The sequence below is a fragment of the Dietzia sp. NPDC055877 genome, assembly GCF_053615975.1.
Genome location: NZ_JBSHCV010000001.1, coordinates 110426 through 167347, shown reverse-complemented (window position 1 = coordinate 167347; position 56922 = coordinate 110426). Strand labels below are relative to the sequence as shown.

The window sequence follows — 56922 nt, the reverse complement described above, 5'->3', positions numbered from 1 at the left end:
GACATCACCGCGGCAAGGAACATCGCGGGCACGTTCACCACGGTCAGTGGCTGTGCCCGCGGCACCGGCCGATGACCCTCACACCCAGTCGACCGGCAGAGGCTTGCGCCGACCCCAGCCGACGGATTGCAGCAGCGGCTCGTCCAGGTCGAGCGACGGGTAGCCGATACACAGGTACGCCAGCGGCCGGGCGCCGTCGGGGATCGGCACGGATCCGCTGAGGTGCTCGGGGTCGAGCAGGCTCACCCAGCCCATGCCCAGGCCCTCGGCGGTGGCCGCCAGCCACAGCAGCGTGATGGCCGAGATGACGCTGTACTCCGACGCGGCGGGCATCGCCGTCGTCCCCAACACCGGCCCGTCCGGCGGCAGGTGGCTCACCACCAGGCCGACCGGAGCCTGGAGGATGCCCTCGAGCCGCAGTGTGTTGTACAGCTCGCGCCGCTCGCCGGAGAAGCGCTCGGCCTCGGCGGCGCGTACGTCCCGGAAACCGGCATGGACGGCCTCTCGAACAGCGCGGTCCTGCACCACGGTCACGTGCCACGGCTGGCTGAGCCCCACGCTCGGGGCGACCGAGAAGACCGAGAGCAGCCGCTCGATCAGCTCCTGCGGCACCGGCGTCGGGTGGAAATGTCGGTGGTCGCGGCGGGTGGCGAGCACCCGCCACAGCGCGTCCGCGTCGGCCGCTTCGAGCTCTTCGTGGTTCACGAGCGTCATGCTCGCACGAAACGCGGACTCCACACGTGGCCGGAGTCGGTCACCCGGGTCCCGGACGCGCCCACGATGAGCAGGCACTTCATGTCGATCGAGTCGCAGTCGAGCTCACCCAGTGTGGTGACGGTCAGCGATTCCTCGGCGCGACCGACGTCCCGACCCACCACGACCGGCGTGGCGGAATCACGATGGCGCAGGAGCACGTCCCGGGCATCGGCGACCTGGTGGGTTCGCGAGCGGGACGCGGGGTTGTAGACGGCCAGGACCAGGTCGGCGGCGGCGATCGCGTCGAGCCGGCGGGCGATCACCTCCCACGGCTTGAGTCGGTCCGACAGGCTCACTACCGCGAAGTCCGCGCCGATCGGCGCCCCGGCCCGTGCGGCCACCGCCTGCACCGCGGAGACGCCGGGCACCACGCGGATGTCGACCCCGTCGTGCCGCGGGTCCTCGGCGGCCTCGAACACCGCCGACGCCATCCCGAACACGCCCGCGTCACCGCCGGAGACCACGGCCACCTGCTCGCCCGCGGCTGCCAACTCCAGGGCGAGACCCGCCCGGTCGACCTCCACGGTGTTGCCGGAGCTGTGCCGCCGCAGCCCGGGCCGCTGCGGCACCCGGTTGACGTACGGCGCGTAGCCCACGACGTGGTCCACCTCGGCGAGTACCCGCGCTGCCTCCGGTGTGAGCCAGTCGTCCGGCCCGGGTCCGAGCCCCACCACGTGCACGACGCCGAGGGCGCCGGGAGCGGCGGGGTCGGAGGCCGACGCGGTCAGTGTTGCGGGCCGGCGGCCGGTGGGGTGGTGGTGGTGGGAGTCCCCGGGGACGACGACGAGGGAGAAGTACGGCACGGTCTCCGGGTCGACCTCGCGAACCGGGTGGTGCGCCTCTGCATCCGTCGAGGCGCGCTCGACGTACACCGCGCCGTCGAGCCGCCCTGCGGATTCGAGCGCCCGGCGCACGGCGGGGAAGTTGCGGCCGAGCTTCATGATGATCGCGCCGTCGGTGTCGGCCAGTCGCCGGGCGAGCTCGGGCTCCGGCAGCGTGCCGGGTAGCACGGTGAGTACATCGGTCTGCCTGACCAGCGGGGTCGCGGCCGCGGCGGTGGCGGCCGCGAAGGCCGGCACGCCGGGGACGATCTCGGTGAGGAACCGCTCCGCGAGCCGGTCGTGCATGTACATGAACGAGCCGTAGAACAGCGGGTCACCCTCGGCCAGCAGGACCACGTTGCTGCCCGCGGCGAGGTGCTCGGCGAGACGCTGAGCGCTGCGCTCGTAGAAGTCGGCGATCGCGCCCGCGTACCCGCCCGGATGCTCGGTCAGGCCCGTGGTGACCGGGTACTCGAGCACCTCCTCGATCGCGCCGGCGGGGATGAGGTCGGCGGCGATGCGCCGGGCGTTGGACTGCTTGCCGCGCCCGGCGTGGAAGGCCACCACGTCGGCGGCACCGATCAGTCGGGCGGCCTTGAGGGTCATGAGCTCGGGGTCTCCCGGCCCCACGCCGACGCCGTAGAGACGACCCGCGCCAGCACCCGCTTCTGCGCCTACGTCAGCGTCGCCGGCCACACCGGGGGCATCCGCGCCGGTCATCCCGCCGCTCACTCGGCGTCCTGCGCCAGGGCGTTGACGGCGGAGGCGGTCATCGCCGAGCCGCCGCGGCGGCCGTGCACGGTGACGAACGGGATGTCGATCCCGTGGTCGCTGGCGAAATCGGCTAATGCCGCCTTGGATTCGGCCGCTCCGATGAAGCCGACCGGGCAGCCGATGACCGCCGCGGGCCGGGGCGCGCCGTCGAGGAGCATCTCGAGCAGGTGGAACAGGGCGGTGGGGGCGTTGCCGATCGACACCACGGCGCCGTCGAGCCGGTCACCCCACAGGGCCAACGCGGCCGCGGAGCGGGTGGTGCCCATCTGCCGGGCCAACTCGGGGACCTGCGGGTCGTTCAGTGTGCACACCACGTCGTTGTCCCGCGGCAGCCGTGCGCGGGTAACGCCCGAGGCGACCATGTGGGCGTCACAGAGGATCGGCGCTCCGGCGTCGAGGGCCGAGCGGGCGGCACCGACGAGACCGGGATGCACCTGCAGGTCCTCGGTCAGATCCGTCTGACCCGTACCGTGCACCATGCGGACCGCGAGCTTCTCGGCGTCCCCGGGGATCCGCGAGAGGTCGGTCTCCCGCCGGATGGTGGCGAAGGAATCCAGGTAGATGGCGGGGCCGTCGTCGATGTAGTCATAGCGACGCGGCGGCCGGACAGCACCAGGCATGGGTCCTCCTCGGGGTTCTCGCCCCGGTCAGAAGTCGAAGTCGGCGCGGGAGTGACCGCACGTCCATCCCCCGGCCAGTATCTGGCTGACGGCCCTGGTCAGGGCCTCACAGTGGCGGAACCGCCCCGGAATCGCACCGGGTTCCTCGCCGTGGGATGCCCCTGGAGCCTACGCGGACGCCGTCGAACCCAGGGCGGCGGGCCGGGCTCCGGAGGCGGCCGATAGTCTCGGCGGTGCCGTGGTGTTCGGGAAGCCGGAGGAGAAGCCGGCGCGGCCCTCGCCACTGTAGTCGCGGAGTTCCGCGACCCTCGTCCGTCCCTCACGGGGCGGAGGCCACTGGGCTCACCAGCCCGGGAAGGTCGGTCGCGTGGCGTCGATGCGAAAGCCAGGAGACCGGCCACGGCGACATGTTCCACGAGGGTTTGGAGAAGAACATGCGCCAAGACCGGCGTTCGGCGTCCCCTGACGACGCCGCGGCAACACCCGGGTCATCCGATTCGCGTGCTCCCCGCATCGCACTGCTGTCCACGTCCGACACGGACCTGCTCTCCGCGCGGGAATCCGGGGCGGCGTTCACGCTCGGCAACCCGTCACGCATCGACGTGGAGACCGACCTCCCGCACCTGCTCACCCGGGCCGACCTCGTCGTCGTCAGGATCCTCGGATCCAGGCGCTCGTGGGACCACGGCTTCGAGGCGGTGCTGGGCGCCGGCGTGCCCGTCGTCGTCCTGGGCGGCGAACAGTCCCCGGACGCGGACCTCATGGAGGTCTCCACCGTCCCCATCGGCACCGCCGCCGAGGCGCACCGCTACCTCGCCGAGGGCGGGCCCGCCAACCTCGCGCAGCTGCACGCCTTCCTCTCGGACACCGTCCTGCTCACCGGAACCGGGTTCGAACCGCCTGTGGCTGTACCAGTGTGGGGGCTCCCAGAGCGGGCTGGCGCCCCGGCGGGCGACCTGCCGCGCGTCGGCGTGCTCTACTACCGCGCCCACGAGGTGAGCGGCAACGCGGGCTTCGCGCACGCGCTGGCGGACGCGATCGACGCCACCGGCGAGGCCGTGGGCGTACCGGTGTTCGCCGGCTCGCTGCGGTCGGCGCCGGACGAGCTGTTCGACGCGCTCGGCACGCTCGACGCGCTGGTCGTGACGGTGCTCGCCGCCGGCGGGACCACGCCCGGCGCCGCGGGGGCCGGGGGCGACGACGAGAGCTGGGACGTCGAACGCATCGCCGCGCTGGACATCCCGATCCTGCAGGGGCTGTGCCTGACCTGGGGGCGCGACGACTGGGAGGGCTCCGACGACGGCGTCAACCCGCTCGACTCGGCCAACCAGATCGCGATTCCCGAGTTCGACGGCCGCATCATCACCGCCCCGTTCTCGTTCAAGGAGATCGACGCCGATGGCCTGCCCCGCTACGTCGCCGACCCCGAACGCTGCGCGCGCGTGGCCGGGATCGCTGTGGCCCACGCCCGGCTGCGGCACATCCCGCGGGCCGAGCGCCGGATCGCGCTCGTGCTCTCGGCGTACCCCACCAAGCACTCGCGCATCGGTAACGCCGTCGGCCTGGACACGCCCGTCTCCACCATCCGGCTATTGCGTCGCATGCGCGAGGAGGGCTACGACCTGGGCCCGGACGACGGCCCGATCGCCCGCTTCCTCACCCGCTGCGGCGAGGGCGGGAGCGTGGCCACCGGCGGTGCCGCGGACGGCGCTGACAGCGAGGCGGACGCCGGTTTCGCCGACGACACCGCCGCCGGCGACGCCCTCATCCACGCGCTCATCGAGGCCGGCGGCCAGGACGAGGAGTGGCTGACCACCGCTCAGCTCACCGACTCCCACGTGCGGATCAGCACCTCCGACTACCTGCGCTGGACCGAGGACCTGTCAGACGCGCTGCGCGACGAGATGGTCGAGGCGTGGGGTGAGGCACCCGGCGAGCTGTTCGTCAACGACGCCGGCGAGATCGTCCTCGCGACGCTGCAGGCCGGCAACGTGGTGCTGCTCATCCAGCCGCCCCGCGGGTTCGGCGAGAACCCTGTGGCGATCTACCACGACCCCGAGCTCGCGCCGTCGCATCACTACCTGGCCGCCTACCGCTGGCTGTCCCGCGGCTTCGGCGCGCACGCGCTGGTCCACCTGGGCAAGCACGGCTCGCTGGAGTGGCTGCCGGGTAAGAACGCGGCGCTGTCGGCGGACTGCGCGACCGACGCGGCGATCGCCGAGATGCCGCTGATCTACCCGTTCCTCGTCAACGATCCCGGTGAGGGCGCGCAGGCCAAGCGCCGGGCGCACGCCACGATCGTCGACCACCTGGTGCCGCCGATGGCCCGCGCGGAGTCGTACGGCGACATCGCCCGGCTCGAGCAACTGCTGGACGAGTACGGCAACATCGCCGCGATGGACCCGGGCAAGCTCGGCGCCATCCGCGACCAGATCTGGACCCTCATGCGCTCGGCTCACATGCACGAGGACCTGGGCCTGGAGCAGCAGCCGGGCGACGAGGAGTTCGACGACTTCCTCCTCCACGTCGACGGCTGGCTGTGCGAGATCAAGGACGTCCAGATCCGCGACGGCCTCCACGTACTCGGCCAGGCGCCCGAGGGCCAGGCACGCGTCAACCTGGTGCTGGCGATCCTGCGGGCCTCGCAGGTGTGGGGCGGCGAGTCCGCCGCGGTTCCGGGCCTTCGCCGCGCGCTGGGGCTGGCCGAGGGCGCACCCACCGAGGAGGTGGACCGCATCGAGGCGCTGGCCCGCGAGCTGGTCGTGGCGATGGACGCGCGCGACTGGGACGAGGCCACAGTGTCCGAGGTGCTCGCCGCCGCGGGGCTCGGTGAGGACAACGACGACAACGAGGTCGGTCGCGTTCTGGAGTTCGCCGCCCGCGAGGTCGTCCCGCGCCTGGCCGCCACGGTGGACGAGATGGACGCGGTCCTGCACGCCCTCGACGGGGGCTTCATCCCGGCCGGGCCGTCGGGCTCGCCGCTGCGTGGCCTGGTCAACGTGCTGCCCACGGGCCGCAACTTCTACACCGTTGACCCGAGGGCCATCCCCTCGCGCCTGGCCTGGGAGACGGGTCAGCTCATGGCCGACTCGCTGCTCGAGCGCCACGTGTCCGAGACCGGCGGGTACCCGGCCTCGGTGGGATTGTCGATCTGGGGTACCTCCGCCATGCGCACTTCGGGCGACGACATCGCAGAGGTGCTGGCCCTGCTCGGCGTGCGGCCGCAGTGGGACGAGGCCTCCCGGCGGGTCAACGGCCTCGAGGTGATCCCGGCCGACGAGCTGGGACGCCCGCGTATCGACGTGACCGTCCGCATCTCGGGTTTCTTCCGGGACGCATTCCCGCACGTCATCGCCATGATCGACGACGCGGTGCAGCTGGTCGCCGGTCTGGACGAGCCCGACGAGCAGAACTTCGTGGCCGCCCACGCCCGCGCCGATCTGGCCGAGCACACCGATCAGCGGCGGGCCACCACACGGATCTTCGGCTCCGCTCCCGGTTCGTACGGGGCGGGCCTGTTGCAGACCATCGAGGCCGGCAACTGGCGCGACGACCGTGACCTGGCGGAGGTGTACACCCGCTGGGGCGGGTACGCCTACGGCCGCGACCTCGACGGCGTGCCGGCGGCCGACGACATGCGGACGAACTACCGGCGCATCGCCGTGGCCGCGAAGAACATCGACACCCGCGAGCACGACATCGCCGATTCGGACGACTACTTCCAGTACCACGGCGGCATGATCGCCACCGTGCGCGCGCTCACCGGGGCCGAGCCGAGGGCGTATGTGGGCGACTCCACCACGCCCGACGCGGTACGCACCCGCACGCTGGCCGAGGAGACCGTCCGGGTGTTCCGCGCCCGGGTGGTCAATCCGCGGTGGATCGCGGCCATGCAGCGGCACGGGTACAAGGGGGCCTTCGAGCTGGCCGCGACCGTGGACTACCTGTTCGGGTTCGACGCCACCGCCGGCGTGGTGCACGACTGGATGTACGAGACGCTGACCCGCGAGTACGTGCTGGACGAGACCAACCAGGACTTCTTGAGACGGTCCAACCCGTGGGCGCTGCGCGGGATGATCGAGAGGCTGACCGAGGCCGCCGACCGCGGCCTGTGGGCCGAGCCCGACGCCGCGCTCATGGATCAGATGCGACAGCTCTACCTGGACGTCGAGGGCGACCTCGAGGATGCCCACGGTGACTGACCGACCCGCGGCCGCCGCGGACTCGCCGACGCGGCGGATCCACGTGGTGGGTATCGGCTCCGGCGGACTCGATCAGATCACCGTCGAGGCGGTACATGCTCTACAGGCGTCCGACTATGCGGTGGCCGCCCTCAAGCGTCCGGGCGATCCGCTGTTCACCAGGCGCGTCGAGCTCCTGGGCCGGCACGCCCCGGGGCTCGAGCTGGTGGGGGTACAGGATCCGGAGAGGGACCGCTCGTCGTCGTCGACCTCCACCCACGGTGACTACCGCGGCGTGGTCCTGGACTGGCACGAGGCCCGCGCACTGGCCTGGGAGCAGATCCTCACCGAACGGCCCGGGGACGTGGCGATCCCCGTGTGGGGAGACCCCGCGTTCTACGACTCGACGCTGCGGATTCTCGACCGGATCGCCGAGCGCGGGCGCCTGGACCTCGACGTCCGGGTGCTGCCGGGCATCTCCGCGCTGCAGGTCCTGGCCGCGCGACATCGGCTCGTCCTGCACGAGATCGGCGCCACGATCACCGTCACCACCGGCCGGTGGCTGCGCGAGGTCGTGGCCGCGGGCGCCGACAACGTGGTGGTGATGCTCAACTCCGACCTGCCGCTCGACGGCCTGGACGACTGGCGCATCTGGTGGGGCGGCAATCTCGGCGATGTCGGCGAGACGCTGGCCGCCGGGCGGGTCGGCGACGTGCTCGATGAGCTGCGGGCCGAACGCGACCGGCTGCGCGCCGAGCACGGTTGGGTGATGGACGTGTACCTGCTCCGACGTGGAGACGGGCGCGAGACAGAACGTGACGAGAGGACGACGACGTGACGACTCCGACGGAGGCGATCACCGGTCAGGTGGTGCTGGTGGGCGGTGGACCCGGAGACCCCGGGCTGATGACCGTCGCCGGGCGGGAGGCGCTCTTCGCCGCCGACGTGGTGGTGACCGACCGCCTGGGCCCGGTCGCGGTGCTCGAGGAGTTGGACGCACGCATCGAGGTGATCGACGTGGGCAAGATCCCCTTCGGCCGGGCCACCCCGCAGGAGGAGATCAACCGGATCCTCGTCGACCAGGCACGGCGCGGCCGGACGGTCGTGCGCCTCAAAGGCGGCGACAGCTTCCTGTTCGGCCGCGGCGGCGAGGAGTACCTCGCGTGCACGGCCGCCGGGGTGCCGGTGAGAGTGATCCCGGGCGTCACCTCGGCGCTGGCGGTCCCGGCCCTCGCCGGCGTTCCCGCGACCCATCGCGGCCTGTCGCAGGGGGTGTCGGTCATCTCCGGGCACGTCCCGCCGGGCAGCCCGCAGTCGACCCTCGACTACGGCGCGCTGGCCCGGTCGGGGACCACCCTGGTGCTGCTCATGGCCGTGACGAACCTCGAGGCGATCACCGCCGAACTCCTCGCACAGGGCCTGCCAGCCGACACCCCGGCGGTGACCGTCGCCGACGGCTCGATGCCCACGCAGCGGATCCTGCACGGGACGGCGGCCACGATCGCCGCGGCCTGCACCGAGGCGGGGATCGAGCCGCCGGCGATCACGGTGATCGGAGCGGTCGCCGGGTTGTCGGACCTGCTCACAGCCGGGGTCGGCTGAACCAGTCACCGGCGGCCGGTCGCGGGCCGCAGGCACCGTGCCTACGCTGGCGCTCCCGACACATGGAGGTGCACGATGGGATTTCTGAGCAAGGCCATCAAGAGCGGGATCGCCCTCAAGGCCGTTGACGTGGTCCGACGCGAGGCCGCGAAGCCCGAGAACCAGCGCAAGGCGAAGGAACTTCTGCAGAAGGCGAGAAACAGCGCCCGCAAACGCTGACCGGCTACCCTGGCCGGGCGGCTTGACGGCGACGCCCGGCCGGGCCGGCTTCAGGCCAGGTCTGCGTGACCGGTGGGCATGGCGGTACCGCTCACGACCGGGAGATCAGCTGATGTTGCCGATCCTGCGGAGTCCGGCGAGGGCAGCTCACGCATTTGTCCCCGCCCGTGGCCACATAGATGAGGCAGCAGGAACTGCGGCGGACGAAACGTCGGGAGCGCTGCGGCCCGTCGACGTCCACGTACCGCACCGGCAGGAGGGGTGGGCGGCAGATCTCCCGGGCCAGGGCGGCACCTCGGTCTGTGCCCGCTTCTGCGTCGGCGGCCGAGCCCGCGTCTGACCCGTCGACCGAACCGCCGGGTGTGCCTGCGCCAGCGCGGCCCGCCTCGAGTGCCCGGTTCCCGATGGAGTCCGTGGCGATGGCCCACAGGGCCCGCGGCGTCGCCCCGGAAACCTCCGCCAGCGCGATGATCACCTCGGCGTGCGCCTGGCAGAGCGCGTCCGCGAACTCCTCGACAGAGGCGAGCAGCCGGTCTGACCTGGCGGCCTCGAGGTAGCCGTTGGGCTGCAGTGACACGGTGAGCCGCTCCGGCCGCGGATCCGGGGCGAGGCCGGCGGTCAGCAGCATCGTCAGCGGCGCCGCGACCAGTGATGAGCTGGCCGAATACCACCACAGGGTGCCGTTGACCCGCGGATCGTCGTGACTCCATCGTCGGCCGGTGTCGGCCACCCGCCGGGCGAGCCACCGCGGGTCCGTCAGCACCGATCCGGGTAGGACCCGCGGCCCGTGCTCGATCGTGCGGGCAAAATCCCCGAGCGGGCCCGAGACGCGCTCGTACGCCGAGGCCACGGCCCCGGGCGCGCGGCCCTCGTCGTCGTGACCACCGTGGTCTCCTCGCGCGCGGCGGCCGGGCACGTCACTCATCGGCGAGCCCCCATACGTCGAGGGTGCGGCCACCGGCGCGTCCGGGGCGTACCTCGCCGCGGACGCCGAACACGTCGGCCAACAGAGCGGGGGAGAGCACCTTCTCGGGCAGGCCGTCGGCCACCACCCGGCCGCGCTGGAGGACCGCCATCGCGTCGCAGTACTCGGTGGCCATCCGCAGGTCGTGCAGGGTCAACAACACGGCCAGGCCGTCGGCGGCCAGCCTGCGCAGTAGCGTCAGGACGGACAGTTGCTGGTGCAGATCCAGATGATTGGTGGGCTCGTCGAGCAGGAGGACCTCCGGTTGCTGGGCCAGGGCGCGCGCGATCGAGACCCGCTGCCGCTCGCCGCCCGACAGGGCCAGCACATCGCGCTCGGCCAGCTCCGTCATCCCGACCTGCGCCAGGACGGTGTCCACCACAGCGGAGTCGTCGGTGCCGAACGGTTCGAACATGCCCCGCTTGACGGTGCGGCCGAGTCGGACTGATTCGCGGACCGTGATCCCGCCGAGCGAGACCGGCTCCTGCGTGCTCACCCCCACCGTCCGGGCCAGGGCGCGGCGGCGCAGTGAGGTGATGTCCGCGCCGTCGATCGTGACGAGACCGGCCGTGGTGGGCAGCGCCCGGTAGCAGGTGCGCAGCAGGGTCGTCTTGCCGCTGCCGTTGGGGCCGACCAGGGCGGTGACCCGGCCGGGTGTGACGGTCAGGCCCACCCCGTCGAGGATCTGTCGACCCCCGAGGCGGGCGTCGACATCGAGCGCGGTCAACGTGGTCATACCGAGGCCTTCCCGTAGCGGCGCCACAACATCAGCAGGAACACCGGGCCACCGATCACCCCGGTCACCACGCCGACCGGGAGCTCGGCCCCGTCGGACACGGACCGGGCGGCCAGGTCCGCCAGCACCAGCGCCACGGCGCCGAGCACGGCGGCCGTGGGCAGCAGCCGTACCGACGTGCGCCCGGTGAGGTAGCCGGCCAGGTGCGGGATCAGCAGGCCGATGAAGCCGATGGTCCCGGACACGGCCACGGCGCCCGCGGTCAGCAGCGAGACCAGCAGCAGCATGAGGATGCGGAAGCGAGGCACGTTGACGCCCATCGCGGTGGCGCCGTCGTCGCCGGTCAGGAGCAGATCCAGGTGGCGGCTGCAGAGCAGGACCACCGTCCCGGCCACCGCGAGGATGCCGAGCGGGGCCCACAGCATGGTCCAGCCGGCGTCCCCGAATCCGCCGGCCAGCCAGCGCATGACGGTGCCGAGCTGGTGATCGTCACCCAGCACCAGGAGCACGAATGTGTTGAGCGCGCCGAACACCATGGTCATGGCCGCGCCCACCAGGACGATCGCGGTGGTGTCATGCGCGCGGCGCGCGACCAGGATGACGCCGGCCAGCGGCAGAAGCGCGCCGAGAAAGGCGGCCATCGGGAGCGTGAACACGCCCCATACGCCGGCGCCGATCCCGAGCACGGTGAGCACCACCACGCCGAACCCGGCGCCCGAGGACACCCCCAGCAGATATGGGTCGGCCAGCGGGTTGCGGGTGACAGACTGGGCCACGCCACCGGCCACCGCCAGCGACGCTCCGACAGCGGCGGCCATGAGCGATCGGGGCAGCCGGGACTCGATGACGATCGCCTCGCGCGCCTGGGTCCACCACGGTTCGAACGCGCCGGGGGCGATGCGGTGGGCGACGATCGCCCACACGTCGCCGATCGGGATCGACACCGACCCCAGCGAGACGCCGGCGGCGATCGACATCAGCAGGAGCACCACCAGTGGGACCAGGATGAGCCACAGCGGGCGTCGGCGCGGCGGCGCTGGTGGTGCGGCGGAACCGGGCCGGGAGGCGCGGCCGGCGGCGTCGGCCACGGGTTCGGCGACGGTGGTCATCACCGGCCCCCGAACGCCTGCGGATGTAGTGCGCGGGCGATGGTCTCCACCGAGGTCACCATCCGCGAGCTCTGGAACAGATCGTCGAGCGGGATCACCATGAACCGGTCCTCACGCACCGCGGGCGTGGTGGACATGATGGGCTGCTGCTTGAGATACGCGATCTTGTCCTCCGCGCTGGTGGCGCCGTAGTCCAGCACCACGACCGCCTCCGGCTGACGCTCGCCGAGGATCTCCCACGTCGTCTTGACGTACGGCTTCTCGCCCTCGGTGAAGATGTTGTCAGCGCCGGCGGCCTCGCCGACCAACTGGCCGATCCCGACGCCTCCGATGGTCATCGGCACGTCCTCGCCGCTGTCGTAGAAGAAGGTCGGCGTGCTCTCGACCCCCGCCTCGTCCAGGGCCAGCCGCACGTCCTCGATGCCGCTGGTGATCCGGTCGGTCAGCGCGTCGGCCTGTTCCTCGACCCCGAGGACCCGGCCGAGCTGGTCGAAGTCCGTTTCCAGCATCCCCAGGTCGGGAAAGCCCTCGCCGCAGTACTCGGAGAACAGGAACGTGGAGATCCCCTCGGCCTCCAGGGCGTCGCGGCCACGACCCTCCTTCTCGTTGAAGGCGCTGCTCATCCCGCCCACCACCATGTCCGGCTCGAGGTCGATGATCTGCTCCCAGGTCGGGTACTCGTCGGCCAGTCCGGGGATGGCCTCGACCTCGTCGGCGACCTCCGGCAGGACCTCGGAGTCGCGGTCGACGTAGGCGCGACCGATGATCCGGTCACCGACCCCCATCTGGACGAGCGTTTCGGTCACGTGGTGATTCATCGTGATGATGCGCTGCGGCGGCGCCTCAAAGGTGGCCTCGCGCTCGCAGTTGGTGATGGTCACCGGCTCGGCGAACGACTCGCCCCCGCCGCTGCTCTCGATCGCCTCCCCGCGGGAGCAGCCGGTGAGGGCGACGCCGGCCACGACGAGTGTGGACAGGGTGATTCGGGACTTGCGAGGGAACATGATCAGACCTCGGATCGTGTCATGAGGTCAGACGACACGAGAGACCTGTGGGTGGGTAGGCGTCAGCGACGCCGCATCACCTGCAGGACTCCGGTTCGCAGACCTCGGCGATGTACTCGGAGTCGCGGACATCCGGGCAGGTAATCGGGCTCGCGGCCACCTTGGTGGCCACACACCGTTGCGGGTCAGCGCCGGAGTCTCACCGGTCTTCCCCTGCGTGTTCCGGATGTCAGCAGTACAGGGACAGGGTAAGCACAGGGCTCTCACCGGAGGGTCGTCACCCCCTTGTCCGAGACCGTCTGCGCCTGATCCCGGGCACCCTCCCACGCGGTGATGAGACGACTCACGGTGTCGGCGTCGCGGACGGCCAGGCGCACGTGCCGCGGGTCGAGCCCCGGGAAGGTGTCGCAGCGGCGGACGGCGACGCCGCGTTCGCCGAGCCGGGCCCGGAAGTCGTGGGGATCGTGCCCCTCCGGCGTCTTGACCAGGATGAACGGGGCCACGGGTGGGACGGCGATCTCGATCCCCGCGCCGGTGAGGGCCTCGCACATCGCCGCGCGGTCGGCGGCGAGTCGCCGCCGGATCCGATCGAGGTGGGCCGACGCCTCGCCCGAGCAGCAGGCGGCCACGGCCTCCAGTTGGAGGGTGCCGAGCGGCCAGTGGACCCGGTGCGCGGCCAGGTCGGCGAGGACCGCCGCGTCCCCCACCGCGTATCCGGCGCGCAGTCCGGCCAGCGCCCAGGTCTTGGTCACCGAGCGCAGGACCACGAGCCCGGGCAGGTCGGCGCCGGCGAGCGACGAGCCGTCCTCGGCGTCGACCACGTCGCAGAACGCCTCGTCCACCACCGTGACCCGCCCGGGGCGGCACAGCGCCGCGATGGTCGCCCGTGGGTGGAGGACGGACGTGGGGTTGGTGGGATTGCCGACGACGACGAGGTCGGCCGACTCCGGAACGAGTCCGGGGTCGAAGATGTACGGCTCGCGCAGGATCACCCGGGTGACGGGCACCCCGGCCCGCCGGAGTTCCACCTCGGGTTCGGTGAACGACGGGTGCACCACGGCGGCGCGCAGACCCCGGCGCGCGGCATGGTCGGCCAGCAGATGGAAGCCCTCCGCGGATCCGGCGAGCGGGAGCACCCGGCCGGGGTCGGCCCCGTGCCTCTCGGCCACAGCCCGGCGGGCCCGGTCCTCGTCGGCCGCGGTCGGGTAGGCGGCCAGATCGTCGATGCGTTGCCGCAGCCGGTCGGCCAGCCATGCGGGCGGGCGGTCCCCGTGGACGTTCACCGCGAAGTCGATCGCGCCCGGGCCGACCTGGGTGTCGCCGTGGATACGAAGCTTGTCGAGGTCCTCAGCCATCGCGCCGCACCGTCCTCGCGTGGGCGACGAGCAGACCGGCGATCATCAGGCCGGCGGTAACCAGCTGGACCCGGTCGTGGAGGCGAACGGCCCGGCCGATGTCCTCGGCGCGGACCGGCCGCCCGTCCCCGAGGACCGCGCGCTGCTGCACGCCGTACGGGTAGGGGGTCGGGCCGCCGAGCCGGACCCCGAGCGCGCCGGCGCACACCGACTCCACCACTCCGGCATTCGGGCTGGGGTGCGTGCGGGCGTCCCGACGCCAGGTCCGTAGGGCGCCGGAGGGGCTGCCGCCGATGGTGCCGGCGACCGCGACGCCGATGAGCCCGGCGAGGCGGGCCGGAACGAATCCCAGGACGTCGTCGAGCCTGGCCGAGGCGGTGCCGAAGTGCTGGTACCGCGGTGAGCGGTGACCGACCATCGCGTCCAGTGTGTTGGCGGTCCGGTGCATCGCGGCGCCGGCCGGGCCCGCGATCGCGGCCCAGAACAGCGTGCACACGGCCGCGTCGGAGGTGTTCTCCGCGACCGATTCCACGACCGCGCGGGCCAGGTCGTCGGGGTCGAGGGCGTCCGGGTCGCGGCCGCACAGCCACGGCAGGAGGGCCCGGGAACCGTCGTGATCGCCGGAGCGCAGGAGAGCGTCCTGTCGGCGTGCCACCGAGAGCAACGAGCTCCCGCCGAGGCAGGCCCACGCGACGGCGGCGTTCCACGCGACGGTCCCGGCGGTGCTGCGGGACAGGAGGCGGCCCACGGTATGAGTGGCCGCGGCGCTCCCGCCGACGAGGACCCCGGTGAACAGCACACCCGCCGCCCGCTGCCCGGCTGCGGATCGGCGGGGGTCCAGAAGCCGGTGCTCGACTGCCATCGCGACCCCTCCGAATCCGGCGACGGGGTGCCACCGCCGGGGATCCCCCACCACGCGGTCCAGCGCGACGCCCAGGCCGAGCCCGGCGGACCGGGCGGGTAGTCCGGAAGGGGAGGCCCGGACGCGAACGCGCCGGCGGGCGGCCCGGGCGCGGTCAGCGACGGCCTCGCCGCAGTCAGCCGGAGCGGGTGCGCGCATCGTGGTGCTTTCGAGGTCGCGGGCCTTGAAACGCGAAGCCCGATCTTGACCTGGCGGTGGTCACCGCGAGGGCCAGCCGGTATTCGGACTCGGGATCACCTGGCCGGGAGCGCCTTCCCGGGTCTACCGACCCAGTGGCATCGTGCCCCTGCCATCTCCCTCACCGCTGCGCGTCAGTTCCGGATTCGCACCGGATTCCCGCGACCTGTTGGTCTCGCTGGCCAGGACAACGTAACACGACTGGTGACAACCCATTTCGGGCCACACCGGCAGCGCCCCGGGCTGGACGGGGTCGCGCGGAGCGTCACCGGGCGAGCGGCCACCCGCCGCCGCCCACCTGGCCGAATGCTGACCGAAGTGACGGCTCGCAGTTCGCTGGAGGTTCGCTCCCGGCCTGCTGGCGGGTTTCGAGGCATTCCCCGGTACGAGAGGGCCTCGAGATAACCCTGGTTGACCGCGGCCGGTCGGCGCGTCAGGCCTTGATCGAGAAGCCTCGGATCACGTTGAGCACGCCCAGGACGAGAAGTGCGATGCCGGCGAGCCACCACAGGAAGCCGGCTCCCCACAGGGGCGTGCTCACCAGCGAGATGCCGGCGAGCACGGAGATGATCGCGAAGAAGATCGTGATGCCCTTCGAGCTGGCTTCGCCGAGGTTGAACAGGGCAGTGAAGCCCTCGAAGATCCACATGACGCCGATCAACACGGTGGCGAAGATCGCGAGGAAGGCCGCCGACTGCTGCAGTGAGACGAAGGCGTAGATGCCCGCGACGATGTAGAGCACGCCGAGCAGGCCGTGGCCCACCCGACTGCCGGTGGAATGGCCGGTGGTGGCGAACGACACAGCGATGTAGATGAGCCCGGCCACGATGGCCCAGACCGCGATGACGCCGGTGATGACGACGGCGGTCTTGCCCGGCCAGACGAGCACGGCGATGCCGAAGGCGATCGCGATGAGACCGCCGGCTATCAGGGCCAGGCGCATGCCCTTGGCGACAGGGGTGAAGGTGGAAGTGGTCATGTGGGGAACCTCGTTTGTGGAAGCAGGCGAGAACGATCGTGTTCAATAAGAACTTAATCACTTCGGTCGCGAGAAGTGCCCGATCGAGCTCTTTGCCCGCGTGACGCTGCTCACCCGTCGGTGGGCCGGCAGTAGGTGCAGCGGCAGATGCTGGGACCTACGCAGCGACGGAGCCGAGGTGCGCCCGGGTGGGCGCGTGGTCGGTCATGCAGTACACGCGGGCCCGCTCGGAGACGGGCTTGCCATGACGGACAGCACTGGCGGTGTCGAGGGCGAACCACAGCTGGGCGAGAAGGTCGATGAAGGGACGGAACGGCGACATGATTTCCCTCCTTGAGGGGTCGGGCTAGGAGGTGGGTATACAGGTCTGTAAACCTCGGCTTCAGACTATGTATACAGACCTGTCAAGTCAAGGGGTGTACGACTACCGAATTTCCCGGTCTCAGTGGTCGTCCGCGGCCACGCTCGTCGCCGCTGCGAGGCCGTCTCGCACCGCCCGATCCACCGGGCCCCGGACTGGCCGACCCCGGATCAGGACTGCGGCGCGCGCAGCGGTGCCTCGTGCTCCTCGCGGATGAACTCGGGCAGGGGGCCGGCGGAGCGCAGGATCCCGGCGAGAGCCGGGTCGGCCAGGTGCAGGCGGCCCACGGAGATGAGATCGAACTCCCCGCGGTTCATGAGCTCCACGACCGAATCCACGTTGTCCGACATCCGGACCTCGGCCCCGGACTTCTGCTCGCGTAGCGAGGTGCCGATGCCCACCCCGCCCACGGCTCCGGACGCCTTGCCCGTGAGCCGGCGGGCCCAACCGGCCAGGGTGACCTTGCCGTCGTCACCCTCGAGGTCGGGGAACGCCGGATCGCTGAACCGGCGCGTCGACGCGTCGAACAGATCCACGCCGGCCTCCGCGAGCGCGCCCAGGTAGATGCCCAGCTCCTCGGGGTTCTCGGCCTTGCGGGCCGTGTAGTCCTGCTGCGTGTGCTGGGAGAAGCGGTAGAACAGCGGCGCGTCGGGGCCGATCGCCTCGCGGACCGCCGCCACCACGGCCGCCGGGTAGCGGACGCGCGCGGCCAGATCGCCACCCCAGGAGTCGGTGCGGCGGTTGGTGTCGGCCCAGACGAACGCGTCCAGCAGGTAGCCGTGGCCGCCGTGGAGGGTCACGCCGTCGAAGCCCGCCTCCATCGCCAGCTTCGCCGACCGCGCGTACGCCTCGATCGTCTCGGCGATCTCGGCCTCGGTCATCGGCTCGATCTCCGGCGACCACCGTGCGACGCTGCGCTCGGAGTAGGTGGTCACGCCCGGGGTGCCCCACAGTCCCGACGGCCGCATCGGCCGCATCTCCATCAGGCGGTCGCGGTTCGGCTTGTCGAACCGGGCGTTGGCTCCCCAGAGCGGCCCCACGTGCCAGAGCTGGGCGATGATGCTGCCGCCCGCCGCATGCACCGCGTCCGTCACCAGTCGCCAGGCCTCGACCGACTCCGGCGTGTCCAGGCGCGGAATCCAGGAATGGTCCACCGAGGTCGGGTGGTCCACGCCGATGCCCTCCGTGACCACGAGCCCGGTCCCACCGGCCGCGCGGGAGGCGTAGTACGCGCGGTTGACCTCGTCCGGCAGTGCGTCGGGGCAGCCCATGCGGGTCATCGGCGACATCGCCAGGCGGTTGGCGAGCTGCAGGGAACGGATCTCGAGCGGCTGGAACAGTGCTTCCCGACCTGGGGCGACCGACTGGGTCATCGCGCGACCTCTCATCTCTTCGTGCGGCGACGGTTCCGGAGCTCGGCGCCGGTCCGTCGTCAGCGGTGTGCCGTCTCCGTCGAGCATAGGTTTGTCCACCTAACCAAGCAAATGCTTGATTGGCGTGGGGTATGGCCGCGGCGCGGCCCGACCGGTTGCGGGGTTCCTGTCCGGGGGAGGAGGGTGGCGCCACACGACGACGACGAGGCGCCGCCCGCAGGGTCGGCCCCGTGACAGGTGTGGAGGGCCCATGGACCGATCTGTGAACCTGGTGGTCGACGGCCACGAACACTCGCTGAGCGTGGACCCACGGACCACCCTGCTCGACGCCCTCCGCGACCACCTGCAGAACTTCTCCCCGAAGAAGGGCTGCGACCACGGTCAGTGTGGAGCGTGCACGGTCCTGGTGGACGGTCGGCGGCTCAACTCCTGCCTACTGCTGGTGCTGAGCCAGGACGGCGCGGAGATCACCACCTCCGACGGCCTCGCCGCCGAGGGCGACCTCGCCCCGGTGCACCGCGCCTTCCTGGACCGCGACGCCTTCCAGTGCGGATACTGCACGCCCGGCCAGGTCTGCTCCGCGGTGGGCGCGATCCGCGAGGCGGCCGACGGCGCGCCCAGCGTGGTCACCGAGAACCTCGAGGCGCGTGTCGACCTGTCCGACGACGACGACGAGATCCGCGAACGCATGAGCGGAAACCTGTGCCGGTGCGGCGCCTACGTCAACATCTTGGCCGCCGTACGCGATGCCGCCCGGGAGGACCGATGAAGCAATTCGAGTACGAACGGGCCACCGATCCCGGCCACGCCGTGGCCGCCGTCGCCGACCGACCCGGGGCCGTGTTCCTCGCCGGCGGCACCAACCTCGTCGACCACCTCAAGCTCGGGATCGCCGCGCCGGACACGGTCGTGGACATCGGGCGTCTGGAGCTGGACGCGGTCGAGGACTCCGGCGACGGCGGGGTCCGCGTGGGCGCCATGGTCCGCAACAGCGATCTGGCCGCCCACCCACGGATCCGCCACGACTACCCGGTGCTGTCGCGCGCCCTGCTCTCCGGCGCCTCCGGCCAGCTGCGCAACGCCGCCACGACGGGCGGGAACCTCCTGCAGCGCACGCGCTGCGTCTACTTCCAGGACGTCACCACGCCCTGCAACAAGCGCGAGCCCGGGTCGGGCTGCTCGGCGATCGGCGGATATGTGCGCTATCACGCGATACTCGGCGCATCCGAGGCCTGTGTGGCCACCCATCCCTCGGATATGGCGGTAGCGCTCGCGGCACTCGACGCCGTCGTCGTCGTCCTCACCTCCGACGGGGAGCGCCGGATACCCGTGACGGACCTGCACAGACTGCCCGACGACCGGCCGGACAAGGACACGGTGCTGGGCCACGGCGACCTCATCTCCGCGGTCGAGCTCCCGCCGCCGCCGGCGGGCCGGTCGACGTACCGCAAGATCCGCGATCGCGCCTCGTACGCGTTCGCGCTGGCCTCCGTGGCCGCGGTGGTCGACCTCGACGACTCGGGGCCCGAGCCCGTGATCCGCGAGGCGTCGATCGCACTCGGCGGGGTCGCGCACAAACCGTGGCGCGCACGCCGCGCCGAGGCCGAGCTGCGCGGCGCACGGCCCTCACCGGAGACCTTCCGCCGGGCGGCCGACGCCGAGCTCGAGGCCGCCGCGCCGCTGGAGGGCAACGAGTTCAAGGTGCCGATGACGCGCGGGGCGATCATGACCGTGCTCGGCGAGCTCACGGACACGAAGGTGTAGACGATGGCCGAACTCCTGCCCGCCTCCGCGATCGGCACCGACCGGGTCCGGTCCGACGGCGCCGACAAGGTGCGTGGCCGGGCCCGCTACGCCTACGAACACCCCGGGCCCGACCCGCTGTACCTCTTTCCCCTCCAGGCGACGATCGCGCGCGGCCGGGCCCTGGTGCTGGACACGTCCGCGGCCGAGGCGATGGACGGGGTCGTCCACGTCCTCACACCGGACAACGCCCCGCCGCTGGCGGAGACCGACGACCGGGAACTCGCGATCCTCCGCGACGCCGAGATCGGGTTCCGGGGGCAGTACCTGGGTGCGGTCGTCGCCACCACGCCCGAACAGGCACGGCGCGCCGCGGACCTGGTCGAGGTGACCTACGAGACCGAGCCACACGACACGGACTTCCGGCGTGACCACCCGTCCGCCCGGCTCCCCGAGGACCCGGACTCGGCCGAGTACATCCTCGGGGACGTCGACGCGGCACTGGCGGACGCGGACATCGTGGTGGACGCCGTGTACGGCACCCCCATGGAGCACAACAACCCCATGGAGCCGCACACCACCGTCGCCCGATGGGACGACGACGAGCTCACGCTCTGGCTCTCGACCCAGGGTGCGCACCCCGCCCGCGACATGATCGCGCCGATCCTCGGCCTCGACCGCGAGCAGATCCGCATCATCAACCCTCATGTGGGCGGCGGGTTCGGATCCAAGGGGATGCCCCACGCCGATCTCATGCTCACCGCACTCGCGGCCCGGGCCGTCCCGGGGCGTCGGGTCGCCTATGCGGTCTCCCGGCAGCAGATGTTCGCCCTCACGGGGCACCGCCCCGCCACCTCGCAGCACGTGCGGCTGGGGGCGGATCGCGACGGTCGGCTCACCGCCATCGGGTTCGACGCCGTGTCCATGTCCTCCCACACCAAGGAGTTCCCGGAGCTGGCGATCAAGCCGGTCCGGATGATGTACGCCGCCGAGCACCGGCGGCTCACGCAGAAGGTGGTCCCGCTCGACGCCCCGGTGCCGTCCTGGATGCGCGCGCCGGGGGAGGCGGCCGGCATGGTGGGCCTGGAGATCGCGATGGACGAGCTCGCCGTGGCCACGGGCCTCGACCCGATCGAGGTGCGCGTCCGCAACGAGCCCGCCCGGCACCCGGACACCGGGCTGCCCTTCAACCAGCGACGGCTGATCGACTGCCTGCGCTCGGGCGCCGACCGTTTCGGGTGGTCAGGCCGCGACCCGGCGCCGCGGTCCCGCCGGGAGAACGGGTGGCTGATCGGCACGGGCGTCGCGGCCGCCACCTACCCGGCCCTGCGGCAGCCGGGCTCCATCGCGCGCATCCGCCGCACCGACGACGGCTACCGGGTCGACATCGGCGCCGCGGACATCGGCACCGGCACCTGGACCGTGCTCGCCCAGGTGGCGGCGGACGGGCTGGGGGTGCCGGTCGAGCAGATCGATCTGGGGATCGGCGACACGGACCTGCCGAACGCCACCGTCGCCGGCGGATCGACCGGTCTGGCGAGCTGGGGCGCCGCGATCCTCCTGGCCGCCGAGGAGTTCCGTCGCGAGCACGGCGCCGACCCCGCGCCCGGGGCCGAGTCGCAGGCCGAGGCGGGGGAGAACCCCGCCGAGAAGGAGGTCGCGATGCACTCGTTCGGCGCGCACTTCGCGCAGGTCAGCATCAACGAGCTGACCGGGGAGATCCGGCTCGATCGCATGCTCGGGGTCTTCTCCGCCGGGCGCATCGTCAACCCCCGTACGGCGCGCTCGCAGTTCATCGGCGGAATGACGATGGGTGTGGGGATGGCGTTGCACGAGAAGGGCGAGATGGATCCGCGGTTCGGCCACGTGGTCAACCACGACCTCGCCGAGTACCACGTGCCGGTCAACGCCGACATCCCCGAGATCGAGGTGGAGTGGCTCGACGAGTCCGATCCCCACGCCGGGCCCCTCGGCGCGCGCGGCATCGGCGAGATCGGGATCGTCGGCGCGGCCGCGTCGATCGTGAACGCCGCCTATCACGCGACCGGGGTGCGGGTGCGGGAGCTGCCCGCGTTCGGGGACGCGTTCCTGCGGGCGTGAGCTCCCAGCCCGAGCCGGGCCCGGCCCGGCGTGAGCAGCTGGAGGGACTTCTCCTCGCCGCCGGTGAAGGCCGCCGCCTCGGCCGGGGACCCAAGGCACTGTTGCAGCACGGCGGCGTGACGCTGGTCGAGCACGTCGCCGACGCGATGCTCGCCGGCGGGTGCGGCCGCGTGACCGTGGTGACCGGGGCGGGCGCTCGCGAGGTCGCGGAGGCGCTCGGCCCGCTCCGGGACGTGCGGTGCATCGAGAACCCGGACTGGCCCGCGGGGATGGGCACATCGCTCAGGTGTGGTCTCGAGGCCCTCGGCGCCGGGGTGGACGTGCTGGTGATGCCGGTCGACCAGCCGGGAGTCAGCGCCGCCGCCATCGAGCGGGTGATTCACGCACACCACCCGGGTGGCATCACCGCGGCCGCCCACCGCGAGCCCGGCGGGCGCCTGCGACGCGGGCACCCGGTGCTGTTCGACGCCCGCTGGACCGGCGACGCGGCTGCCGCCGCGCACGGCGACGTCGGGGCGCGCGGGTTGCTCAGCACGCAGCACGAACTCGTCCGGTTGGTGGACTGCTCGGACCACGATGACGGCGCCGACGTGGACACCCCCGACGATCTGACGCGACTGGCGCCCTGACCCGGGCCCTGATCAGCTCTCCGGCGAATGCAGAGGCGCGTCGTCGTCGCTCAGTGAAGTGACGCGGGGCCGGCGCTCGCGGACGGCGATGACCTCCGCGAGGATCGAGACCGCGACCTCGGCGGGAGTCACGGCGCCCAGCCCCAGGCCGATGGGGGAGCGCAGCCGGGCCAGCGCCTCGTCGTCGACCCCGGCATCGCGGAGCGCGGCCCGGCGGTCGCGGTCACTGCGCCTCGACCCCATGGCGCCGACGTAGGCCACGTCGAGTTGCAGCGCCAGACTGAGCGTCGGTATGTCGATCTTCGGGTCGTGGGTGAGCACGCAGATGATGGTGCGTGAGTCGACGTCGCCGGACTCCGCGGCGTCGGCGAGATAGCGGTGGGGCCAGGCGCGGACGACCTCGGCGCCCGGGAACGCGCCGGGGTCGGCAAAAGCGGGCCGCGGGTCACACAGCGTGAGGCGGTGTCCCAGCGGACGGGCGGCCTCGACGAGCGCCTGACCGAAGGCGTTCGCGCCGCAGATCACCAGGTGCGCAGGTGGGCGGTGCGACTCGACGAACAACTCGACCGGCTCCGCTGACTCGCCGGCCGCCGCGACCCGCACGAGGCCGGTGTCCCCGCGCCGCACCATCGCGGCGACCTGGCGGGTGGCGTTGGCGAGCACGGTCCGCGGCACGAGGGGGGTCAGCGCCGCTGCGACGGCGTCGTCCTCGCAGGTGTCGATAGCGGCGACGCCGGGCAGGCGGGCGGGCGACGGTCCGGGAACGCGGGCAACCATTGCTGCGGGCGAAGCGGTCGCCGAGGCGGCAGGTGATTCGGCCGGGGCAAGGGCCTGGCCCGGGGTCGGCGTTGGTGCCGCAGGAGCCGACGTCGCGAAGCGCGGGTCGAGCGGCTGCACCAGGACGTCGATCGTGCCGCCGCACATGAGACCGACCGCGAAGGCGTCGTCGTCGCTGTATCCGAACCGGTGGACGGCGGAGCGCCCCGTCTCGAGGGCCTCCTGACAGGCCACGAGCACGGCGCCCTCAACACACCCGCCGGTGAGCGATCCCCGCATCCTGCCACCGGACTCGACCAACATCGACGTGCCGACGGGCAGGGGCGCCGACCCGTCTGCCGCGATGATCGTCGCGATCGCCGTCGCAGCCGAACCCGCAGGCGCCGCAGACTCCGGCTGCCGGCCCGGCTGCACCGCCGGCCCGTCATCAGCAGTGGTCAGGACGTCCAGCACAGTGCTCAGCGTACGTGCGTACCGCCGGCGGGCAACCCGTCGTCTGCCGGGGCCACCCGGGCCTCTGGTGGGGTCGGGCGGAGGAGGCGGCGGAGGGAAACGGAGGCCTCCCGCTACTCCGCGTCGAGATCCTGCTCGACGAGCCGGGCGATCTCGGCCACCGCGTCGGCGTTGTCGCCGCTCACGGTCACCTCGGCGCCCTTCTCGGCGCCGAGCGCCATGATGAGCATCGCGGAGTCGGCGTCGGCCTCCTCGTCGCCGAAGGTGATGACGATGTCGTCGTCGTACTTCTCGGCGGCCTCGGCGATGATCCCGGCAGGGCGGGCGTGCAGGCCCTCGGCGGAGCCGACGATCACGGACTTACTGGGCATGGTGTCTCCTCTGGGATGGTTCGGGGTCTGATCGGGCCGGGTTTCGGTCGAGCCGGGTTCCGGTCGGGAGGGAAAGGTCAGGCGGCCACGGTGGCCGGGGCGACAGCCGGTGCCGGCTCGCGGCGGGCGGACTTGGCGATCACCACGGCCGCGCACGAGACCAGCATGCCCGCGAGGATCGCGACGAGGTAGCCCCACACCGGGTTGATCGCGAACAGCACGAAGATGCCGCCGTGCGGCGCGTACGACTCGACCGAGAACGCCATGATCAGCGCACCGGTGACGGCGCCACCGGCCATCATCGACGGGATCACCCGCAGCGGGTCGGCGGCCGCGAACGGGATCGCGCCCTCGGTGATGAAGCTGGCGCCCAGCAGGAACGCGGCCCGGCCGTTCTCCCGCTCGGCCTCACTGAACAGCCGCGCGCGCACGACCGTGGCCAGGGCCATCGCCAGCGGCGGGACCATGCCCGCGGCCATCACGGCGGCCATGATCTTGAGCGATGCGGCATTGTCGATCGCCAGCCCGGCGGTGGCGAACGTGTACGCCGCCTTGTTGACGGGCCCACCGAGGTCGAAGCACATCATCAGGCCCAACACCACGCCCAGCACGATCATGGACGAGCCGGTCATGCCGTTGAGCCACGACTCCAGCCCCTCGGACACGGCGGCGAGCGGGCGTCCGAGCAACAGAAACATGAGCAGGCCGATCACCAGCGAGCCCAGCAGCGGGATCAGGACGACGGGCATGAGCCCGGCCAGCCAGCGCGGCACGTTCCACGAGGTCATCCAGCGCACGAGGTAGCCGGCGACGATGCCGGTGATGAGCGCGCCGATGAAGCCGGCGTCGAGTGACACCGCGATCGCGCCGCCGACGAAGCCGGGGGCGAGCCCGGGCCGGTCGGCCAGCCCGTAGGCGATGTAGCCGGACAGGACGGCGATCATGAAGCCCATCGCGGCCTGCCCGATCGCGAACAGCACCGCACCGATGTAGAGGCTCAGCCCGGTGCGCGAGAGCACTTCGGCCCCGGCGGTGCCCGCGGTGACGATCTCGCCGTCGAGCGCCCAGATCTCCCCGGGCAGATCGGTCAGCGAGAAATCGGTGGCGAGCGACTGCCAGACATAGGCGACGTCGTAACCGCCGAAGAGGAAGCCGAGAGCCATGAGCAGGCCGCCGGCCGCGACGAACGGGATCATGTAGGACACGCCGGTCATCACGGCCCGCTGCAGGCCGCGCGCCCAGTGCTCGTTCGCGCCGGAACCGCCGGCCTCGGCGCCGGAGCCGCCCGAGTCGCCGGTGACGGTACGCGCGTTCGGGTTCCGGGCCGCGGCGACGGCGTCGTCGAGCACCTCCTCGGGCGCGTCGATGGCCTTCTTCACGCCGTACTCGACCACGGGTTTGCCGGCGAACCGGCCGCGGTCGCGCACGCCGACGTCGGTGGCGAACACCACGGCGTCGGCGGCCTCGATCACCGCCGGGTCGAGCGGGGTCGCACCGGCGGATCCCTGGGTCTCGACCTGCAGGTCGATGCCGCGCGCCGTGGCCGCCTGGGCCAGCGAGTCGGCGGCCATATAGGTGTGGGCGATGCCGGTGGGGCAGGCGGTCACCGCGACCAGCCGGGTGGTGGATCCGCCGCCGCCCGAGCCGACGGAGGTCGCCGTCACTGCGCCTGTCGTGGCCGCCGCGCCTGCCGCACCCGCGGCGGCACCGGACTGGTCGGAGGAGGAGGGTGACGACGACGATGACGATGATGACGACGACGAGGCCTCCTCTGCCGGAGACAGCACCCCCTGGATCACGTCGACTGCCTCCTCCGGCGTCGCCGCCGCCCGCAGCGCCGCCACGAACTCCGCACGCACGAGGTTCCGGGCGAGGGTGGCCAGCAGCTTGAGGTGTTCCTTCCCGCCGCCGGCCGGCGCGCCGATGAGGAACACCAGATCGGCGGGCCCGTCCTTCGCGCCGAAGTCCACGGCGGGGTCGAGCCGGGCGAACCCGAGGCTGGGCTGGTCCACGGCCTCGGACTTGCAGTGCGGGATCGCGATCCCGCCCTTCATCCCGGTGGCGGCCTTGGCCTCGCGGGCCAGCAGGTCGGTGACCATCGTGTCGAGGTCATGGGCGCGGCCGGCGTCGACAAGGGCCCCGGCCAGCGACCGGATGACCTCCTCCTTGCTGCCGCCGAGATCCGCGTCGAGCCGCACGGTGGCGGTCTCGATGATCGGGTTGTTCATGGCCGTACTCCGTGTCCTTGGTAGGGCGAGGGGGTGGGTCTTGTCGGGTCGGTGTGGGTGGACCGGCTGCCGGGCGGGACGCGCTGTTCAGTCGAGTCGGCGCAGCGTCGCGCGGAGGGTTGCGGGGTCGAGGCCGAGCGGCAGCCCGGTGCCGGGCAGGGACGCGGCGACGCTGCCGTGGCAGACCGCCCACTCGAGGCGCTCCGCCGGTCCGAGTCTGCGGGCCTCGGCCAGCAGGTAGCCGGCCAGCGAGGAGTCGCCGGCACCGACGGTCGAGCGAACGCGCACGGCGGGGGCCTGGACGAACCAGGCCTCGTCGTCGTCGACGAGAACCGCGCCGGCACCGCCCAACGTCACCAGCGCCGCACCCACGCCCTTGTCGCGCAGGGCGCGGGCGGCCCCCACGACCGGCGCGAGGTCGCCCGCCGCGGCGCGCTGCTCCAGCTCGACGCCGTCCACGCCGGCGAGCTGGCCGAGCTCCTCGCCGTTGGGTTTGACCAGGTCCGGGGCGGCCTGGGGGAAACGCGCGGCGAGGGCCGCCAGCGGAGCGTCGGAGGTGTCGACGGCGACGCGGACGCCGGCCGCACGGAGTTCGATGACCAGGCCCGCGTAGAAGTCGTCCGGCACGCCGCGCGGCAGCGACCCGCACAGCACCACCCACGAGGCCTCCCCCGCGAGATCGGCGACGGTGGTCCGGGCGCGGTCGAGGGTCGCCGCGTCGAGTTCGGGGCCGGGGGCGTTGATCTTGGTGGTGGTGCCCTCGGGGTCGACGGCGGTGAGATTGACCCGCACCGCCCCGTCGGCCGGCACGACGGTCGTTGAGACCTCGGCGGCGGCGCACATCGAGACGAACGGGTCCTCGGCCGGGGCCGGGAAGACCGCGCGCGCCGCGGTGCCGCCGGCGGCCACCACCCGGGCCACGTTGACGCCCTTGCCGCCGGGGGAATCGTCGATCTCCGCGATGCGGTTCACCCCACCGACCTGGAGCGGCACCGGCAACGTGGCCGTGCGGTCGACGGACGGGTTCATGGTGAGCGTGACGATCATGGCAGCAGGACCTCGATTCCGCGGGTGTCGAGCGCGGCGGCCAGCGCGCCGGTGGGACGGGTGTCGGTGACCAGGATGTCGATGCGGTCGAGGTCGGCGAACGAGACCAGGAAGTCGCGGCCGAACTTGCTCGAGTCGGCGAGGAGGACGACGCGGCGGGCGGCCCGGCAGATTGCCGACTTCACCGCGGCCTCCTCGGTGTCCTGTGTGGTCAGGCCCCGTTCCGCGTCGAGGCCGTTGGTGCCGATGAAGGCAACGTCCACGCGGATCGCGTCGAGGGCCCGGAGGGTCTGGGAGCCGACGCAGGCACCGGTCAGGCCGCGGGCGGTTCCGCCGAGCAGGTGCAGGGTCTCGCGCCCGGCGCGGTGGATGGCGTCGGCCAACGGTACGGAGTTGGTGATGAGAGTGAGTCCGCGTCCCTCGGCGGGGCTGCCGGACATGGCCTCGACGAGACATGCGGCGGTGGATCCGGCGTCGAGCAGGACGGTCCCGCCCACGCCCGGAAGCAGTGGGAGGGCGGCCCGGCCGATCGCCGACTTGGCGTCAACGTTCTCGGCGCGGCGGGCGGCCAGCGTGCGCTCCATGCGGCCGCCCGGGACCGCGGGGACGGCGCCGCCGTGGGTGCGCTCGAGCAGGCCCTCGGACTCCAGTGCGGACAGGTCGCGGCGAACGGTCTCGGCGCTCACATCGAGCTGGGTCGAGAGCTCGGCGACGGTGACCCGGCCGGTGGCGGCGAGGGACTCGGCGATGTGGCGTCGTCGCTCGCTCCCGTACATCGGGCTCCACCCTCCACTCGTGACCGTTTGTGTTGATGTTTGCCCGATTCGGTTGGAAAGTCAAGTTGTTTTAGTTACTCTCGTCACAATCCTAGTATTCGACGTGGGTAGCCGTGCCCGATCTCCTAAGGAGAGCCCTATGGCCCTTGACGCGCAGACCGGAACGACGATCCGAGGAAACGGGAGGGTGCCGGGCCTCGCCTACGGGGTGGCCCGATGGGTGCAGCGCGCTGAGTTGGTCAGCCCGGGCACGACCCGCGACGGCGCGGCTGCGGACGGAACCGCCGCCGCCGCCACCGCCGCCGCCGCCACCGCCGCGCCGGATGCCGAGCAGGTCGAGCGGGAGCGGCAGCGCTTCGTCGACGCCGCCGGCACGGTGAGCGCGCGGCTCGACGCGCGGGCGACGGCCGCCACCGGCGTATCTGCCGAGGTGCTCGCCGCCAACGCCGTGCTGGCCCGGGACCGCGGCTGGGCCAAGGCCGTGGGCAAGGAGCTGAAGAAGGGGCTCGGGGTGGAGGCGGCCACTCTCGCCGCCACCGAGACCTTCGTGGAGATGTTCACCAGGGTCGGCGGCCGTCAGGCCGAGCGGATCACCGATCTGCGGGACATCTGTGCACGGGTGATCGCGGAGCTGCGCGGCCTGCCCGAGCCGGGGATCCCGGCCTTCGACCAACCGGGCGTCCTGTTCGCCGACGACCTCGCCCCCGCCGACACGGCGGGGCTCGACGCGGTGATGGTGCTCGGGATCGTGTGCGAGTTCGGCGGGCCCACCTCGCACACTGTGATCATCGCCCGCGACCTGGGGATCCCGTGCGTGGTCGGGGCGTCCGGCCTCACCGCGATCGAGGACGGGACCCCCGTGCTGGTCGACGGCGGCAGCGGCACCATCCAGGCGGAGCCCGACCCGCAGGCCGCCTCCGCGGCCGCCGCCGCGGACCGCGAGCTGCGGGACAAGGCGGCCGCCTGGGCCGGGCCCGCCGCCCTCGCCGACGGCCACCCGGTGGACCTGCTGGCCAACGTCAAGGACGGGGAGGGCGCGGAGGACGCGGCACGGGGACCGGCCGGCGGGATCGGACTGTTTCGCACCGAGATGGCGTTCCTCTCGCGGCCCAGCGAACCGAGCGTGGAGGAACAGGCGGAGCTCTATGCCCGGGTCCTCGGGGCGTTCCCGGGCGCCAAGGTCGTGACCCGGACACTGGATGCGGGCTCCGACAAGCCGCTGGCCTTCACCGGGATGCCGGACGAGGAGAACCCGGCCCTCGGGGTTCGCGGGATCCGCGTGGACCTGCTCGACCGCGGGCTGGTCGACCGGCAGCTCGACGCCATCGCCGAGGCGGGCCGCCGGGTGGGCGCCGCCCAGGAGTCGCCCTGGGTCATGGCCCCGATGATCGCCACCGTCGACGAGGCCCGCGACTTCGGCGAACGCTGCCGCGAGCGAGGCCTGACGCCCGGGATCATGGTCGAGGTGCCGGCGGTGGCGGTGGCCGTCGATCGCTTCCTGCCCCACGTCGACTTCCTGTCGATCGGCACCAATGACCTCACCCAGTACGTGATGGCCGCCGACCGCATGTCCTCCGGGCTGGCCGCGCTGAACGACCCGTGGCAGCCCGCCGTGCTCCGGCTGATCCACCGGGTCGTCGAGACCGCCGCTGCCTCCGCCGCGGGAGGGACCGGCCGGATCGTGCCGGTCGGCGTCTGCGGCGAGGCCGCGGCCGACCCGCATCTGGCGATGGTGCTGCTGGGTCTCGGCGTCAGTTCGCTCTCGGTGGCGCCGGCGGCCCTGCCGTTCGTGGGCGCCGCGCTGGCCGAGGTCACCCTCGAGCAGTGTCGCGAGTTCGCGACGCTCGCACTGGACGCCGACACCGCCGATACGGCCCGGGCCGCCGTCCTCGCCGTGGTCCGGGATTGAGCAGACTCACTCGACGGCTTGGCTCTCGACGTGCCGCCCGCCAATCGGTTGCAAGACACCGCCCCGCGATTGCCGGACATAATGTGCGAAATTCCAGCTCGGATCGCACCTGACGTCGTGCAACCGGAGATCCATGTCTGGCAACTGCGGGCAGGGGGGCGGTCGGCGGGGCGGTAACGGTCGGTCGGCGCGAGGCAGGGTGCGAGGCGCGGGCGCCGACTCAGACGTCGATGGTGTCCGAGGAACCGGAGCGCGCCAGCGCCGCGAGCTGACGGGTCGTGGCCCCCGGCAGGTAGGCCCGGCCGATGGCCAGCCCGATGCGCGGCAGGTCCGCCTCGTCGCGGAAGCACAGGTAGACGGGGTCGATCCGCGGATTGAACTTGGCCTTGAAGTGATGCAGTGACCGGAACCCGTAGTAGGGCTCGAGCGCCTGACCGAGCAGGTCGAGTCCCCGGTCGAGGACAGCCATGTCGGCGTTGTCGTCGTCGCCGCCGCTGTGCGCCAACGGCGCGCCCGACAGTGACAGGAAGTCCGCACCCTCCTCCTTGTACTCCAGCGCCGAGCGGGCGATGAGGAACTCGACCATGTTGTTGGCGCCGGGCCCGTTGCGCTTACGCATGAGGTCCAGGGTCCAGCCGCGCGCGCCGCCGGAGGGCCCGCCGCGGTAGACCGGCAGCCACGACAGCGCCGCCTGGACCACGCCCTCGGCGTCCACCGCGAGGGCGATGCGGACGTCGTCGTCGAGCGCCTCCTCCACCGTGCCGAGCGTGAAGCCCATCTCGGGCAGCTCCTTCTCTCCCACCCACTGCTCGGAGATCTCCCGCACCTGCATCAGGATCTCCGCCGGCTGGTCACGCAGCAGCCCCGAGATGTAGGTGGTCCCGTTCTTCTGCGCCTTGTTCATGGCGGTGCGGATCTTCTGCCACTTCTTGCCGGCGAACTCCAGGTCCGGCAGGTCCATGAGGGTGTCCTCGGCGATCTGCAGCGCCCGCCAGCCCTTCCCGCGCATGGTTTCGGCGGTCTCGCCGGAGACGGAGAACAGGCAGGGGACCGCGGCCTGGGACTCGGCGAAATCGACGAACTCGGCCAGGAGCCGCGCACGGTCGGCGGGTTCGGCGACCGGGTCGGCCAGGCCGATGACCGTCCCGACGTGCATGCGGTAGCCGACCACGCCCGCGGAGTCGTCGCCGCCGGGGCCGAAGAAGTAGTTCATCGGCTGCCACGTGATCATCCACGACATGGTGCTGCCGCCGTACCGCCGGATGAGGGCGCGGACGCGGTTCACCACGTCGTCGGGATGGACGGTGGATCCGGTGACGCGGCGGCGCAGGCGGACACCGAACGCGTTGCGGCCGGCGATGAGCAGGATCGCCTCGCCGGCCCACAACAGACCGGTGCCGAGGGTGACGGCGCCGATGGACTCGAAGTCGGCGGCGACGACCAGCCCGGTGATCACGAACGTGCTCAGGGTGGTGAGCACGGCGTACGCGAGCGCCACGGCCCAGGCGGCCCGGTAGCCACGGCGCAGCAGTTCGGCGGTCACGGCGGCGACCAGCACCGACAGCAGCATGCTGGCCAGGCTCACGTCGTCGGCCTCGGTCGGGCCGAGGGGGCCGTCGGAGGGGATGAAGTAGACCACCACGTGGACGGCGGCGATGAACCACATGCCCGCCGAGACCACCAGCCGGGTCTCGCGGCGGGTCCGGGGCCGCAGCCCGCGCTCGCCGCTCGAGAAGAACTTCTCGCCGACAGCCAAGAACACCCCGAAGGCGATGAGGTGGGTGAGGTCCGCCAGGCTCCCGACGAACAGGAACGAGACAATCACGTAGCCGTACAGGATGGCCCGGGCGCGCAGTCGCCACGGCGAGACGAGGGTGGCGGTGGCGGCGGCCAGGACCGAGACCACCGCGGTAGAACAACCCACGTCCAGCACGAGTGAGAGTTCGGTGGCCCAGGCCCATCCTACGGCGTGGCCGGGGACGATCACGGCGAACGCCCCGAGCACCCCGAGAAGCTGCCCACCGATCGCGGCGACCAGGGCACGCACCGGCCCGAGCCGCCACTCGCCCACGCCGATGCCGACCGCCACCAGCACGATCAGCGACGCGTGTTGCAGTGGCGTGTGTCCGAACCACGGCCCGGCGCCGAGCGTCCACCACCGACCGCCCTCCAGGGCGGGCAGGCCGTAGGCCACACCCTCGAACCAGCTGGCCCGGTAGGCGTGACGCCACAGGGCCTGGAACACGATGCCGGTGACGAGGAGCGCCGACACGAATGCGGCGGTGACAGGTAGTCGCCGCGCGGCCGTCACGACCAATCCGCCCGCCCGGGCCAACGGGGACGGTGGGGTGGGCGCGGCGGGTTCGTCGGTGCTTTCGGCGACCTTGTCGGTGCTCACGGGTTCCTTCCGGGAGGGTGAGAGGTGCTCGCCGGCTGGGGCCGGTCCTGGACTTACTTTATGCGGGACGATGCGCCACAGGCATCCCGCCGCCTGGTGTCGGTTGCTTTTCGTCCGCGCTGGCGTGCGGGTGCCCACAGGTACAGGATCAGTCGAGGAATGGAATTGGTGCGCACGGCCTTTTCGCCGACACTCAGAATGCGACTACTTCGTCGCCGACGCGCAACTGGTCAAAGAACTGGGCCGCCGCCTTCTGTCCTAAGTGGATGCACCCGTGTGAAGGCTCATCGAGTCGACCTTCGTGGAATGCCATGCCACTGGTGGTGAAGTAGGTGGAGAAGGGCATCGGCGAGTCGAAGATTCGGCTGTGGTCGTGGCGGACGTGACGCAGGACTCGGTGGGAACCGAGCGTGGTCTCGTACCCCGGTTTCCCTGTGGTGATCGGCACTGGACCATAGGTAATGCGACTGTCAGTTTGTAGCCAGGCTCGCTTTCCGCTGACATCGATACAGGCTCTGGCGGTGGGCGGGCATTCGGGCTGAGGGGGCATCGAGGTGTCGAATGGTCCGCCTGGCCCGAACCCTGAGAGCGTCTCTTGTGTCTTATGATGCACGTCAGCTACAGCAAGTGGGCCGCCGGCCAGTACATCGCGGGCTACAAGGTCAGTATCGGTCAGGTTTGCAGGCTGGCCTTGCTTCAGAAGGGCTTGCTGAGCAGCAGTTCGGACCATCGCCGCATCCACATCGGCAGGTTTTGGCCGTTCTGATTGGACGGGCGCCGTCGCGATGCGCTCCGATATCACAGCAGGCTCTGTGGGGCCGATGGTGCTATTTCCATTGCTGACAACAGAGCAAGCTACGGCTCCCCCTAGGAGTGCTGCGGCGCACAGAAGAGCGAGTCGAGTTTGCCCTCTGGGGAGGGCTCCGAAGGGTTGTCGCGTCGGGAAGGGCATCGAGAACACGCGTCCTTTCGATTCACATGAGCGGCAAATCGTTGGAGGGGGTTTGGAGGCTGATCTCTCCGCGGCAGACGCCCCACCGGCGTCCATCTACCACGGAGTACCAAGCGTCTGCGATGACGATCTCGTTGCCGCCCCTCTCGATCGATGGTCGCGCGACAAGCGCAGATCGATACAGCCCGTTCCCGACTGAGGAATGGCGAGAGAGCAAGGGCTCCCGGGCCACGTCGAATGACAAGCCCTCCTGCGAGGTGGCGAAAAACAGGTCGCCTCCCTCATTTGAGGTGCTGTCGGCGATGACCATCCAGAATTGCGAGCCGACGTGGCACACGTCGATATGCCACGGCAATCGTCCGTCAGGAAGGTTGATGTCGCAGTTCGTGGGGGCACCCCACGGGCCACAGGGATTGCCAGACTCACGACGCTGCACAACCTTGCGGTTTCCGTGTCGGACAAATTTGACGGTGTACATGACCCATTGTGTGCCCGAGCGGCATACGGTGGGCGACAGAATGCGCTCTTGGTGTTGCGGTAAGCGGAGCGCATGATCGAACTCTGACCATTGAGATCCGTCGCTGCTAGTGGCGTGCAGAATGGTGTCATAACCGTCATTGGTGCGCCGGTACCAGAGGTGGAGAGCAGCGCCATCGAACGCCAAATGGGCATCCGAGTTATGCGCCCTGCCCGGGGGCTTGGGTGCGACCGGATTAGTTGCTCCAGCTGGAATCTCCCAGGTGGCACCATCGTGGGAGGCATAGATGCAAGGATTCTCGATGGAGTCGTCGACCCCGTCATAAGGCGTGCCGGCCATCCAGTATGAATAGCCCGAGATTCCTTGTGGGATGAACACCACGCTGGGGTGAGTCATTAGTCCGGTTCCGCAAGGCGTGAGGAACTTGAGAAGCTGGCCGCCATGAGTGCCGACACATCTGTCCGGGACGGCCACGAATGAGTCACTCGCTGCAGTATTCCTGCTCTCTACCTCTGACTGTCCTTTGAGCGAAGTTGGCATTATGAGCTCTTTGCAAGGCTCGGACACGCAGAGAAACCAGGCCAGTCCGACTCGACCCAGTGTGTCACTTCTGAGACTGGGGAGTTGAGGGCGTCGGGCCGGTGGAACAGCTTTGTGTAGGCAATCTTGAGAAGTGGGCGAGGTAGCTTCCGGAAGAGTTGACGTGCTGCGTAGTTCAAAACCGCTCGTGGCGCGGATATTAACCCGAGACCGACGAGATTGCGTTGCATCTGTCTCTCGGACGCGGAGAACCGCTTGTCGGTGCGCCTGTCATACATGGTCTCCTGCGCATGGACGAGGACCAATGCCTGATCGATGCTGTGAAGCAGATACCCGTTAGCGATCAGGCGAGCGAACAAGTCGTAGTCTTCCATGAAATGGAGGTCTCGAACATTGCCGACCGCCAGTACGGCGTCGCGATCAAAAATCGTACTCTGATTGTTGAGAGGGCTGTTCAGTCGGGCGTACTTGGCTATCGCAACGTGCGCACTGGGTAGTCGTCGTACTCGAACAATATTGGTCGGATCTCCAACGAACTCCAGCATTGCGCCGCCGACGGCGGCGTAGCGTCCCTCGACCACCGCGGGCCATTGTTTCGCGAACCGGTCCGGCATCATGATGTCGTCAGCGTCATGACGTGCCACCCATCGATGTTGAGCTTGCTCGAAGGCGGAGCGCATCGCCGCAGAAACCCCTTGGTTAGTTTCGAGTGCGATGACACTGAGCCGTCCATCAGATCGCTTCTGATTGTTCAAGAACTCTGATATTTCGCTCTGTACGGGGCCATCTAATACTACGAGTATTTCTCCCGGCGGGAGCGTCTGAAATTCGATACTTCGATATGCTCTTGTGAATTCTTCCGGAGAAACACCGATATAGACAGGTAGAACGCAGGTTAAAGGGATCATCTTCTCTCAGTTCGTTGTGGGTATAACCAAGCACTGCGACGGTTCGCACAACTTGCGGCGGCGAAGTCGGGGCAGCCGGAGCTTCCTCGCTGTGGGTCGAGGCCTTCGGTGTGGATCACGTACGTTGCCTATTCCTCGCGCAGGGCAGCCGGATCTGGTTGCCCTACCTGACCCTCTACTTGTAGGACGCTCCGGTGCTTAGTGTTTCTGAGCCAACCCTTACCGGGGACTTACGTCCGAGGACGGTACCGCTGCCAGTTCGCGGTTGCAGTCCGACGGGCAACGATCTGCCCTTGCCGGGCCATCAAGTCCTGGCGAGCACCCCTTGACTTGAACGGCGGCGGGTTCGTTCGTGCTGGTAGGGGGCGCTAGAAAGCCCTGTCACAAGCGGAGCTTGTGGTGGCTACGGATCCTCTTGTAGTGCGGGCGCGGGGGCGTTTTCTGGCCTGGGCCTGACTGTCAGCTTCTAGCATGGGCACAGGGTCTGTAGAGAGCCTGGGAAGTGAGGACTATACAAATGTAGAAAGGACCGTCGTTGCTTGACCTGCGCAAGCTCGAGTATCTAGTCGCTGTAGCTGAAGAAGGATCTCTCACTGCTGCCGCCCAGCGTCTTCACCTATCGCAGCAAGCCTTGTCCGGCTCGATGCGCGCACTAGAGCGAGAGGTTGGGGTCGAGCTCTTCTCCAGGCGTGGAGGCGGGGTCAAGATGCTGCCGGCCGGGCAGGCATTGATTGAAGACGCATCCGTCCTGCATGGCCTCGCGAATGCGGCGGTGCTTCGGGCTCGTCGAGCGGCAACCAATTCCCTGGCGACGCTTCAGATCGGCCATACGCCAGCCATCACTGTGCTCGAGGTGATGCAGCTGATTCATCGCGTTCGGAAAGTGATCCCTGATCTATCTACAAACGTCAATCAGCGGTATCCAGGTGAGCTTGAGAGCGGGGTACTCAATGGAGAGATCGACGTGGGTCTGTGTCGCGGTATGAAGCCCAGGCTCGGCGTGACCCGTTCAACTTTGGGGTCGCACCGCCTTCGAGTCGCCGTCTCCTCCGAGCATCACCTGGCTACGAGGGAATCTATTCAGCTTAGTGAACTGGCAGCAGAATCCATCACGGTTTGGGGCCATCCCGGGCAGTCTGGCTACACAGACCATCTTATCCAAGTGTGCAGAGAAGCGGGCTTCAGCCCGCATGTACGCCGCAACCCGATTCAAGGCACCCCGCCAGTCACCGCAGTGATCGGAACATCAGGTGTCGCCTTCGTGACTGAGCCGCCTGGGATTGCTGCTGGTGGTCTTGTCCGCGTTCTTGAGTTGACGCCCCCCATCCACGTCCCGTTGTTCGCAATTTGCGCTCAACACATCAAGTCCGCGGCACGTGACGAGTTTTTCCAGGCCGCATCTCAAGGCGCGCCGCTACAGGGCTCTGACTGAAGAATCTGCCAGCTGTGAACGGCTGGCGACTAGAAACTAGCGCTACCTTCTCGGGTCGACAGATATGAGGACCAAGTGAACACGAAACATAGATTGCTGATCTCAGTCGGAGCTCTGCTGCCGCTCGTCGCAGCCGGCTGCGGATCGAAGCACGAGGAATCGTCGGGATCGCACACGGCATCGTCTTCGCACGTAGTCTCATCCCGCGCGTCGGAGCCGCCGCCTCGGATGCCGATCGGTGACGTGGACTGCGGAGTTTTGCACGACAGTAACGGGGCAGTCGCGCACGTCATCGCGTTCGCAAACGGTTCAGGTCGCGCGGGTTGCACTGATGCGCTCACGGTCGCCCACGACTACCTCGGCGGGGCAACAGGGCAGAGGCCTACGACTGTTGATGGCTGGCACTGTCAGCCTCAACCCGATGCGACGATCCCGCACGTGTGCTCCGCATCGGGACTGGTCATCGGATTGCGCGGACAGGCGGCTCCAACATCGCCACCACCGCCAGCCCCCGCCCCGGTCCACACGTTGCACCCTGATGTGCAACCAAAGGTCGCAGGGCCTGAGCACGTTCACCCCGCGCCCCCGCCTCCTGCAGCGCACGTCGCGGGGGAAGAGACGACTAATTGTGGTCCCGTCAAGGACGCAGGTGGGAACCTGCGAGGGGTTGTGGCAATGGGTACGCAAGTTGGACGCGTGGGCTGTACGGAAGCGATCAACATTGCCGCCGAGTACGCAACAACTATTGGCACATCCGACAACATGACGGTGAGTGGCTGGCGATGCCGGCCGCACTCGGAGGGCAGCATTTCTCAAGTCTGTGAGAAGGAAGGGCTGAAGATCGGTCTTCAGAACGCCTAGTGTCGCGCTTCTGAAGTCGGTTTAGGGTTCGGTTTCGCGAGGACGTCCTCGGCGCTTTTCGTCCAGCCTAAGGGACGGGGTCGCCATCCGGCTCCCCGAGCGGTCGTCCGTTCGCCATAGTTCCCCTACCGGTGTTGAGGCCAGATTTCATCGGACACGCTTCGAGGTCACGGAATGCACCTAACGGCTCTGTTGCTCGTCGCGGCCGCGGTCGCCGCCGTATGGTCGCTCTTCGCCACTCGCCTGGCCCACTGGCGCGTCGCTCCCGCGCTGGTTCTGGCAATCGCCGGTGCGGCCACCGCGCAAGTGTCCAGAGTGGAACTCTCCACCGCGCTCGCGTTGCCCACCACCGAACGCATAGTCGAGATGGTCCTTGCCCTCTTGTTATTCGTCGACGCGACTGAGGTCAAAGGCGGACTGCTCGGGCACGACCGACGCGGGGCCCTCAGACTACTCCTGATTGGGCTTCCGCTGTCCCTCGCCGCGGCCACGGCACTCGGCGCTTTCCTGTTCCCAGGGGGCGGGCTGGCGATTCTCGTACTCCTCGCCTGCGCCGTTATGCCCACGGACCTGTCTGCCAACGGGTCGCTGTTCCGAAACCGTGCTGTGCCCCGGCGGGTCGGCCGACTGTTGAATGTCGAGAGCGGCTACAACGACGGCATAGTGGCGCCGATCTTCGTCTGTGCGCTCGTACTCATCGAGCAAACATCGGGCGAGCGGGAGTTCTGGGACGCGGTGGGCGAGGGGATCTACTCTACCGCGGTCGCCATCGGCATCGGTGGGGCGATCGGGTTCGTGGCAGCATTCGCCGCAAACCGAGCCCTGGCGCGCTCGCTGACATCCACACGGGCGTTGGGGATCACCGTCATCATGGTCGCCTTGTTGGCATACGGGGGCGCGGTCCTTCTCGAAGGTAACGGGTTTGTCGCGGCATTCGTCTGCGGCATCACATATCGCGCGGCCCGCACGGTGCAGGAGCTCGGTGGCTCCGAGCTGGAGTTCGTGGAGGACGTCACGCTTTTGTGCAACGTTGTGATGTGGTTCGGCTTCGGACTGTTGATCGACTACCTGTTGGACCTCGGCTGGGCGGGGTGGCCGGTAATCATCTTCGCGCTCGCCGCAGTTACTGTCCTGCGCGCCGGCCCAGTCATGCTGGCGCTCACCGGTCGCTCCTACACGCGGCGCGAGAAGACACTGATCGCATTTCTCGGTCCGCGAGGCACGGCCTCGATCGTGTTCGGCCTGCTCGCCTGGATAAAGATCCCTGACTACTTACTTGACGAGGCCTCGCTCGCGCTGCTCGCTGTGGCCTGGACCGTGGTGCTGAGCTTGGTCGTCTACTCGATTGCGGCGATCACGCTCGGTCGACAACGCAACAGAACAGGGGCTGACGTTGAGCACTGACATTGATACGCCGGAAGGCGCATCTTCGATATGGCGACGCGTCGCCGTATCAGGGGCGGGTGGCAAAGTGCTCGCCGTGCTTTTTCTCGTGGGAGCAGCCATGTCGCTGGTCGGGCTTTCCGACATGGCTGATGTGGGAGTTGCAGGCAGTGCGATTGCACTTGCCGCCGCTGCCTTTCAGGCAGCTCTTCTCTACCTCGTGGCCCGCTTCGCGTTTCCGCCGAGAGCGCTGACGCGAGACGAGATCGTCTGGATGTTGCTCTGGGGTGCGCTCGCGGCAACCGGTCTCGCCGGAGCCCTTAATAGTCTCGGGCCGGGCGCTGCAATGGCGCCGTTCGTTGAAGAATTGATCAAGCTGGTCGGCGTCGTAGCCGTTCTTGTGATCGGCGCCCGAACGCCGCTCCGGGGGCTCGCGCTCGGGTTTACGGCAGGCGCGGGGTTCGAGGTGTTCGAAAACCTGCAGTACGCGATCTCACCGAGCGACGGTGATTCCGGGGTTGCCCAAGAACTCACCACCATCGTCTCACGAATGCTCGTGGGATTCGGTTTCCACGCCTTCACCGTGGCGATAACCGGCGCAGTAGCCGGATACGTCCTCTGCCGATTCAACACATTGCTGCGATACGAATTCGCAGTCGCCCTGGTCGGCGCGGTCGCTGTTCATGCTGTGTGGGATCTGGCCCCATCACTGGAGACCGTCGGCTACGTGCTGATGACGATCGACTACGTCCTGCTCGTAGCTCTCTTCGTCGTCACCGTTCGGCGAATCCGACGCACAATGGCCTGATTCCGAGCTACATTAGCCCGCGTGAATCACCGGGGCTAGGTGTGCTGCCCACGCAGACCGCGTACACAACCTGCGTGGGCAGTACAGCTAGGGGAGGTGGACAAAGTCGACATTCTCGACGCGAAGTTGTTCCACTGCGCGTCGCGTGCCAGCGGCGGTTCCGTGCCCTGGCTGGTTCATATGGGCGAGCACGATCGCGCCGTCCTCGGCGGCGAGGATGTTGGCAGCAACTGTCGACGCTTCGGCAGTCGCCCCGGCGTCAGCGTTCACGGCGAACCCCGCGATCCTCACCGCTAGACGGTGCGCGAGTTCCACAGCGATGTCGTCGTAGTGCGCCGTGCCTGATCGAAACCAGCTGCTCTCCACGCCGAAGGCGTTGCGGAGAAAGTCCTTGTTGGACTCGATCTCGAGGGTGGCTTCCGCGGCGTCCCGGGTTCCGGTTACTCCGTAGGCGGATCTGCCCGTTACCGAGAGCGGTCGGTGGAGGGTGCCGTGGTTCTCGATCTGAAACAGGGGATCGTCGACGAGGAACGCTGTTTCGATCGGGTGAGCTCGTATCCATCGTTCGTTGAGGAAGAGTGTGGCCGGCACCGCATACTCCTGCAGCACTGCGATGAGTTCGGTGTCGTAGCCGCTGCCGGTGCTGCCGCCACATGCATCGAAAGTGAGCGCTATTGACCGCCGGCTATATGTCGTGTCGACGTGCGTTGTCACGCCGGGCATGTGGGTGCCCCAGATTTGCGGTGTGCGATCGATTGAGGGAACGGGCTCGGATGAACCTATGTCCGGGGGTGGCTTCGGCATCGGCGAAGACGGACTTGCCGGTGACCTCGGGAGCGGCTCGGACATCTGAGATCGCTCACATGCGGTAAGAGCGGTCGAGGCACCGACTGCAGCGAACGTCAGGAACGTCCTCCGGGCCAGGGGCGTTGCAGGGGGCATGAAGGCGATCCCTTTCTTTGCGGCGGGGTTGCTGGCAAGGCCCGCCGGATGGTGGACCGTGTCCGACGCGCGGGTTAGCGGCGTTCGTGTTGGGGCCGTCGGGGACGAGCGCGGGATGGGCTGACCGTTGATCGATTGCCTGCGAGGTCGCTGATCGGCCGTGGAGTGGTCGCCGCGATCAAGATCCGGGTCATGGCGGCTGACGTCAGCTCTCGAGCGTTATTGGTGCGGCAGGGTGCCGCCTGCATTGAGGTCGCGCAGCGTAGCCGGCACCAAGCCTCGGGACTTCAGACCGTCCAGGATTCCTGGAACTGCGTCGATCGTTGATGGGTGGATGTCGTGTAGCAGCACGACTGATCCGGGGCGCACTGCGGACAGGGTGTTCTGAACGACGGAGGCGCGGTGGCGGTGGAACCAGTCGCGGGGGTCAACATCCCAGGTCGTCAGTGCGAGCCCGTCTGTTGGTGTCACTCCTGGAATCCAGTTTCCGCCCGGCGGGCGGATGTGTTCCGGATGTCGGCCAGTTGCTCTGACGATCTCGTCATTGGTCCGTCTGATCTGATCAACTACAGCGTCGTGGGTCAGATGCGTCAGGTTCGGGTGATCCCAGGTGTGGTTTTCTACCCCCATGCCGAGATGCACCATTCGGTGCAGTAGATCCTCATTTCCCGCGATCCTGTGGCCGAGCACGAAGAACGTCGCTGGCGTGCGGCGTTCCTCCAGTAGGTCGAGTAGGCGTGAGGTGGTCACCCTGTCCGGCCCGTCGTCGAAAGTCAGCGCCACGCAGTGGACAGTTCTGCAGTCGGGTCGAGGGACGGCTTCTGCTGGCGGGGCCGGCAAGGTGGTACTCAACGCTGAATTCGGCGGGCTGGCGTGCGTCGACGCGGTTGTCGGCTTCGGGAATAAAATCCAGCCGCTCGCGGCGGCGCCGGATGCAACGATGACGCCGATCAATGCAGTGGCCAGCAGCTGGCCCGGGTGAGCACGGTAGCGATGTTTCGCGCTCAATGTCGACACCACCGTGGCTCATAAAGGGCGCTGACTGATGAGCCGCTGAAGCGTTGAACCATTCTCTTCAAGTGCTCACTAATGGAACCTGAAAACACAAAAGAAAACTATCAGACAACGTGACTGATCGAATATTCGAAGGTCGCGTCAGAGGGGCCTATGGCGGAGCCTTCGCATTCTGTTTGTGCAGGTAGGACCTCGTTTCTTTAGGATCCTGTCCGGGCCACAAGAATAAGTTGTGGGAACACAATAGAATCGAGTAGATATATCGTCCGTGCCGCGTCTCAGTCGTGATAACGCACTTTGGCCTGTGGTCGAGTAGAAACGTTCATTGGCAGCATGCATTCACAATCGGTGTAGATGTTTAGTGAATTGATCCGCTACGGTGATTCGCGTGGAATCGAATATCAAACATCGCATTGCTGGAATGGTGGCGCTGCCGGCAGTAGCTGTACTCGTGACCGGCGGCTGCGCCACAGCTGGTGGGCCAGCTCAGCCGTCTTCGTCGCCCGGCCCGTCTACCGCTGCAGCGGAGGTGACAAACGAGGCGATTGTCGAACGCGCTGAACCGCTGGTCAAGCGCGTTTCATACCCCACCAGAGGGCAGGGCGATCCCGCACAGAACTGGGGCGATCTCTACCTCCCAGCTGGGCAGCACGCCGCGGGGTCGGTGCCAATGGTGGTGCTCATCCACGGTGGCTCGTGGGAGTCTCAACTTGGCGCCGAGGTGCTGAGCTCGTACGCCCGTGATCTCGTCGACCGAGGAATGGCGGTCTACAACATCGAGTACCGACGCGTCGGGTCTGGTGGTGGCTGGCCGACCACATTCCATGATGTTGCCGATGCCCTGGACCATGTGGTCGAGCTCAATGAACAGCACCCTGAGTTCACGATCGACGACGAGCTCGTGGTCGGACACAGCGCGGGCGCGCAGCTGGCTATGTGGGCCGGTACTCGACACGCCTTGAACGACGATGAGGTGGGGAACAGCCCTAAATTCCGTCCTACGCGCGTGGTCTCATTGGCCGGGCCACTGGACATGCGATACGCCGCCACACACGGCGATAGTCGCATCGTCACTGTCCTGGGCGGCCCACCAGAGCAGGTCCCTGACCGGTATAGATCCGTAGATCCGATCCAGAACATCGACCCGAACGTACCGGTTGTGGCAATTCACGGCACCGCGGACACGATGGTCGCGCCCGCGAACTCAGAGCGCTACATCACGGCGGTCAAACAGTCCGGCGGGATCGGTGGGCTGACGCTGGCCGAAGGTGAGGACCACGTTTCAGTGGTGAGTGACGATTCGCCCTGGTACGCCCGCATCCTCGACATCATCACGGCGACGTCGGACAAGTCCGTCGACGAGCTCCGCGCCACGCACTCCAACTAGATGGGCCAGGGCCGGGGCATCCAGTTCGGCCCAGCATGTCACCACACTTCTCGATAGAAACCAGGAGGGTTTCGAAGCATGTCGCAAACACCCACCCGTTATTCAGACACCGCCACGTTCGTATCGATGATCGTCTGGATCGCATCGGCCCTGCTGGCCATTATCGGAGGGCTCCTCCTTGCTGTGGGTGGCGGTCTCGCAGAGTTCTCTGGGATTTACACGCTCGAGGACGAGCCCACCGCCGTTCTCGCGGTCACCGGGATCATTGTCGTGATTCTGAACGCTGTCGTGATCGCGCTGGCCGTCAGAATGCGCCGTGGTGGCCAGGCGGCGCGGGTCATCCTCACAGTGGTGGGGATCGCCACGCTGCTGAGCCTGTGGGTCGGTGCCAGTCAAGGAACGGTCCCGTTGCTTCACACTGTTGTCACTGGTGCCGCGGTTCTTCTCATGTGGTTTCCCGGCAACGAGAAGCGCTCGCAGTCTCAGGGCAACTGACGCCGATTCCGAGGCCCGCAACCCGGGGGGTCACAACACCAGCACGCGCCCGCACACGACCAGATGCACCTCGTGGCACTGCGCGGCCACGGTCTGGTTGAGCGCGCCGAGCAGGTCGCGGAAGACGCCGCCGGCGCGGTGGGCGGGCACCACGCCGGAACCGACCTCGTTGGTCACCAGCACCACGTCGTCGTGGCCGGCCAGCGCCTCGCACAGCTCCGTGACCCGGGCGTCCACGGCCGGTCGCGCCTCGTCGACCGGGGCGTCCCACAACTCGAGCCGGTCGACGCACCCGGTCAGCCAGGTGCCCAGGCAGTCGACCAGCACGGGACCGCGGGTCTCGCGGAGCGCCGCGGCGACGTCCGCGGTCTCGAGCGTGTGCCACTCGGCGGGTCGGTGGGCGCGGTGGTGCCGGACGCGGGCGGCCCAGTCGGGGTCGTCGACCTCGTCGGCGGGACGGCCGGGGGCGATGAACGTGACCGGGGCGGGGGTGTGGCCAGGGGCGCCCGGGTGCGGCGGGCCCTGGTGCGGCGGGTCTGCGTGCGACGGGCCTGGGCGCGTCCGGTCCTCGAGTAGGCGCGCGGCGTGCCGGGACTTTCCGGACCGTGCACCGCCGGTGACGAGAACCCGCATCAGGCGACGACGACGAGGGGCGCGCCTGCCGACAGCGCTGCCGGTCTCCGGGTGTGCGGCATGGTCGGTGACGGCGTCGTCGTAGTCGTCGTCATCATCGCCCTCGAGGGAACGATCACCGACGTCCCCGGGTGAAATACAGGGCCGGCCCGATGAAGTTGATCGCGATCACCGCGGCCCACCGACCCTTGCTGCCCCGCACCTGCGAGGGGTTCCGGGAGGCGAGGTCGGCCCACGCGCTGACGGCCAGCGAGACCTGGACGGCGGCGAGCGCCATCAGCCCGGCCCGCTGCCCGTCGGTCAGGTCTTTCCACTTCTTCTTGGCCATGTCCGCCTCCCGGTCCGTGTGACTTCCGACTCTAGAGCCTCCCGATCGGCCTAGGGTGGCGACGAGGGATACATGGGTCCACACCGCGGCAGGGAGGCCGTCATGGCAGGCAGGCTCGAGGGCAAGGTCGCGTTCATCACCGGGGTCGCGCGGGGGCAGGGCCGGGCGCACGCCGTCCGGCTGGCGTCGGAGGGCGCGGACATTATCGGTCTGGACCTGGCCGGTCCGCTGCCCGCCGCCGTGCCCTACGACCCGGCCACGCCGGAGGACCTCGAGGAGACGCGCCGGCTGGTCGAGGCGCAGGGCCGACGGGCGTTGCTGTCCGTCGGGGATGTCCGCGACCTGGACGGGATGAAGAAGATCGTCGACGACGCGGTGGTCGAGCTCGGGCGCCTGGACGTGGTCGTGGCCAACGCCGGGATCTGCACCCCGCAGGTGTGGGACGCGATCGCGCCGGAGGACTTCGCCGCGACCATCGACATCAACGTGACCGGCGTGTGGAACACGGTGATGGCCACCGCCCACCACGTGATCGCGGCAGGCGGCGGCTCGATCATCCTGATCAGCTCGTACGCGGGCAAGAAGATCCAGCCGTTCATGGTCCACTACACCGCCTCCAAGCACGCGCTGGTCGGGATGACCCGCGCGTTCGCCGCCGAGCTCGGCCCCCGCAACGTGCGCGTCAACAGCGTCCATCCCGGCGGCGTCGCGACCCCGATGGGTGGCGGCGACATGGTGGGCCAGCTCGAGAAGGTGGGGAAGTCCAACCCGCCGCTCAATCTCATGGGCTCGACGTTCCTCGAACAGACCTACGCGGAGCCGGAGGAGATCTCGAACATCGTGGCCTTCCTGGCCTCCGGCGAGTCGGCGTTCATCACCGCCGAGCACATCAGCGTGGACGGCGGCTCCCAGTACTTCTGACCGCTACACTTCTGAGCTCCACATCCCGGAGCCCGGTCGGCGGGCAGGAAGCAGGACGATGATCTGGCCTCTGACCGGGTACAGCATCGGCTGGATCCCGGCCTGGGTCGCGATCGCCGCCCTGGTGGTGGAGGTCGTGATCCGGCTGGTCGCGATCGGCGTGATCCCCGGTGGGCGTCGCCCGAGCACCGCCATGGCGTGGCTGCTCGGCGTCTTCCTCGTCCCGGTGGTCGCCCTACCGTTGTTCGCGGTGCTCGGTACCAACCGGCTGTCGAGGCGGCGGCAGGAACTGCAGCGGGAGATCAACGAGGAGCTGGCCGAACTGCTGGTCGGCACCGACGACGGCGACCTCGTGCTGGCCCACAGCCGGCGGCTTCGGGCGACCGTGGACATGAACCGCAGGCTGGGGGCGTTCCCCGTCCACCTCGGCAACGACCTGACGCTCATCTCGGACTACGAGGAGACGTTCCGGTGGATGGTCGAGGCCATCGACTCCGCCGAGACGTACGTCCACATGCTCTTCTACATGGTCTCCGACGACCCGGACTACGCCGGACCGGTGTGGGACGCCCTCGACCGGGCCACCGAGCGGGGCGTCGCGGTCCGGGTCCTCTACGACCACGTCGGCACGGCGCAGGTCAGGGGATACCGGGCACTCCGTCGGCGGCTGGCCGGCTCGGACATCGAGTTCTCGCCGTCGCTGCCGCTGCGGGTGACCCGCTGGCGCCCGTCACGGCCTGACCTGCGTAACCACCGCAAGATCCTCGTCGTCGACGGTCGGCAGGCACTGACCGGCAGCACCAACCTCATCGAGCCGCACTACCGACGGCGATCCGCGGTCCGCATGGGCCGACGCTGGGTGGAACTCAACGTCGTGGGCACCGGGCCGATGGTCACCTCGCTGGACCTGGTGTTCGCCTCCGACTGGTACATGGAGACCAGCGACGACCTGCGCGACGTCGTGCGCGCCGAGATCGACCCGGCCCGGCACGAGCTCACGGGATCGCCGGTGCAGGTACTGCCGTCGGGGCCGGGCTTTCCCGACGAGAACAACCTGCGCCTGTTCAACGACCTGATCTACCGGGCGGTCGACCGCGTGGCGATCTGCACGCCGTACTTCGTGCCGGACGATTCGCTGCTGTACTCGGTCACCAGCGCCGTCAAACGCGGCGTCGACGTCACGCTGATGATCTGTCAGAAGGCGGATCAGGTGATGATCCACCACGCCCAGCAGTCCTATCTCGAGGAGCTGCTCGAGGCGGGGGTGCGGATCCTGCGCTACCCGGCGCCGGACGTGCTGCACTCCAAGTTCGTGCTGGTCGACCGGGACATCCTGGCCATCGGCTCCTCCAACATGGACATGCGTTCGTTCAGCCAGAACGGAGAGGTCACCCTGATGGTGCTCGACCCGGAGGTCGTGCGCGCGACCGACGAGGTCCTCGCGGACTACGCGTCCCGCTCCGACGAACTCGACCTGGCCCGGTGGCGGGCCCGGCCCTGGTACGAGAAGTATCTGGACAACGCCTTCCGGCTGCTCTCCGGTCTGCTATGAACGGAGACAGGCGGGCCCCGGCGCCGGCTGTGTCGCCGACCCCGGGGCCCGGCCCGGTTCACTGGGTCAGACCACGAGCACGCGCTCGTCGAGCTCGACTCCGCACTCGCGGGCGTTGCCCAGCCTGCGCTCGGTCCGGTCGGAGTAGACGTGGACGTGGTCGCGGGTGCACCACGCCGTGACATACGCGCCCACCGACGGGGCGTGGTCCGCGTCGACGATCACCGCGAACGACTCCATCAGCGAGGTCTGGACGTGCACGATCCGCTCACGGCCGGTCGGCTCGATCAGCACCACGCGGCCGCTGAGGGACCACACGTCGGCGTTCACGGGGGCCTCGGTCGAGAGGTGGAACCGCTCGGGTCGCACGCCGATGGTGACGTCCTGCTCGTCGCCGAGCCTCAGCTCGCCGAACGTGCTGCGACCGCTCTCGGGATCCACCGGGAACAGATTCATCGGCGGGGTGCCCACGAACCCGGCGACGAACAGCGTCTCGGGGCGGCGGTACAGCTCGTCCGGGGTCCCGAACTGCTCGATCCGACCCTTGTTGATCACCGCGATCCGCGAGGCCATCGCCATGGCGTCGGCCTGGTCGTGCGTGACGTTGACCCCGGTCGCACCCACGCTCTGGAGCAGTCCGGCGATCTCCACCCGCAGCCGCGCGTGCAGCTGCGCGTCCAGCCCGGACAGCGGTTCGTCCAGCAGGACGATGCTGCTGCGACGGGCCAGGGCGCGGGCCAGCGCGATGCGCTGGCGCTGACCACCGGACATCGCCCGCGGCTTGCGGTCGAGCAGGTGCTCGACCTGCATCCGGGTGGCGATGTCGACGGCACGGGCATCGGCGTCCGAGCGCGAGAGCTTCTTGCCGTGTCGCAGTCCGAGCGTGATGTTCTCCCGGCACGTCAGGTGCGGGTAGAGGGCGTAGCTCTGGAAGACGATCGCCACATCCCGCTTCTCCGGAGGGATCTGGTTCTGCCGCTCGCCGTCGAAGAGCACCTCGCCCCGGTCGACGGACTCCAGGCCGGACACCACCCGCAGCAGGGTCGACTTTCCCGACCCCGAGGGGCCGAGCACTGCGATGTTCTCGCCCGACTCGACCTCCAGGTCGATGTCGCTCAGGGCGGCGACATCACCGAAGGACTTGGACACTCCTGCGATCCTGATGGCGGTCATCAGCGGTTCCCCTCCACGATGCGGTCGATCTGCACGACGGTCTCGGGCACGACGTCCTCGGTCGGCTCACCTGACTGCAGACGCTGCGCCATGACCTCGATCGTGTCGTAGATCTGGTTGGCCGGGCCGCCCGGGAAGCCCTCGCCCCACTGGCTCAGCTCGTTGTCGAAGGTCCACGCGAACTCCATCGGCGGGGTGGCGGCGTCGCTGGCGAGCAGCTCGTCCCGCGCCTCGGTGTCGACCGGGATGTAGCTGCGCTGGGTGCCCGAGGCCTTCAGGACGGACTCCGGGGTGAACAGCTCGCCGATCAGCTCCTGCGAATATGCGGCGCGGCACGGGTCGTCGGAGAGCACCATGTAGCCGTTGCCGCCGGCCGGCAGCGCGCGGTCGGTGGTGCCGTCGACGCTGGGCAGTTTGATGGGCATCCACTCGAACTCGTCGCCCAGGCCCTGCTCGATCGCCACGATGGTCGAGGTGGTGATCATCGCGAACGGCAGCGTGCCGGTGTTGAACTGGTCGACGGCCTGGGTGGAGTCGGCGATGCCGGCCTCGAGTCCGCGCTGGCCGAGCTGCGACCAGATGTCGAGCGCGGCGATGCCATCCTCGTCACCGAAGGCCGCGGTGCCGTCCTCGTTCGCCAGCGTCGCCCCCGAGTTCTGGAGCAGGCCCTGGGTGAACCACTCCGGCAGGCCGGACGGCGCGATCGACACGGACGGCTCGCCGGTGTGGTCGGTGACCTGCTGGGCCACCTCGAGCAGTTCGTCGTAGGTGGTGATGTCCTCGGCCTGACCGGCGCCCGCCTCGTCGAGCAGGGTCTGGTTGACGGCCATCACCGGGGCCGAGATCTGGGCGGGCGCCACGTAGGTCGTGCCGTCCTTGACGGTGCCCGCGCCGAGGAACTGGGTCTGGTAGGTCTCCGGCAGCGAGTCGGTGTCGAAGGGGACCGGGTCGTAGGTGTCGACCCAGAACTGCATCTGGCCGAGTCCGGTCATGATCACGTCGGGCCGGTTGCCCACCGCGATGTCGGCGACGATCTGCTGGGTGAGCTCCTCGTACGCGGTGGACGCGGCCGGGGTGCCCTCGATCGACAGCCCGGGGTAGCGGCTCTCCATGGCCTCGACGGCCACCGGCATCGAGTTCTCCGCGAGCGAGTTGTAGGCGACGTTGATGGTCATCCCGTCGGGACTGCACTCGGCGACGTCGGCGGCCTGGGCCACCTCCCTGCCGTCGGCCGGCTGGTCACCGGCGCCGCCGCCACCACAGGCGGCGAGCAGGAGGGCGAGGGCGGCGGCGGAACCGCCGACGAGGGCCGGGCGTGCGTTCTTCATGGGTGTCTTCTCTCTTCTGGGCGAGGTACGGAATCGGTGGTCGGCGGGGGACTGGTCCGTGTGGGGGTCCGGCGGATGCGGCCGGCCGTCGGGGCGGGTCATCCGGTGATCTCGGTGCCGCTCATGCCGCGGACGAAGTGCTTCTGGGCGAGCAGGAAGATCAGGACGATGGGCAGGGTGACGATCGCGGCGCCGGCCGCGAGCGCGGGGTAGTCGGCCCCGGAGTCCACGTCCTGGAAGATCGCCAGCGCCAGCGGCGGGGTGTGGATGTCCGGGCTGCGGGCCACGAGCAGCGGCCACATGTAGTCGTTCCAGTGGACGAAGACCGAGTACACGCTGAACGCGGCGATCCCCGGCTTGGCCATGGGTGCGACGATGCTGACCATCGTGCGCACCGGGCCGAGCCCGTCCATCGCGCACGCCTCCAGCAGCTGCGGCGGGACCGACATCATCTGGTTGCGGATCATGAACGTGCCGAGCACCGAGGTGGCGAACGGCAGGATCAGCGCGGTCAGGGTGTCCGCCAGACCCACCTGGTTGAGGCCGATGAACAGCGGGATCATGGTGACCTGGCCGGGGATGAGCAGGCAGAGCATGACGAACGCGAACACTCCGCCGGTCCACCTCCTGCGGTACACCGTCAGGGCGTACGCGGCCGGGATGACGGTGAGCAGCTGGAGGGCGAGGATGCCGAAGCTCACGATCAGCCCGACCGTGATCGCCTGGCCGAGCCCGGCCTCCTGCCAGGCCCGGACGTACGGCTCGAAGGTCAGCGACTGCGGCAACAGGCTGAAGCCCTCGCCGAACACCTCGTCGTGCTGCGAGACCGAGGTGCGCAGCATCCAGTAGAACGGGAACAGCGAGATCAGCAGGGCCAGCGCGAGAACGATCCACTTGGCCGCGGTGCGGGCCAGTGCCGCTGCGTCCGCGCGGATTTGACCGGCGTTCGCGTCTTCCTCCGATGGGGAGGGCGCGGTCTGCGAGCCGGCGCGCGGGGGTGAGGTCACGGTCATCGGTCGTCCTTCTTTCCGGCGAGGATCCGGCGCTGCCACAGCCCCACGGCCACCAGCGCCACGACCATGAGGAACGACATGGCCGAGGCCCCGCCGAGGTCGAAGTACTGGAAGCCCAGGCGCCAGGCGTGGGTGAGGATGAGTTCGGAGGAGTACTGGGGGCCGCCGTCGGTCATCACGCGGACCGTGTCGAAGGCCTGGATGGACTGCAGGACCGCCATCACCACGGCAAACACGACGGTCGGCTTCATGACCGGCAGGATGATGCGGGTCAGCTGGGTGATCGGGCTGATGCCCTCCATGCGTGCGGCCTCCAGCATCGTCCCGGGCACGGTGGCCAGGCCGGCGAAGAAGATCATCATGGTGAACGACGCGGTCCGCCACACGCCGACGAGCATCACGGTGGTCAGCGCGTAGTCGGTGCTGCCGAGCCAGTTGATCGGCGCGATGCCGAACAGCCCGATCAGCTGGTTCGCGGCGCCACCGCGGACATCGAAGATGTAGGTGAACACCACCGCCATCGCCACGAGGTTCGCGGTCATCGGCAGGAACAGCAGCGTCCGCACCAGTGCCCGGCCGCGCACGATCGAGTTGGCGAGCATCGCCAGGAGCAGACCCAGCACCAGACTCGGGACGATCGTGCCGACCGAGTAGACGAGGGTGTTGACGATCGCGCGCTGCGAGTGCGGGTCGGTGAAGATGCGCTCGTAGTTCGCGGTGCCGACGAAGGTCCAGGTCCCGCCGGCGAGCGGGATGTGGAACCAGCTGCCGATGAAGGTCAGCGCGGCGGGGAAGAACACGAACAGGAACGCCAGCAACGCCATCGGGGTGACGAACAACAGCGGGGCGCGGCGCCGCCACTGATCGTCGCGGCGCGAGCGCGCAGGTGTCGCGGTGGCGGTCACAGCAGGCCCTCCTTGGGCAGGGCGATGACGCGGCCGTCCACGTCGACGCCCACGAGCAGGTCGCCGGCGTCGGCCAGCGGCGCGGCCAGTGGCGCGTCGTGCGTGACGGTGCGGATGAGCGAGCCGTCGAGCGCATAGGTGCGGATCGCGCCGTCGAGGCACGGAAGCACCAGACGGTCGCCGGTCGGGGTGGGCGGGGCGAGGACGACACCCCCGGCCTTGGCGTACGGCTGGAACGGCAGCGCCGCGGAGACGGGGACCGGGGTGTCCCACAGCGCGCGGCCGTCGTCGCGGTCGAGCATGCGCAGCCCGACGCCGCCGACCGTCACGACGATCCCGCGGTCGGTGACGACCGGGGCCGCCGGAGAGAATCCGCCCTCGTGCGGGGCCGCCCAGCGGCGCCGACCGTCGGCGACATCCACCGCGAGCGTGAGGCCGTGGGCCGGCAGGATCGCGGCGCCGGTGGCCTCGTCGTGGGCGCCGGTGCCCATCACCAGAAGACGCTTGGCCGCGGCGGAGTCCGCGGGCGCCGCGGCGTCCGGCCCGGGGGCGTTCCAGCGGTCACGGCCGGTGGCCAGGTCGATCCCCAGCGGGTGATCAGGGCTGGGCCAGAAGCCCACCACCACGAGATCGCCCACGACCAGCGGCGCGGAATGATTGCACAGGTTGTGGTGCGGCGCGATGTCGGTGCGCCGCCACAGCACCTCGCCGGTGGCCAGGTCGAGGCAGCGCAGGTCGGCCTGGTCGCCCACCACGACGCGACCCGAGTCGATCACCGGGGCGCCCCAGGCGAAGCGGCGGTACGGGTCGGAGGACGGACTCGTCCAGACCGGGTTGCCGGTGCCGCGGTCGAGACCGTGGACCGCCCCGGTGACGTCCGCGACCACCACGAGGTCGCCGCCGATCGCGGGGGTGCTCTTGACCGCGGCCGCGGTGGTGACCGACCAGCGGATCTCGCCGGTCGAGCGGTCGATCAGGTCGACCGACCCGGCGGCCGCGTCCTCGAGCTGTGAGCCCACCACGATGTCGTCGTCGTCGCTCCCCACGCCCTGCCGTACCGCGGCGCCGGATAGGGGGGTGACCCACCGCGCGGGTCCCCGGGGGCCGGGGCGTCCGGAGCCCACGACGGTGGCCGTGGCGCTCACCGTCGGCACGGGGCGGGCGGTGTCGGGGGCGACGACGACGGAGTTCACCGCGACCTGCTGCCCGTCCCAGATGACGCGGCGGAGCATCGGCGGGGTGTAGTCGAGCCCGGCGAAGAACGTCGGCGGGGTGTTGACGTGCAGCGTCCCGTCGATGCGGACCACGCGGGAGGTGTGCCAGTGGCCGGAGAAGGTGGCCAGCGGCGGGCGCGGCGCGGCGTCCAGAACGGCGGCGCTCGGCTGGTCGTGGAACAGCAGGATCCACGGCATCTCATCCGGGACCAGGGCCAGGTCCCCGCGCAGCCACTCCTCCTGGAGAGCGGAGTCGATCCCGAGCTCGTGGGTGTGCCAGTCCATGGCCACCACGTGGAGGCCGGGCACGTCGAAGCTGTACCAGCGCGGACCCATGAACTGCTCGTACAGGGCCGGGTCGCCGGTGTTGGTGAGGTAGCCGTTCGGCGAGACCACGGAGTCGTGGATGCCGTTCATGTGGTCGTGGTTGCCGGCGATCGCGTGGACCGGCCGCGCGCTGGAGGCCAGGACCCGCAGCAGGGACTCGTATTCGGTGGCGGTGCCCTCATCGACCAGATCGCCGGTGAGGAACACGGCCTGGGCGTCGGGGGCGAGGCTGGGCAGCTCGGCGAGCAGGGTCGCGAACTGGTCGGCCGAGGAGCCCTCCGGGTAGAGCGAGGCCGCCCGGCGCGGGGTGCTGGGAGCGCTCGGGTCGCTGAGGTGGGTGTCGGTGAGGTGGACGAACTCGTACGGCAGCGTCTGCGGGGTCGGGGTCAGGAGGAAGTCGGTGGGTGCTGACTGAGCTGCGGGTGCGCCGGGGTCGGTCGGGGAGGCGGGGGCACCGGCGGAGCCGGTCTCGTCCGTGGCGACGCGGTGCCACCACGGTTCGGCGGTGACGCCGGCGGGGCGGCGGACGGAGACGAATCTCCCGTCGCCGGGGAGGTCGTAGCGGCCGTCGGCGTCGGTGGTGACCGAGGCGCGGCCGTCGGTGACGACGATACCGGGGATTCCGGCACCGTCGGGGGCACGCACTGTTCCGTGCATGGGGTATCTACCTGCTTCTCGGGTGTGGTGGGGGTGGGCCGGTGGTCAGAACCGGTGTTCGGCCAGGACGTCCGCAGCGGCCCGCAGATGCTCGTCGGCATCCGGGAGTCGCTGACGGATGAGTACATGGAGCGCGTCGAGGACGGCGAGGTGGACGAGTCGACTGGCCACGGCCTCGACCCGGATCCGGGTCTCGGCGCTGCCGGCGATGATCGCGTGGTCGCACAGTTCCGTCAGCGGGGAGCGGGCGAAACTGGTGATCGCCAGAACGGTCGCGCCGGCGGTCCGGGCGGACCGGACCGCGGCGAGGGTCTCGAAGGTCGAGCCGGTGTGGCTCACCACGAACAGGACGTCCCCGGGCCCGAGCATCCGCGCCTGCATGTGCTGCGCGTGGACGTCGCCGACGTAGAACGCGCTCATGCCGAGGGTGGTGAGCCGGTAGGAGCCGTCGAACGCGAGCATCGCCGAGGTGCCGACTGCGGCGAACTGGATGCGCCGCGCGGACAGGAGTGCCTCCACGACGTTCTCGACCTCGCCGATGTCCAGGACGGCGGCCGTGTCCTTGAGCGCGGACGCGAAGTCGCGCAGCAGCGTCGCGGTGAGGCTCGCTCCGGCTCCGACCGCGCTGTCAGTGGCGGCGTCGGCATCGGGCACGTACTCCACGGCGAGCCGGGTCTTGAGCTCCTGGTAACCCTTGAGCCCGATGCTCGTGCACATCCGCACCACGGTGGCGGCCGAGGTGCTGGCCCGGTCGGCGAGTTCGGTGACCGAGGCGTCCAGCACCTCGAGGGGGTCGGCGAGCACCGCGTCGGCCACGCGCCGCTCCGCCGGGGAGAACCCCGGGAGGTTGGTGCGGATGAGGTTTCTGACATCGCCGGCGGTCTCGATCTCCCGGGCGCTCTCGACTGTGTTCACGGAAGAGAAAGCTAGGCAGTCGAGGTGAACCGAGCAGGTTTCATGAGTGAACGGCGTATGTAACTTTCATTCAGCTGCTCGTAATGAAACTGGGTTTCAATCGTCGGTGTTCTCTACACACGTACCGACCGCATATCGCAGGAGCGCCATGTCGACGCCGACCCCCGACCACCCGTCCGTCCCCCAGCCCGGCCCGGGCGTGGAAAGTCCGCCTCTCGTCCTCTTCGACTGGAACGGCACGGTGATGAACGACGTGGCCCGGGCCGCCGAGGCGGCCAATCAGGCGCTGGAGAAGTTCGGGATGGTGCTCTCGGAGGAAGAGTTCCAGCTGGGCTTCACTCTGCCGCTGCTCGACTGGTTCTTAGGCTTGGGGGTGCCGCAGGAGTACACGGCGGAGGCGTCCGCGCACTGGAACCGCGCGATGGAGGTCGAGGCGGCGGCGCGCGAGTCCGCACGGCGGACGGTCGCCGCACTGCGCGAGCGGGGTGTGGTCACGGGGGTCGTCACCGCGGCGGCACCGGGGAGCGTGCGTGAGGACCTCCGGGCCAACGGACTCGACGGGCTGTTCGATCTGGTCCATACAGATGTCGAGGACAAGGTGGCGTGTCTCCGCTCATTGCGTCACCTCGGCGAACCCGCACTCTACGTCGGCGACACCGCCTACGACATCACGTCGGCGCGGGCGGCGGGGTACACGACGGTCTCGATCGGGGGTGGCTATCAGCACGCCACGATCCTGGCCGGGGCCCGGCCGGACCATCACATCGAGGACTTGACCGACGTGCTCGACCTGAGCCGGCCCGCTGGCGACCGCCGCCAGGGCCGCCCGTTGAGCCTGGAGCAGGCCTCGGGGCTCAGTCGGTGATCTGCACTCCGGAGGAGATCTCCTCCACCGCCTCCTCGAAGGCGGGGTCGACGGGCGCGGTCGACTGGGCGGTCATGGTGTAGGTGAGCGACCGGTCCTCGTGCGGGACCACGATGATCTGCACCTCCGCGGGACGCACCGGGATGGCGCCCATCGCCGACAGGTCATATCCGAGGGTTCAGGCGCGGTAGCCGCAGATCTCGCCGCGCTCGGGCGTGACGTCGGAGGTGCCCGCGACCTGCTCCAGCCCGGAGAGCTGATGGTCGAAGGCGGCCTGCTCGTCGGCGGGGGTGTTCGCGGGCGCCGTGATCCGTATCGTCGGGGCATGAGTACCCCGCAGTCCGCCGCGCCGCGCCTCGGCGCCCGCTACGCCACCGAGCTCGCAGACCTGGTGGTGCCCTGGCGTGCTGCGGAGGCCGCCGCGCCGGAGGTGTTGCTCCTCAACGAGTCGCTCGCCGCCGAGCTCGGCCTGGACCCCGCGTACCTACGCAGCGACGAGGGCACCCGCCTGCTGGTCGGCAACCACGTTCCCGTGGGTGCGACGCCGGCCGCCCAGGCCTACGCCGGGCACCAGTTCGGTGGCTACTCGCCGCGGCTCGGCGACGGGCGGGCGCTGCTGTTGGGCGAGTTCCCCGACGGCCGCGACCTGCACCTCAAGGGCTCGGGTCGCACCCCGTTCGCCCGCGGCGGGGACGGGCTGGCGGCGGTCGGCCCGATGCTGCGCGAGTACGTCATCAGCGAGGCCATGCATGCACTCGGCGTGCCCACCACCCGCTCGTTGGCGGTGACCGCGACCGGCGACACCGTCTACCGCGAGCAGCCGCTCCCGGGCGCGGTGCTCGCCAGGGTCGCGGCCGGCCACGAGAGGGTGGGGACGTTCCAGTTCGCGCGCGCCCTCGCCGCGCACGAGGCCGAGAAGGCCGCTGCGCGCGACAATGGGAACAGCGCCGTGCCCGGCGGTGCGGGCGCAGATCACGACGACGACAACGCCGACTCCGTGTTGCGTCGACTGGCCGACCACGCGATCGCCCGGCACCACCCCGACGCCGCCGACTCGGACAATCCGTACCTGGAACTGTTCGCCTCCGTGCTGCGCCGGCAGGCCGACCTCGTGGCCCGCTGGATGCTGTTGGGATTCATCCACGGCGTCATGAACACGGACAACACCACGATCTCCGGCGAGACGATCGACTACGGACCGTGCGCATTCATGGAGTCCTACGACCCGGCCACGGTCTTCAGCTCCATCGACACCGGCGGCCGCTACGCGTACGGCAACCAGCCGGGGATCGTGCAGTGGAACCTCGCCCGCTTCGCCGAGACCCTCATCCCACTCATCGATCCCGATCAGGACGAGGCGGTCCGCCAGCTCACCGAGGTGCTGACAACCTTCCCCGACGAGTACCAGCGGGCGTGGGCCGCGGGTATGCGCGCCAAGCTGGGGCTCGGCGAGAGCAGAGCCGGCGACGAGACGATCCGCGTGCTCATCGATGACCTGCTGGTGCTG

The 56922-nt window shown here is 69.7% G+C and carries 50 protein-coding genes and 4 riboswitches (1 of these 54 running past the window's edge); of the genes, 18 read left to right on the top strand and 32 right to left on the bottom strand.

The window, feature by feature from the left end:
• Positions 1-78: 78 nt before the first annotated feature.
• From bluB to ACWGLC_RS00775, 3 genes are all read right to left on the bottom strand, one after another.
• On the bottom strand, positions 79-714 hold the full coding sequence (gene bluB, locus ACWGLC_RS00785) for a 5,6-dimethylbenzimidazole synthase (RefSeq protein WP_452098131.1): 636 nt from the start codon (positions 712-714) through the stop codon (positions 79-81).
• The gene (locus tag ACWGLC_RS00780; RefSeq protein WP_452098362.1) at positions 711-2183 is read right to left on the bottom strand and encodes a precorrin-2 C(20)-methyltransferase; all 1473 of its coding nucleotides are present in this window, start codon (positions 2181-2183) and stop codon (positions 711-713) included. The genes bluB and ACWGLC_RS00780 overlap by 4 nt, the downstream gene beginning before the upstream one ends.
• A gap of 122 nt (positions 2184-2305) precedes the next feature.
• A complete protein-coding gene (locus tag ACWGLC_RS00775; protein ID WP_452098130.1) occupies positions 2306-2971 on the bottom strand; it encodes a precorrin-8X methylmutase in 666 nt (221 codons plus the stop codon).
• A gap of 77 nt (positions 2972-3048) precedes the next feature.
• Positions 3049-3116: riboswitch (cobalamin riboswitch) on the bottom strand.
• 77 nt (positions 3117-3193) lie between these two features.
• Positions 3194-3387, top strand: a riboswitch (cobalamin riboswitch).
• On the opposite strand from ACWGLC_RS00775, the gene cobN reads away from it, so the two are divergent.
• The 4 genes from cobN (at position 3379) to ACWGLC_RS00755 (ending at position 8973) form a co-directional block, all read left to right on the top strand.
• Positions 3379-7173, top strand: a complete 3795-nt coding sequence (gene cobN, locus ACWGLC_RS00770; RefSeq protein ID WP_452098129.1) for a cobaltochelatase subunit CobN — start codon at positions 3379-3381, stop codon at positions 7171-7173. It overlaps the preceding riboswitch by 9 nt.
• A complete protein-coding gene (gene cobF / locus ACWGLC_RS00765) occupies positions 7166-7990 on the top strand; it encodes a precorrin-6A synthase (deacetylating) (protein ID WP_452098128.1) in 825 nt (274 codons plus the stop codon). Before cobN ends, cobF begins: the two co-directional genes overlap by 8 nt.
• Positions 7987-8754: a uroporphyrinogen-III C-methyltransferase gene (cobA, locus tag ACWGLC_RS00760; RefSeq protein ID WP_452098127.1), complete on the top strand. Its 768-nt coding sequence runs from the start codon at positions 7987-7989 to the stop codon at positions 8752-8754. The genes cobF and cobA overlap by 4 nt, the downstream gene beginning before the upstream one ends.
• A gap of 75 nt (positions 8755-8829) precedes the next feature.
• A complete protein-coding gene (locus ACWGLC_RS00755; RefSeq protein ID WP_452098126.1) occupies positions 8830-8973 on the top strand; it encodes a hypothetical protein in 144 nt (47 codons plus the stop codon).
• Between the two features lie 91 nt (positions 8974-9064).
• Here ACWGLC_RS00755 and ACWGLC_RS00750 read toward each other — a convergent pair whose 3' ends face one another.
• From ACWGLC_RS00750 to ACWGLC_RS00710, 9 genes are all read right to left on the bottom strand, one after another.
• The gene (locus ACWGLC_RS00750) at positions 9065-9898 is read right to left on the bottom strand and encodes a (2Fe-2S)-binding protein (RefSeq protein WP_452098125.1); all 834 of its coding nucleotides are present in this window, start codon (positions 9896-9898) and stop codon (positions 9065-9067) included.
• Positions 9891-10673 carry an ABC transporter ATP-binding protein gene (locus ACWGLC_RS00745; protein WP_452098124.1) on the bottom strand — a complete coding sequence of 261 codons (783 nt, stop codon included), beginning with the start codon at positions 10671-10673 and terminating at the stop codon, positions 9891-9893. The genes ACWGLC_RS00750 and ACWGLC_RS00745 overlap by 8 nt, the downstream gene beginning before the upstream one ends.
• The gene (locus tag ACWGLC_RS00740) at positions 10670-11782 is read right to left on the bottom strand and encodes a FecCD family ABC transporter permease (protein WP_452098123.1); all 1113 of its coding nucleotides are present in this window, start codon (positions 11780-11782) and stop codon (positions 10670-10672) included. Before ACWGLC_RS00740 ends, ACWGLC_RS00745 begins: the two co-directional genes overlap by 4 nt.
• Positions 11782-12786: an ABC transporter substrate-binding protein gene (locus ACWGLC_RS00735; protein WP_452098122.1), complete on the bottom strand. Its 1005-nt coding sequence runs from the start codon at positions 12784-12786 to the stop codon at positions 11782-11784. Before ACWGLC_RS00735 ends, ACWGLC_RS00740 begins: the two co-directional genes overlap by 1 nt.
• A 130-nt stretch (positions 12787-12916) precedes the next feature.
• A riboswitch (adenosylcobalamin-variant (AdoCbl-variant) riboswitch) is annotated at positions 12917-13014 on the bottom strand.
• 35 nt (positions 13015-13049) lie between these two features.
• Complete coding sequence (cobC, locus tag ACWGLC_RS00730; RefSeq protein WP_452098121.1) at positions 13050-14141, bottom strand: Rv2231c family pyridoxal phosphate-dependent protein CobC; 1092 nt, start codon at positions 14139-14141, stop codon at positions 13050-13052.
• Positions 14134-15201: a CobD/CbiB family cobalamin biosynthesis protein gene (locus ACWGLC_RS00725; protein WP_452098120.1), complete on the bottom strand. Its 1068-nt coding sequence runs from the start codon at positions 15199-15201 to the stop codon at positions 14134-14136. Before ACWGLC_RS00725 ends, cobC begins: the two co-directional genes overlap by 8 nt.
• 57 nt (positions 15202-15258) lie before the next feature.
• A riboswitch (cobalamin riboswitch) is annotated at positions 15259-15438 on the bottom strand.
• A gap of 235 nt (positions 15439-15673) precedes the next feature.
• Positions 15674-16219 carry an HdeD family acid-resistance protein gene (locus tag ACWGLC_RS00720; protein ID WP_452098119.1) on the bottom strand — a complete coding sequence of 182 codons (546 nt, stop codon included), beginning with the start codon at positions 16217-16219 and terminating at the stop codon, positions 15674-15676.
• Positions 16220-16376: 157 nt separating this feature from the next.
• Positions 16377-16541, bottom strand: a complete 165-nt coding sequence (locus ACWGLC_RS00715; RefSeq protein WP_452098118.1) for a hypothetical protein — start codon at positions 16539-16541, stop codon at positions 16377-16379.
• Between the two features lie 209 nt (positions 16542-16750).
• Entirely contained in the window at positions 16751-17953 is a 1203-nt protein-coding gene (locus ACWGLC_RS00710; RefSeq protein ID WP_452098117.1) for an oxidoreductase, read from the bottom strand.
• A 250-nt stretch (positions 17954-18203) separates the two neighbouring features.
• Here ACWGLC_RS00710 and ACWGLC_RS00705 point away from each other — a divergent pair, with 250 nt between their 5' ends.
• Genes ACWGLC_RS00705 through ACWGLC_RS00690 form a run of 4 tightly spaced genes read left to right on the top strand, consistent with a single transcriptional unit; the run spans position 18204 to position 22425 of the window.
• Positions 18204-18722 carry a (2Fe-2S)-binding protein gene (locus tag ACWGLC_RS00705; RefSeq protein WP_452098116.1) on the top strand — a complete coding sequence of 173 codons (519 nt, stop codon included), beginning with the start codon at positions 18204-18206 and terminating at the stop codon, positions 18720-18722.
• The gene (locus ACWGLC_RS00700) at positions 18719-19717 is read left to right on the top strand and encodes an FAD binding domain-containing protein (protein ID WP_452098115.1); all 999 of its coding nucleotides are present in this window, start codon (positions 18719-18721) and stop codon (positions 19715-19717) included. Before ACWGLC_RS00705 ends, ACWGLC_RS00700 begins: the two co-directional genes overlap by 4 nt.
• A gap of 3 nt (positions 19718-19720) precedes the next feature.
• Positions 19721-21796 (top strand): xanthine dehydrogenase family protein molybdopterin-binding subunit, encoded by a 2076-nt coding sequence (locus tag ACWGLC_RS00695; protein WP_452098114.1) that lies wholly within the window; start codon positions 19721-19723, stop codon positions 21794-21796.
• Positions 21793-22425 (top strand): nucleotidyltransferase family protein, encoded by a 633-nt coding sequence (locus ACWGLC_RS00690; protein ID WP_452098113.1) that lies wholly within the window; start codon positions 21793-21795, stop codon positions 22423-22425. Before ACWGLC_RS00695 ends, ACWGLC_RS00690 begins: the two co-directional genes overlap by 4 nt.
• A 12-nt stretch (positions 22426-22437) precedes the next feature.
• Here the strand turns inward: ACWGLC_RS00690 and ACWGLC_RS00685 are convergent, their stop codons facing one another.
• The 5 genes from ACWGLC_RS00685 to ACWGLC_RS00665 all read right to left on the bottom strand — a co-directional run bounded on the left by ACWGLC_RS00685 (position 22438) and on the right by ACWGLC_RS00665 (position 28077).
• A complete protein-coding gene (locus tag ACWGLC_RS00685; RefSeq protein WP_452098112.1) occupies positions 22438-23655 on the bottom strand; it encodes an XdhC family protein in 1218 nt (405 codons plus the stop codon).
• A 113-nt stretch (positions 23656-23768) separates the two neighbouring features.
• A complete protein-coding gene (locus ACWGLC_RS00680) occupies positions 23769-24026 on the bottom strand; it encodes an HPr family phosphocarrier protein (RefSeq protein WP_452098111.1) in 258 nt (85 codons plus the stop codon).
• A 77-nt stretch (positions 24027-24103) separates the two neighbouring features.
• Positions 24104-26254, bottom strand: coding sequence for a PTS fructose transporter subunit IIABC (locus ACWGLC_RS00675; protein WP_452098110.1), 2151 nt, complete (start codon positions 26252-26254; stop codon positions 24104-24106).
• An 87-nt stretch (positions 26255-26341) separates the two neighbouring features.
• Positions 26342-27301: a 1-phosphofructokinase family hexose kinase gene (locus ACWGLC_RS00670; RefSeq protein ID WP_452098109.1), complete on the bottom strand. Its 960-nt coding sequence runs from the start codon at positions 27299-27301 to the stop codon at positions 26342-26344.
• The gene (locus ACWGLC_RS00665) at positions 27298-28077 is read right to left on the bottom strand and encodes a DeoR/GlpR family DNA-binding transcription regulator (protein ID WP_452098108.1); all 780 of its coding nucleotides are present in this window, start codon (positions 28075-28077) and stop codon (positions 27298-27300) included. Before ACWGLC_RS00665 ends, ACWGLC_RS00670 begins: the two co-directional genes overlap by 4 nt.
• A gap of 139 nt (positions 28078-28216) precedes the next feature.
• Here ACWGLC_RS00665 and ACWGLC_RS00660 point away from each other — a divergent pair, with 139 nt between their 5' ends.
• Positions 28217-29986, top strand: a complete 1770-nt coding sequence (locus ACWGLC_RS00660) for a putative PEP-binding protein (RefSeq protein WP_452098107.1) — start codon at positions 28217-28219, stop codon at positions 29984-29986.
• Between the two features lie 220 nt (positions 29987-30206).
• Here ACWGLC_RS00660 and ACWGLC_RS00655 read toward each other — a convergent pair whose 3' ends face one another.
• From ACWGLC_RS00655 to ACWGLC_RS00640, 4 genes are all read right to left on the bottom strand, one after another.
• Entirely contained in the window at positions 30207-32384 is a 2178-nt protein-coding gene (locus ACWGLC_RS00655) for a bifunctional lysylphosphatidylglycerol flippase/synthetase MprF (RefSeq protein ID WP_452098106.1), read from the bottom strand.
• 193 nt (positions 32385-32577) lie between these two features.
• Positions 32578-33126, bottom strand: coding sequence for a L,D-transpeptidase (locus ACWGLC_RS00650; protein WP_452098105.1), 549 nt, complete (start codon positions 33124-33126; stop codon positions 32578-32580).
• A gap of 232 nt (positions 33127-33358) precedes the next feature.
• The gene (locus tag ACWGLC_RS00645) at positions 33359-34195 is read right to left on the bottom strand and encodes a hypothetical protein (protein WP_452098104.1); all 837 of its coding nucleotides are present in this window, start codon (positions 34193-34195) and stop codon (positions 33359-33361) included.
• A 158-nt stretch (positions 34196-34353) separates the two neighbouring features.
• The gene (locus ACWGLC_RS00640; RefSeq protein ID WP_452098103.1) at positions 34354-35262 is read right to left on the bottom strand and encodes a glycosyltransferase; all 909 of its coding nucleotides are present in this window, start codon (positions 35260-35262) and stop codon (positions 34354-34356) included.
• A 535-nt stretch (positions 35263-35797) separates the two neighbouring features.
• On the opposite strand from ACWGLC_RS00640, the gene ACWGLC_RS00635 reads away from it, so the two are divergent.
• The 3 genes from ACWGLC_RS00635 to ACWGLC_RS00625 all read left to right on the top strand — a co-directional run bounded on the left by ACWGLC_RS00635 (position 35798) and on the right by ACWGLC_RS00625 (position 39746).
• Positions 35798-36694: a LysR substrate-binding domain-containing protein gene (locus tag ACWGLC_RS00635; protein WP_452098102.1), complete on the top strand. Its 897-nt coding sequence runs from the start codon at positions 35798-35800 to the stop codon at positions 36692-36694.
• A 1035-nt stretch (positions 36695-37729) separates the two neighbouring features.
• On the top strand, positions 37730-38959 hold the full coding sequence (locus ACWGLC_RS00630) for a cation:proton antiporter domain-containing protein (RefSeq protein WP_452098101.1): 1230 nt from the start codon (positions 37730-37732) through the stop codon (positions 38957-38959).
• Entirely contained in the window at positions 38949-39746 is a 798-nt protein-coding gene (locus tag ACWGLC_RS00625) for a PrsW family glutamic-type intramembrane protease (protein ID WP_452098100.1), read from the top strand. The genes ACWGLC_RS00630 and ACWGLC_RS00625 overlap by 11 nt, the downstream gene beginning before the upstream one ends.
• 87 nt (positions 39747-39833) lie before the next feature.
• On the opposite strand, the gene ACWGLC_RS00620 is transcribed toward ACWGLC_RS00625, so the two are convergent.
• Together ACWGLC_RS00620 and ACWGLC_RS00615 are read right to left on the bottom strand one after the other, a co-directional pair.
• Entirely contained in the window at positions 39834-40469 is a 636-nt protein-coding gene (locus ACWGLC_RS00620) for a polysaccharide deacetylase family protein (RefSeq protein ID WP_452098099.1), read from the bottom strand.
• Between the two features lie 438 nt (positions 40470-40907).
• Entirely contained in the window at positions 40908-41705 is a 798-nt protein-coding gene (locus tag ACWGLC_RS00615) for a polysaccharide deacetylase family protein (protein ID WP_452098098.1), read from the bottom strand.
• Between the two features lie 418 nt (positions 41706-42123).
• Between ACWGLC_RS00615 and ACWGLC_RS00610 the strand changes: the two genes are divergently transcribed.
• Together ACWGLC_RS00610 and ACWGLC_RS00605 are read left to right on the top strand one after the other, a co-directional pair.
• A complete protein-coding gene (locus ACWGLC_RS00610) occupies positions 42124-43089 on the top strand; it encodes an alpha/beta hydrolase family protein (protein WP_452098361.1) in 966 nt (321 codons plus the stop codon).
• A gap of 78 nt (positions 43090-43167) precedes the next feature.
• On the top strand, positions 43168-43584 hold the full coding sequence (locus ACWGLC_RS00605; RefSeq protein WP_452098097.1) for a hypothetical protein: 417 nt from the start codon (positions 43168-43170) through the stop codon (positions 43582-43584).
• A 30-nt stretch (positions 43585-43614) separates the two neighbouring features.
• Here ACWGLC_RS00605 and ACWGLC_RS00600 read toward each other — a convergent pair whose 3' ends face one another.
• Positions 43615-44217, bottom strand: a complete 603-nt coding sequence (locus ACWGLC_RS00600) for a bifunctional adenosylcobinamide kinase/adenosylcobinamide-phosphate guanylyltransferase (protein ID WP_452098096.1) — start codon at positions 44215-44217, stop codon at positions 43615-43617.
• Positions 44218-44332: 115 nt separating this feature from the next.
• Positions 44333-44545 carry a PLDc N-terminal domain-containing protein gene (locus ACWGLC_RS00595; RefSeq protein ID WP_344996955.1) on the bottom strand — a complete coding sequence of 71 codons (213 nt, stop codon included), beginning with the start codon at positions 44543-44545 and terminating at the stop codon, positions 44333-44335.
• Between the two features lie 102 nt (positions 44546-44647).
• Here ACWGLC_RS00595 and ACWGLC_RS00590 point away from each other — a divergent pair, with 102 nt between their 5' ends.
• Positions 44648-45466 (top strand): mycofactocin-coupled SDR family oxidoreductase, encoded by an 819-nt coding sequence (locus ACWGLC_RS00590; protein ID WP_452098095.1) that lies wholly within the window; start codon positions 44648-44650, stop codon positions 45464-45466.
• Positions 45467-45524: 58 nt separating this feature from the next.
• Positions 45525-47018 carry a cardiolipin synthase gene (gene cls, locus ACWGLC_RS00585; RefSeq protein WP_452098094.1) on the top strand — a complete coding sequence of 498 codons (1494 nt, stop codon included), beginning with the start codon at positions 45525-45527 and terminating at the stop codon, positions 47016-47018.
• A 66-nt stretch (positions 47019-47084) separates the two neighbouring features.
• Here the strand turns inward: cls and ACWGLC_RS00580 are convergent, their stop codons facing one another.
• The 6 genes from ACWGLC_RS00580 to ACWGLC_RS00555 form a co-directional block, all read right to left on the bottom strand.
• Positions 47085-48191, bottom strand: coding sequence for an ABC transporter ATP-binding protein (locus ACWGLC_RS00580; protein ID WP_452098093.1), 1107 nt, complete (start codon positions 48189-48191; stop codon positions 47085-47087).
• A complete protein-coding gene (locus tag ACWGLC_RS00575) occupies positions 48191-49519 on the bottom strand; it encodes an ABC transporter substrate-binding protein (RefSeq protein WP_452098092.1) in 1329 nt (442 codons plus the stop codon). The genes ACWGLC_RS00580 and ACWGLC_RS00575 overlap by 1 nt, the downstream gene beginning before the upstream one ends.
• Positions 49520-49617: 98 nt before the next feature.
• Complete coding sequence (locus tag ACWGLC_RS00570) at positions 49618-50532, bottom strand: carbohydrate ABC transporter permease (protein WP_452098091.1); 915 nt, start codon at positions 50530-50532, stop codon at positions 49618-49620.
• Positions 50529-51437: a carbohydrate ABC transporter permease gene (locus tag ACWGLC_RS00565; protein ID WP_452098090.1), complete on the bottom strand. Its 909-nt coding sequence runs from the start codon at positions 51435-51437 to the stop codon at positions 50529-50531. The genes ACWGLC_RS00570 and ACWGLC_RS00565 overlap by 4 nt, the downstream gene beginning before the upstream one ends.
• Positions 51434-53635, bottom strand: a complete 2202-nt coding sequence (locus tag ACWGLC_RS00560; protein WP_452098089.1) for an outer membrane protein assembly factor BamB family protein — start codon at positions 53633-53635, stop codon at positions 51434-51436. The genes ACWGLC_RS00565 and ACWGLC_RS00560 overlap by 4 nt, the downstream gene beginning before the upstream one ends.
• Positions 53636-53680: 45 nt before the next feature.
• The gene (locus ACWGLC_RS00555) at positions 53681-54550 is read right to left on the bottom strand and encodes a MurR/RpiR family transcriptional regulator (RefSeq protein ID WP_452098088.1); all 870 of its coding nucleotides are present in this window, start codon (positions 54548-54550) and stop codon (positions 53681-53683) included.
• A gap of 148 nt (positions 54551-54698) precedes the next feature.
• Between ACWGLC_RS00555 and ACWGLC_RS00550 the strand changes: the two genes are divergently transcribed.
• A complete protein-coding gene (locus tag ACWGLC_RS00550) occupies positions 54699-55415 on the top strand; it encodes an HAD family hydrolase (RefSeq protein ID WP_452098087.1) in 717 nt (238 codons plus the stop codon).
• Here the strand turns inward: ACWGLC_RS00550 and ACWGLC_RS00545 are convergent.
• Complete coding sequence (locus ACWGLC_RS00545) at positions 55405-55569, bottom strand: hypothetical protein (RefSeq protein WP_452098086.1); 165 nt, start codon at positions 55567-55569, stop codon at positions 55405-55407. The genes ACWGLC_RS00550 and ACWGLC_RS00545 overlap by 11 nt on opposite strands.
• A 171-nt stretch (positions 55570-55740) precedes the next feature.
• Here ACWGLC_RS00545 and ACWGLC_RS00540 point away from each other — a divergent pair, with 171 nt between their 5' ends.
• On the top strand, positions 55741-56922 hold the 5' portion of the coding sequence (locus ACWGLC_RS00540; RefSeq protein ID WP_452098085.1) for a protein adenylyltransferase SelO. 402 nt of this gene lie beyond the right edge of the window; the window shows 1182 of its 1584 coding nt (coding positions 1-1182); the start codon lies at positions 55741-55743; its stop codon lies off the right edge, out of view.

Coding starts and splice junctions, on each gene's coding strand:
- bluB (WP_452098131.1), bottom strand. CDS start 714: ATGACGCTCGTGAACCACGAAGAGCTCGAAGCGGCCGACGCGGACGCG.
- ACWGLC_RS00780 (WP_452098362.1), bottom strand. CDS start 2,183: ATGACCCTCAAGGCCGCCCGACTGATCGGTGCCGCCGACGTGGTGGCC.
- ACWGLC_RS00775 (WP_452098130.1), bottom strand. CDS start 2,971: ATGCCTGGTGCTGTCCGGCCGCCGCGTCGCTATGACTACATCGACGAC.
- cobN (WP_452098129.1), top strand. CDS start 3,379: ATGTTCCACGAGGGTTTGGAGAAGAACATGCGCCAAGACCGGCGTTCG.
- ACWGLC_RS00755 (WP_452098126.1), top strand. CDS start 8,830: ATGGGATTTCTGAGCAAGGCCATCAAGAGCGGGATCGCCCTCAAGGCC.
- ACWGLC_RS00750 (WP_452098125.1), bottom strand. CDS start 9,898: ATGAGTGACGTGCCCGGCCGCCGCGCGCGAGGAGACCACGGTGGTCAC.
- ACWGLC_RS00745 (WP_452098124.1), bottom strand. CDS start 10,673: ATGACCACGTTGACCGCGCTCGATGTCGACGCCCGCCTCGGGGGTCGA.
- ACWGLC_RS00740 (WP_452098123.1), bottom strand. CDS start 11,782: ATGACCACCGTCGCCGAACCCGTGGCCGACGCCGCCGGCCGCGCCTCC.
- ACWGLC_RS00735 (WP_452098122.1), bottom strand. CDS start 12,786: ATGTTCCCTCGCAAGTCCCGAATCACCCTGTCCACACTCGTCGTGGCC.
- cobC (WP_452098121.1), bottom strand. CDS start 14,141: ATGGCTGAGGACCTCGACAAGCTTCGTATCCACGGCGACACCCAGGTC.
- ACWGLC_RS00725 (WP_452098120.1), bottom strand. CDS start 15,201: ATGCGCGCACCCGCTCCGGCTGACTGCGGCGAGGCCGTCGCTGACCGC.
- ACWGLC_RS00720 (WP_452098119.1), bottom strand. CDS start 16,219: ATGACCACTTCCACCTTCACCCCTGTCGCCAAGGGCATGCGCCTGGCC.
- ACWGLC_RS00715 (WP_452098118.1), bottom strand. CDS start 16,541: ATGTCGCCGTTCCGTCCCTTCATCGACCTTCTCGCCCAGCTGTGGTTC.
- ACWGLC_RS00710 (WP_452098117.1), bottom strand. CDS start 17,953: ATGACCCAGTCGGTCGCCCCAGGTCGGGAAGCACTGTTCCAGCCGCTC.
- ACWGLC_RS00705 (WP_452098116.1), top strand. CDS start 18,204: ATGGACCGATCTGTGAACCTGGTGGTCGACGGCCACGAACACTCGCTG.
- ACWGLC_RS00700 (WP_452098115.1), top strand. CDS start 18,719: ATGAAGCAATTCGAGTACGAACGGGCCACCGATCCCGGCCACGCCGTG.
- ACWGLC_RS00695 (WP_452098114.1), top strand. CDS start 19,721: ATGGCCGAACTCCTGCCCGCCTCCGCGATCGGCACCGACCGGGTCCGG.
- ACWGLC_RS00680 (WP_452098111.1), bottom strand. CDS start 24,026: ATGCCCAGTAAGTCCGTGATCGTCGGCTCCGCCGAGGGCCTGCACGCC.
- ACWGLC_RS00675 (WP_452098110.1), bottom strand. CDS start 26,254: ATGAACAACCCGATCATCGAGACCGCCACCGTGCGGCTCGACGCGGAT.
- ACWGLC_RS00670 (WP_452098109.1), bottom strand. CDS start 27,301: ATGATCGTCACGCTCACCATGAACCCGTCCGTCGACCGCACGGCCACG.
- ACWGLC_RS00665 (WP_452098108.1), bottom strand. CDS start 28,077: ATGTACGGGAGCGAGCGACGACGCCACATCGCCGAGTCCCTCGCCGCC.
- ACWGLC_RS00660 (WP_452098107.1), top strand. CDS start 28,217: ATGGCCCTTGACGCGCAGACCGGAACGACGATCCGAGGAAACGGGAGG.
- ACWGLC_RS00640 (WP_452098103.1), bottom strand. CDS start 35,262: ATGATCCCTTTAACCTGCGTTCTACCTGTCTATATCGGTGTTTCTCCG.
- ACWGLC_RS00630 (WP_452098101.1), top strand. CDS start 37,730: ATGCACCTAACGGCTCTGTTGCTCGTCGCGGCCGCGGTCGCCGCCGTA.
- ACWGLC_RS00620 (WP_452098099.1), bottom strand. CDS start 40,469: ATGCCCGGCGTGACAACGCACGTCGACACGACATATAGCCGGCGGTCA.
- ACWGLC_RS00610 (WP_452098361.1), top strand. CDS start 42,124: ATGGTGGCGCTGCCGGCAGTAGCTGTACTCGTGACCGGCGGCTGCGCC.
- ACWGLC_RS00605 (WP_452098097.1), top strand. CDS start 43,168: ATGTCGCAAACACCCACCCGTTATTCAGACACCGCCACGTTCGTATCG.
- ACWGLC_RS00600 (WP_452098096.1), bottom strand. CDS start 44,217: ATGCGGGTTCTCGTCACCGGCGGTGCACGGTCCGGAAAGTCCCGGCAC.
- ACWGLC_RS00595 (WP_344996955.1), bottom strand. CDS start 44,545: ATGGCCAAGAAGAAGTGGAAAGACCTGACCGACGGGCAGCGGGCCGGG.
- ACWGLC_RS00590 (WP_452098095.1), top strand. CDS start 44,648: ATGGCAGGCAGGCTCGAGGGCAAGGTCGCGTTCATCACCGGGGTCGCG.
- cls (WP_452098094.1), top strand. CDS start 45,525: ATGATCTGGCCTCTGACCGGGTACAGCATCGGCTGGATCCCGGCCTGG.
- ACWGLC_RS00580 (WP_452098093.1), bottom strand. CDS start 48,191: ATGACCGCCATCAGGATCGCAGGAGTGTCCAAGTCCTTCGGTGATGTC.
- ACWGLC_RS00575 (WP_452098092.1), bottom strand. CDS start 49,519: ATGAAGAACGCACGCCCGGCCCTCGTCGGCGGTTCCGCCGCCGCCCTC.
- ACWGLC_RS00570 (WP_452098091.1), bottom strand. CDS start 50,532: ATGACCGTGACCTCACCCCCGCGCGCCGGCTCGCAGACCGCGCCCTCC.
- ACWGLC_RS00560 (WP_452098089.1), bottom strand. CDS start 53,635: ATGCACGGAACAGTGCGTGCCCCCGACGGTGCCGGAATCCCCGGTATC.
- ACWGLC_RS00550 (WP_452098087.1), top strand. CDS start 54,699: ATGTCGACGCCGACCCCCGACCACCCGTCCGTCCCCCAGCCCGGCCCG.
- ACWGLC_RS00545 (WP_452098086.1), bottom strand. CDS start 55,569: ATGGGCGCCATCCCGGTGCGTCCCGCGGAGGTGCAGATCATCGTGGTC.